This window comes from Bartonella sp. B10834G3, assembly GCF_016102505.1.
Taxonomy (GTDB): domain Bacteria; phylum Pseudomonadota; class Alphaproteobacteria; order Rhizobiales; family Rhizobiaceae; genus Bartonella; species Bartonella choladocola.
The window spans coordinates 1038087-1095757 of sequence record NZ_JACFOM010000001.1 but is presented as its reverse complement, the minus strand read 5'-3'; the positions used below and the strand labels follow the sequence as shown (position 1 = coordinate 1095757).

At 46.2% G+C, this 57671-nt stretch carries 49 protein-coding genes and 1 pseudogene (1 of these 50 only partly in view); 18 read left to right on the top strand and 32 right to left on the bottom strand.

The features are described from left to right. On the bottom strand, positions 1–319 hold the 5' portion of the coding sequence (locus H3S94_RS04765) for a hypothetical protein (protein ID WP_149866704.1). The gene continues 320 nt to the left of window position 1, outside the view; 319 of the gene's 639 nt are visible here — the first part of the coding sequence; the start codon lies at positions 317–319; the stop codon falls past the left edge of the window. Between the two features lie 108 nt (positions 320–427). Then, positions 428–2680 carry a primosomal protein N' gene (locus H3S94_RS04760; RefSeq protein ID WP_369805698.1) on the bottom strand — a complete coding sequence of 751 codons (2253 nt, stop codon included), beginning with the start codon at positions 2678–2680 and terminating at the stop codon, positions 428–430. A gap of 48 nt (positions 2681–2728) precedes the next feature. Here H3S94_RS04760 and fsa point away from each other — a divergent pair, with 48 nt between their 5' ends. Beyond that, the gene (gene fsa / locus H3S94_RS04755; RefSeq protein WP_198240409.1) at positions 2729–3382 is read left to right on the top strand and encodes a fructose-6-phosphate aldolase; all 654 of its coding nucleotides are present in this window, start codon (positions 2729–2731) and stop codon (positions 3380–3382) included. A 654-nt stretch (positions 3383–4036) separates the two neighbouring features. On the opposite strand, the gene lptE is transcribed toward fsa, so the two are convergent. Beyond that, positions 4037–4612: an LPS assembly lipoprotein LptE gene (lptE, locus tag H3S94_RS04750; RefSeq protein ID WP_077994086.1), complete on the bottom strand. Its 576-nt coding sequence runs from the start codon at positions 4610–4612 to the stop codon at positions 4037–4039. After that, a complete protein-coding gene (gene leuS, locus H3S94_RS04745) occupies positions 4599–7211 on the bottom strand; it encodes a leucine--tRNA ligase (RefSeq protein WP_198240408.1) in 2613 nt (870 codons plus the stop codon). Before leuS ends, lptE begins: the two co-directional genes overlap by 14 nt. A gap of 125 nt (positions 7212–7336) precedes the next feature. Here leuS and H3S94_RS04740 point away from each other — a divergent pair, with 125 nt between their 5' ends. Further along, positions 7337–8017 (top strand): YggS family pyridoxal phosphate-dependent enzyme, encoded by a 681-nt coding sequence (locus H3S94_RS04740; protein ID WP_198240498.1) that lies wholly within the window; start codon positions 7337–7339, stop codon positions 8015–8017. Here H3S94_RS04740 and H3S94_RS04735 read toward each other — a convergent pair whose 3' ends face one another. Next, complete coding sequence (locus H3S94_RS04735) at positions 8018–9010, bottom strand: SDR family oxidoreductase (protein ID WP_198240407.1); 993 nt, start codon at positions 9008–9010, stop codon at positions 8018–8020. A gap of 311 nt (positions 9011–9321) precedes the next feature. Between H3S94_RS04735 and acs the strand changes: the two genes are divergently transcribed. Beyond that, positions 9322–11277, top strand: a complete 1956-nt coding sequence (gene acs, locus H3S94_RS04730; RefSeq protein ID WP_198240406.1) for an acetate--CoA ligase — start codon at positions 9322–9324, stop codon at positions 11275–11277. Between the two features lie 792 nt (positions 11278–12069). Here the strand turns inward: acs and H3S94_RS04725 are convergent. From H3S94_RS04725 to H3S94_RS04715, 3 genes and pseudogenes are all read right to left on the bottom strand, one after another. Beyond that, entirely contained in the window at positions 12070–13254 is a 1185-nt protein-coding gene (locus H3S94_RS04725; protein ID WP_198240405.1) for an acetate/propionate family kinase, read from the bottom strand. Further along, positions 13247–14179 (bottom strand): annotated as a pseudogene (locus H3S94_RS04720) (bifunctional enoyl-CoA hydratase/phosphate acetyltransferase); the annotation flags it as partial. The gene H3S94_RS04725 and the pseudogene H3S94_RS04720, both read right to left, overlap by 8 nt. Before the next feature lie 294 nt (positions 14180–14473). Then, positions 14474–14674: a hypothetical protein gene (locus tag H3S94_RS04715; protein ID WP_198240404.1), complete on the bottom strand. Its 201-nt coding sequence runs from the start codon at positions 14672–14674 to the stop codon at positions 14474–14476. A 602-nt stretch (positions 14675–15276) separates the two neighbouring features. Between H3S94_RS04715 and H3S94_RS04710 the strand changes: the two genes are divergently transcribed. Then, entirely contained in the window at positions 15277–16650 is a 1374-nt protein-coding gene (locus H3S94_RS04710) for a sensor histidine kinase (protein WP_077994107.1), read from the top strand. Positions 16651–17098: 448 nt separating this feature from the next. Here H3S94_RS04710 and hpt read toward each other — a convergent pair whose 3' ends face one another. After that, a complete protein-coding gene (gene hpt / locus H3S94_RS04705; protein ID WP_198240403.1) occupies positions 17099–17635 on the bottom strand; it encodes a hypoxanthine phosphoribosyltransferase in 537 nt (178 codons plus the stop codon). Positions 17636–17875: 240 nt separating this feature from the next. On the opposite strand from hpt, the gene ftsE reads away from it, so the two are divergent. The 3 genes from ftsE to H3S94_RS04690 all read left to right on the top strand — a co-directional run bounded on the left by ftsE (position 17876) and on the right by H3S94_RS04690 (position 20176). After that, a complete protein-coding gene (gene ftsE / locus H3S94_RS04700) occupies positions 17876–18535 on the top strand; it encodes a cell division ATP-binding protein FtsE (RefSeq protein WP_077994109.1) in 660 nt (219 codons plus the stop codon). Continuing rightward, entirely contained in the window at positions 18528–19502 is a 975-nt protein-coding gene (locus H3S94_RS04695; protein ID WP_246786403.1) for an ABC transporter permease, read from the top strand. The genes ftsE and H3S94_RS04695 overlap by 8 nt, the downstream gene beginning before the upstream one ends. A gap of 77 nt (positions 19503–19579) precedes the next feature. Further along, positions 19580–20176, top strand: coding sequence for a YdcF family protein (locus tag H3S94_RS04690; protein WP_225868122.1), 597 nt, complete (start codon positions 19580–19582; stop codon positions 20174–20176). 76 nt (positions 20177–20252) lie between these two features. On the opposite strand, the gene ybaK is transcribed toward H3S94_RS04690, so the two are convergent. The 10 genes from ybaK to H3S94_RS04640 all read right to left on the bottom strand — a co-directional run bounded on the left by ybaK (position 20253) and on the right by H3S94_RS04640 (position 33521). Then, positions 20253–20726: a Cys-tRNA(Pro) deacylase gene (gene ybaK, locus H3S94_RS04685; protein WP_077994113.1), complete on the bottom strand. Its 474-nt coding sequence runs from the start codon at positions 20724–20726 to the stop codon at positions 20253–20255. A gap of 58 nt (positions 20727–20784) precedes the next feature. Then, on the bottom strand, positions 20785–22764 hold the full coding sequence (locus H3S94_RS04680) for a MacB family efflux pump subunit (RefSeq protein WP_198230329.1): 1980 nt from the start codon (positions 22762–22764) through the stop codon (positions 20785–20787). 3 nt (positions 22765–22767) lie between these two features. Beyond that, positions 22768–23967 carry an efflux RND transporter periplasmic adaptor subunit gene (locus tag H3S94_RS04675; protein WP_198230330.1) on the bottom strand — a complete coding sequence of 400 codons (1200 nt, stop codon included), beginning with the start codon at positions 23965–23967 and terminating at the stop codon, positions 22768–22770. Continuing rightward, complete coding sequence (locus tag H3S94_RS04670; RefSeq protein WP_198240402.1) at positions 23964–25454, bottom strand: efflux transporter outer membrane subunit; 1491 nt, start codon at positions 25452–25454, stop codon at positions 23964–23966. Before H3S94_RS04670 ends, H3S94_RS04675 begins: the two co-directional genes overlap by 4 nt. 145 nt (positions 25455–25599) lie before the next feature. Then, positions 25600–26406 carry an exodeoxyribonuclease III gene (locus tag H3S94_RS04665; RefSeq protein WP_198240401.1) on the bottom strand — a complete coding sequence of 269 codons (807 nt, stop codon included), beginning with the start codon at positions 26404–26406 and terminating at the stop codon, positions 25600–25602. A gap of 439 nt (positions 26407–26845) precedes the next feature. Further along, entirely contained in the window at positions 26846–27406 is a 561-nt protein-coding gene (locus H3S94_RS04660; protein WP_225868200.1) for an outer-membrane lipoprotein carrier protein LolA, read from the bottom strand. 178 nt (positions 27407–27584) lie between these two features. Beyond that, a complete protein-coding gene (locus H3S94_RS04655) occupies positions 27585–30029 on the bottom strand; it encodes a DNA translocase FtsK (RefSeq protein ID WP_198240400.1) in 2445 nt (814 codons plus the stop codon). 161 nt (positions 30030–30190) lie between these two features. After that, a complete protein-coding gene (locus H3S94_RS04650) occupies positions 30191–31360 on the bottom strand; it encodes an ammonium transporter (RefSeq protein WP_225868201.1) in 1170 nt (389 codons plus the stop codon). 318 nt (positions 31361–31678) lie between these two features. Next, positions 31679–32017, bottom strand: a complete 339-nt coding sequence (locus tag H3S94_RS04645) for a P-II family nitrogen regulator (RefSeq protein ID WP_077994132.1) — start codon at positions 32015–32017, stop codon at positions 31679–31681. 631 nt (positions 32018–32648) lie between these two features. Then, entirely contained in the window at positions 32649–33521 is an 873-nt protein-coding gene (locus H3S94_RS04640; protein ID WP_198240399.1) for an acyl-CoA thioesterase II, read from the bottom strand. Between the two features lie 106 nt (positions 33522–33627). Here H3S94_RS04640 and H3S94_RS04635 point away from each other — a divergent pair, with 106 nt between their 5' ends. Continuing rightward, complete coding sequence (locus tag H3S94_RS04635; protein WP_077994137.1) at positions 33628–34869, top strand: ubiquinone biosynthesis hydroxylase; 1242 nt, start codon at positions 33628–33630, stop codon at positions 34867–34869. A gap of 1050 nt (positions 34870–35919) precedes the next feature. On the opposite strand, the gene H3S94_RS04630 is transcribed toward H3S94_RS04635, so the two are convergent. The 9 genes from H3S94_RS04630 to rimM all read right to left on the bottom strand — a co-directional run bounded on the left by H3S94_RS04630 (position 35920) and on the right by rimM (position 44036). Continuing rightward, the gene (locus H3S94_RS04630) at positions 35920–36699 is read right to left on the bottom strand and encodes a succinate dehydrogenase iron-sulfur subunit (protein WP_077994140.1); all 780 of its coding nucleotides are present in this window, start codon (positions 36697–36699) and stop codon (positions 35920–35922) included. A gap of 15 nt (positions 36700–36714) precedes the next feature. Then, a complete protein-coding gene (gene sdhA / locus H3S94_RS04625) occupies positions 36715–38559 on the bottom strand; it encodes a succinate dehydrogenase flavoprotein subunit (RefSeq protein WP_077994142.1) in 1845 nt (614 codons plus the stop codon). Positions 38560–38564: 5 nt separating this feature from the next. Further along, positions 38565–38951 carry a succinate dehydrogenase, hydrophobic membrane anchor protein gene (gene sdhD / locus H3S94_RS04620; RefSeq protein ID WP_077994144.1) on the bottom strand — a complete coding sequence of 129 codons (387 nt, stop codon included), beginning with the start codon at positions 38949–38951 and terminating at the stop codon, positions 38565–38567. Positions 38952–38967: 16 nt separating this feature from the next. Next, positions 38968–39369, bottom strand: coding sequence for a succinate dehydrogenase, cytochrome b556 subunit (sdhC, locus tag H3S94_RS04615; protein WP_077994145.1), 402 nt, complete (start codon positions 39367–39369; stop codon positions 38968–38970). A 573-nt stretch (positions 39370–39942) separates the two neighbouring features. Beyond that, positions 39943–40410: a GNAT family N-acetyltransferase gene (locus H3S94_RS04610; RefSeq protein ID WP_077994147.1), complete on the bottom strand. Its 468-nt coding sequence runs from the start codon at positions 40408–40410 to the stop codon at positions 39943–39945. A gap of 105 nt (positions 40411–40515) precedes the next feature. Next, positions 40516–41925 (bottom strand): 3-isopropylmalate dehydratase large subunit, encoded by a 1410-nt coding sequence (gene leuC / locus H3S94_RS04605; RefSeq protein ID WP_198240398.1) that lies wholly within the window; start codon positions 41923–41925, stop codon positions 40516–40518. 224 nt (positions 41926–42149) lie between these two features. Then, positions 42150–42611, bottom strand: coding sequence for a 50S ribosomal protein L19 (rplS, locus tag H3S94_RS04600; RefSeq protein WP_210327970.1), 462 nt, complete (start codon positions 42609–42611; stop codon positions 42150–42152). Between the two features lie 178 nt (positions 42612–42789). Next, a complete protein-coding gene (gene trmD / locus H3S94_RS04595) occupies positions 42790–43488 on the bottom strand; it encodes a tRNA (guanosine(37)-N1)-methyltransferase TrmD (protein ID WP_198240397.1) in 699 nt (232 codons plus the stop codon). Further along, positions 43488–44036, bottom strand: a complete 549-nt coding sequence (gene rimM / locus H3S94_RS04590) for a ribosome maturation factor RimM (RefSeq protein WP_077994153.1) — start codon at positions 44034–44036, stop codon at positions 43488–43490. The genes trmD and rimM overlap by 1 nt, the downstream gene beginning before the upstream one ends. Before the next feature lie 325 nt (positions 44037–44361). Between rimM and H3S94_RS04585 the strand changes: the two genes are divergently transcribed. The 3 genes from H3S94_RS04585 to H3S94_RS04575 all read left to right on the top strand — a co-directional run bounded on the left by H3S94_RS04585 (position 44362) and on the right by H3S94_RS04575 (position 47231). Next, positions 44362–45174 (top strand): SapC family protein, encoded by an 813-nt coding sequence (locus H3S94_RS04585; RefSeq protein ID WP_198240396.1) that lies wholly within the window; start codon positions 44362–44364, stop codon positions 45172–45174. 56 nt (positions 45175–45230) lie between these two features. Further along, positions 45231–46184, top strand: coding sequence for a tyrosine recombinase XerC (locus tag H3S94_RS04580; RefSeq protein ID WP_077994157.1), 954 nt, complete (start codon positions 45231–45233; stop codon positions 46182–46184). A gap of 177 nt (positions 46185–46361) precedes the next feature. Then, entirely contained in the window at positions 46362–47231 is an 870-nt protein-coding gene (locus H3S94_RS04575) for an arginase family protein (RefSeq protein WP_198240395.1), read from the top strand. A 117-nt stretch (positions 47232–47348) separates the two neighbouring features. On the opposite strand, the gene H3S94_RS04570 is transcribed toward H3S94_RS04575, so the two are convergent. Beyond that, complete coding sequence (locus H3S94_RS04570) at positions 47349–47630, bottom strand: BolA family transcriptional regulator (protein WP_077994714.1); 282 nt, start codon at positions 47628–47630, stop codon at positions 47349–47351. Positions 47631–47770: 140 nt separating this feature from the next. Between H3S94_RS04570 and H3S94_RS04565 the strand changes: the two genes are divergently transcribed. From H3S94_RS04565 to cobT, 3 genes are all read left to right on the top strand, one after another. Continuing rightward, the gene (locus H3S94_RS04565; protein ID WP_198230339.1) at positions 47771–48388 is read left to right on the top strand and encodes a J domain-containing protein; all 618 of its coding nucleotides are present in this window, start codon (positions 47771–47773) and stop codon (positions 48386–48388) included. Between the two features lie 168 nt (positions 48389–48556). Beyond that, complete coding sequence (gene cobS, locus H3S94_RS04560; RefSeq protein WP_077994163.1) at positions 48557–49543, top strand: cobaltochelatase subunit CobS; 987 nt, start codon at positions 48557–48559, stop codon at positions 49541–49543. Positions 49544–49556: 13 nt separating this feature from the next. After that, the gene (gene cobT / locus H3S94_RS04555; protein ID WP_198240394.1) at positions 49557–51425 is read left to right on the top strand and encodes a cobaltochelatase subunit CobT; all 1869 of its coding nucleotides are present in this window, start codon (positions 49557–49559) and stop codon (positions 51423–51425) included. A gap of 595 nt (positions 51426–52020) precedes the next feature. Here the strand turns inward: cobT and H3S94_RS04550 are convergent. Together H3S94_RS04550 and rpmB are read right to left on the bottom strand one after the other, a co-directional pair. Beyond that, positions 52021–52671 carry a queuosine precursor transporter gene (locus H3S94_RS04550; protein WP_077994167.1) on the bottom strand — a complete coding sequence of 217 codons (651 nt, stop codon included), beginning with the start codon at positions 52669–52671 and terminating at the stop codon, positions 52021–52023. 76 nt (positions 52672–52747) lie between these two features. Then, positions 52748–53041 carry a 50S ribosomal protein L28 gene (gene rpmB / locus H3S94_RS04545; RefSeq protein WP_077994169.1) on the bottom strand — a complete coding sequence of 98 codons (294 nt, stop codon included), beginning with the start codon at positions 53039–53041 and terminating at the stop codon, positions 52748–52750. A gap of 210 nt (positions 53042–53251) precedes the next feature. Between rpmB and H3S94_RS04540 the strand changes: the two genes are divergently transcribed. The 4 genes from H3S94_RS04540 to H3S94_RS04525 all read left to right on the top strand — a co-directional run bounded on the left by H3S94_RS04540 (position 53252) and on the right by H3S94_RS04525 (position 56825). Then, on the top strand, positions 53252–54025 hold the full coding sequence (locus H3S94_RS04540; RefSeq protein ID WP_077994170.1) for an SURF1 family protein: 774 nt from the start codon (positions 53252–53254) through the stop codon (positions 54023–54025). Beyond that, positions 54018–54905 carry a DMT family transporter gene (locus tag H3S94_RS04535; RefSeq protein ID WP_198240393.1) on the top strand — a complete coding sequence of 296 codons (888 nt, stop codon included), beginning with the start codon at positions 54018–54020 and terminating at the stop codon, positions 54903–54905. Before H3S94_RS04540 ends, H3S94_RS04535 begins: the two co-directional genes overlap by 8 nt. Positions 54906–55385: 480 nt before the next feature. After that, positions 55386–56255, top strand: a complete 870-nt coding sequence (locus H3S94_RS04530; RefSeq protein WP_077994172.1) for a DMT family transporter — start codon at positions 55386–55388, stop codon at positions 56253–56255. Positions 56256–56552: 297 nt separating this feature from the next. Further along, entirely contained in the window at positions 56553–56825 is a 273-nt protein-coding gene (locus tag H3S94_RS04525) for a hypothetical protein (RefSeq protein WP_198240392.1), read from the top strand. Between the two features lie 170 nt (positions 56826–56995). On the opposite strand, the gene H3S94_RS04520 is transcribed toward H3S94_RS04525, so the two are convergent. Beyond that, positions 56996–57139, bottom strand: coding sequence for a DUF1127 domain-containing protein (locus H3S94_RS04520; RefSeq protein WP_077994175.1), 144 nt, complete (start codon positions 57137–57139; stop codon positions 56996–56998). Positions 57140–57671: the final 532 nt, after the last annotated feature.

Here is a 57671-nt window from a genome sequence, read left to right as displayed (position 1 = left end):
TGATACTCAACCCCTTTTCCAATTGATAAATTTCCTTGAGAATATGATCGTATTGCTGGACAATATTCATATAGACCCATTGTCTTGCCTTACGGGAAGGCTTTTTACAGATCTTCAGCATATTGTTTGCCGGTTCTTCAATCATCGGCATAAACACTTTGTCCGATTCTTTGAGCATACTATAGGCAAAAACAAAAACCGTAACATCGGCACTTTTTTTGTTATTCTGGCTATCGTGGCCAATAACGTCGGAAACAGATTGAGAAAAAACTGTGCTTGTCGAAAGCAGCAAGGCTGATAATACCAATAAAAAACGCATTATCCCGATCCCCTGGATACGATTTGGAACGCCCAAGCTCGACATCTTTTCAAATTCACGCGTTTTCAAACTTACGCGGCTTTCCCTTTTGATGCCGAAGCACCAACATTAAATGAAACTTTGTGGATCAATGTCAACCTGCACACGTATTGTACCACGGATTTTCGGCCCCCTGGCAATCATTGCACGAATGAAAGATTGCATATCGGCACGGCGGCTTCCATGAACAAGCAGCCGGAAGCGATATCTTCCGCGTACCAATGCCAATGGTGCTTCGGCAGGCCCCAGAACCGATATTTCATCTGCCGATGGTGCAGCCTGACGCAAACCGCGTGCATGTGCTTCAGCGGCACTCCGGTTTTCCGATGAAACGATAAGTGCAGCCAGACGCCCGAAAGGCGGAAGGTTATGCCGTGCCCTTTCGTCAATCTCTCTTTTGTAGAAAGCTTCACTATCGCCCGAAATAATAGCCTGCATAACGGGGTGATCGGGCTGATAGGTTTGGATCAATCCCTGACTTTTCAATCCGGTACGGCCTGCGCGACCGGTGACTTGCGACAAAAGTTGAAATGTTCTTTCGGCTGCACGCGGATCGCCATTGGCAAGTCCGAGATCGGCATCAACCACGCCAACCAGTGAAATTCCGGGAAAATGGTGACCTTTGGCAACCAATTGCGTTCCGATGATAATATCGACTTCACCTTTTGCAATTGTTTCAAGCTCCAGCCGCAGTCTTTTGACACCCCCTATCAAATCGGTCGACAACACCAGAATGCGTGCCTCAGGAAAAAGCTTCAACGTTTCCTCGGCAATTCTTTCCACCCCCGGACCACAAGCAACCAGATGATCGAGTGTGCCGCATTCGGGACAAGCTTCCGGTATAGGTTCATGATAGCCGCAATGGTGGCACATAAGTTGCCCGCGAAAGCGATGTTCCACCAACCAGCTTGAACAATTCGGGCATTGGAAACGGTGACCGCAGACACGACATAATGTCAAAGGAGCATAACCACGTCGATTAAGAAAAATAAGGGATTGTTCTTTGCGCTCGATCACCTCGCGCATAGCCAATTCGAGCGGCGGTGACAAAAACCGGCCAGACGGAGGTGCATTTTTGCGCATATCGATAGCGCGCAAATCCGGCATCGCCGCCTGTTTGAAACGGGATGGAAGATGAACCGCGTGATAACGCCCCTGAAGGGCATTGACCTTGCTTTCCACCGACGGTGTAGCGGAAGATAAAATAACCGGAAATTTTCCGAAAGAACCGCGCGCAACTGCCATATCACGCGCATTATAAAAGACACGATCTTCCTGTTTGTAAGCAGTGTCATGTTCTTCATCGACAATAATCAGTCCAAGATTTTCAAAAGGAAGAAACAGAGCAGAACGGGCTCCGGCAACGACTCTTATCCGCCCTTCAATGACCTGTCGCCAGACATGCTCGCGTTGTTTCGGTGTGAGATCGGAATGCCATTCTGCCGGTGGTGCACCGAAGCGGCTTTCAAACCTGTCAAGAAATTGCTGGGTTAACGCTATTTCCGGCAAAAGAATAAGAACCTGTTTGCCTTTTTTAAGCGTTTCCGCAACCGCTTCAAAATAGACTTCCGTTTTTCCCGAACCGGTCACACCATCCAGCAATAAGACTTTGAAACAATCCGCCTCGACGGCATTGATAAGTTCATCAGCGGCCAATTTCTGTGCTGTTTCCAATGACGGACGGGCATAATCGGGATCGGGACAAGCGACCACAGGGGGTGGCGGCATTTCTATTTCTTCAAATAGACCGGAATTTTTCAACCCTTCGACAACACTTGTCGACGTGCCGGCAGCATGGGCAAGCCCCGATTTGGTCCAGGCCATGCCATTTTGTGCAAGTTCCAGAACGCGTTTGCGTGCAGCCGTCATTTTTTCGACTTTGCCACCACAATAGCGCAAGCCCGGAATTGCCGGTTCGGGATCAAATGCCGCCGGAACCCGTAAAACCATACGAGCCACCATCCCCGGAGGGGACAAAGTATAATCCGAAACAAAATGGATAAAGCGCATCATATCCGCAGAAAGTGGCGGACAATCGAACAATCGGGAAATCGGCCGCAATTTTTTTGCTGCCACTTTGTTACTGCTGTTTGCTTCATCGGTCACGAGACCGGCCACTTCTCTTGGCCCCAGAGGCACGCGCACAATCGATCCGGCAGTTACATTCATATCGTCGGGCACAGAATAGCTATAAGCTGTTTCTGCCGGCATCGGTACCAACACTGAAACGGTTTTTGGTGTCTTTGATTCGTTTTTTATCATCGCTCGTAACATGTTGGACTTGCTTTTACATAAAACAATGGACCATAACAGCAAAATCATAGCAATTGCCAAATGCCGGATCGTACCGGAAAACTTGGGAGTCTAAACATGAAATTTTTTGTTGATACTGCTATTATCGAAGAGATTTCGGAACTCAATAATCTCGGACTTGTTGACGGTGTCACAACCAACCCTTCCCTTATTTTGAAATCCGGTCGGGATATTATCGAAGTAACAAAAGAGATTTGTGCACTCGTAGACGGGCCTGTATCAGCGGAAGTGACCGCCAGCGATTTTGACGGAATGATGAAACAGGCGCAAATATTGGCAAAAGTAGCCGACAATATTTGCATCAAGCTTCCGATGACATTTGACGGATTGAGAGCCTGTAAGACTCTGGCCGGAAAAGGACTGAAAACCAATATGACTTTATGTTTTTCAGCCACTCAGGCATTGCTTGCAGCCAAAGCCGGCGCAACCTATGTTTCACCTTTTATCGGACGACTTGATGATCTCGGATTGAACGGCATGGATCTGATTGGTGAAATCCGTACAATTTTTGATAATTATGATTTTAAAACCCAAATTCTTGCCGCCTCTATCCGCACGGTCAATCATGTCAAGGAAGCCGCCCTTATCGGTGCCGATGTCGCGACAATTCCACCTTCAATTTTGAAATTGCTGATAAAACATCCGCTGACCGATAAAGGTCTTGAAATTTTCATGAATGATTGGAAAAAAACCGGCCAGACCATTGCCTGAGCCACGATTTCAACAAAGACAAATAACAATTGAAAGCCCGATTTGCGGCCAAACAAAAGCATTGGAAAAAGCGATTTTCCAATGCTTTTATTTTATCCGGTTTATATTATCCGCTAACATGAAAAATGCGATCCATCCAATTTTGAAACCCGTTTTATGAACGATTGTTTGAGTCCTTGACCAAACATATGATTGAATGATCGGGCTTTTTCCTGTTCATATCATATATTGTCATCCGGATATTTTCTTAAAAAAAACAACAACCCGAATGAACCGGAAGATGATTATATCCGCCATGACATATAAGACTGCATGGCAAGTAAGACCGTTTTGTCAAACCGCTATACTCGCACATGTCGCATATGGCTCTATAAGTGTGAGTATAAATGAATGCATCCGGTTAAACGAATAATTCCACAAAATATCGACCAAGGAAAAGGCGTCGATTTTTCGTCAATCTCTTCAACACTTACGATAGAAGCGGATAACGCCAATCCAAAAAGTTAAAAAATTATCGAATTCAACAGAACAACAAGAGCGCTCGAATTCCGGATGGCGATTTGTAATAGAACAGTGTTTCGCAATGATATAAACAAAACAACCGGAATAGAATTAAAAAATTCCGGCAGATTTTTCACCTGCCGGAACAACGAATCACTTCAACTTCGATACGTCCTGAGCCAGAGACAGGAAGATCTGTTCGGCAAGCTCTTCTGCTGCACGCTTCTTGGCATCCTCTTCGGCTTGCAAGTTTGCATATTCCTGACGAGGACGGTCAAACGAGGCACTGACAGTCCGTGTGCGTTTGGCAAGCGGTTTATTCTTCATATCTTTAAGAACATAGCTTGAACGGCCATCAATAGCACCGGCAGATGCACGGCCCGTACGATCGGTCGAATCGCCAATATCCATCTGGACAGCCGTACGAACAGAATAACTTGTTCCAAGCGACAGTTGGTAAGTCGGCGCGGATGGCTCACCTGCTCCACCATTTAACAAGAAAATCAACCGGTTACGAACCAACTGGTTAAACCGGTCAGTTGGTGCGTCAATAATAACGCCAGACAATTTCGAGCGGATAGACGGCGAAACATTAAGTTGCGCCGTACCATTCGCGTCGCCGTGATAGAGCGGCTGGACAGTACAAGCCGATATAGCAAGCGTTGTCCCCAATAGTACAGCAGTTGTTAAAGGTCTGATGCTATGTAGAATACGGTCAGGCAACAACATTGACGATCCTTTGTGGAACTACAATTATTTTCTTCGGCTTCTTGCCTGCCAGATTTGATTGCACAAAATCGAGCGCAAGAACAGCCTTTTCGATAGTAGATTGATCCGCATTGCGGGCAATTGTCAAATCACCACGCTTTTTCCCGTTAATCTGGATCGGGATAGTTATCTCGTTATCCACAATTAAAGCAGGGTCGTAGTGTGGCCAGGACATCTTGGCAACCAGATCGGTCTCTCCCAAAGCAGCATGACATTCTTCCGCCAGATGCGGAGTCATTGGCGAAATCATGATGATGAAGAAATCCAGAGCCTGTCTGAGTGCCGACCTCTTTTCGTCATCGGCTTGTTCCAGATTCTGTAACTCCGGAGCGAGTTTATTGACGAGTTCATAAAGGCGCGCCACAGCGCGGTTGAAAGCAAGCTTTTCAATGTCATCGGCCACTTTCGCAAGTGTGCGATGCGCCGCTTTGGAAATATCAAGTGCTGCACCCTTTGTTCCGGCTTGCGGTTTGACATGTGCCAATATTTCGGCACTTGACGAAATCAACCGCCAGACACGTTGCACAAAACGGTGAGCACCTTCTGCTCCTGCTTCGGTCCAGATAACATCGCGTTCGGGCGGTGAATCGGACAGCATGAAAAGCCGTGCGGTATCAGCACCATAGGAAGAAATAATATCATCAGGGTCGACAACATTTTTCTTCGACTTCGACATTTTTTCGATTGAACCGATTTCTACCGGACTGCCATCGGAGAGAAGTGTCGCACGACGCACACCATCCTTTTCTACAATCCGGATATCGGCAGGTGCAACCCAACCTTCCTTGTTATGATAGGTCTCGTGAACCACCATGCCTTGCGTAAATAGCCCTTTGAACGGCTCGTCAACATTGACGTGGCCGGTCATTTTCATTGCCCGCATGAAAAAGCGCGAATACAACAAATGCAAAATTGCGTGTTCGATGCCACCGATATATTGGTCGACCGGCAACCATTTCCTGATCGCCTCCCTGTTTGTCGGTTCATTTTCCCGTGGCGCAGTAAAGCGGGCATAATACCACGAGGAATCAACAAAAGTATCCATCGTATCGGTTTCCCGCCGTGCCGGCTTGCCACAATGCGGGCATTTGACAAATTTCCATGTCGGGTGGCGATCAAGCGGATTACCAGGTTTGTCGAATGTGACATCATCAGGCAATTTTACCGGTAAATCGGCACGCGGAACCGGTACATCCCCGCAATCATCACAATGGATAATCGGAATCGGGCACCCCCAATAGCGTTGGCGCGAAATACCCCAGTCACGCAGGCGGAATTGAACTTTCCGCTCGGCTTGCGGACGACCGTTCAACATCTGGCCTGACAAGTGTTTGAGAACTTCTTCAAATGCGGCTTTCGGCTTTAATCCGTCAAGAAAACCGGAATTAATCATAACGCCGTCTTCGGTATGGGCTTCTTCCGTTACAACAAAACTGTCGGGGTCCGCACCTTCTGGCAAAACAACCGGACGTACCGGCAATTCATATTTATTGGCAAAATCAAGATCGCGTTGATCGTGGGCAGGACAGCCGAAAACTGCCCCTGTACCATATTCCATCAAAACGAAATTGGCGACATAAACGGGTATTTCCCATTTATCATCGAATGGATGAACCACTTTCAAACCGGTGTCGAAGCCTTTTTTCTCGGCTGTTTCTATCTCGGCTGTCGAAGTTCCCTTGCGGTGACATTCGTCGATAAAATCTTTCAGTTTCGCATTTTTTTCGGCAAGTTTGCGGGCAAGCGGATGATCGGCAGCAATAGCGATAAACGAAGCACCGAATATCGTATCGGGGCGGGTTGAAAAACACTCGATTTCACTGAAACCGTCTATCGGCGTTTCCTTGGCGATTTCCCAGCGCAACAGCGCACCTTCGGATTTTCCAATCCAGTTGCGCTGCATAACACGCACTTTTTCCGGCCATTCATCAAGACCGTTCAAACCATCCAGAAGTTCCTGACTGAATTTGGTGATTTTGAAAAACCACTGCGTAAGCTCACGCTGTTCGACCAAAGCACCCGAACGCCAGCCGCGCCCGTCAATGACTTGCTCGTTTGCAAGCACTGTATGATCGACCGGATCCCAATTGACCTTGGATGTTTTACGATCAACAAGCCCTTTTTCATACATATCGAGAAAAAGCATCTGCTGGCGATGATAATATTCAACATCGCAGGTTGCAAATTCGCGCGACCAGTCGAGAGAAAGCCCCATGGACTTCAACTGCTTTTTCATGGAAGCGATGTTCTGGTAAGTCCAGTCTTTCGGGTGGACTTTGTGTTGCATAGCGGCATTTTCTGCCGGCATGCCGAAAGCATCCCACCCCATCGGGTGCAAAACATTAAATCCGCGGGCGCGTTTATAACGGGCAACCACATCCCCCATCGCATAATTGCGCACATGCCCCATGTGAATGCGCCCTGAAGGGTAGGGAAACATTTCCAACACATAGTATTTTTCACGCGGGTCATTATTATCAGTTTTGAAAACTTCTTTTTCACCCCAGATTGACTGCCATTTCTGTTCAGTCGCGCGTGGATTGTAGCGTTCGGTTGCCATTACAATTATACTCTTGCAAAATGTGGTCAAAAAACTCAATACGTGCTTCACCACGGATTAAGGAAAGCGTCAACCATTTCTATGCGCTTTTATTCATTAAAATTGATGAAGAAAGGAAAATGACTATGGATGCGGTTATTGCACAATGGCAAAAAGTCAAAGAGAATATCGTCAAAGCGTGCCATGATGCAAAACGTGCGGCTGATGACGTTCAGCTTATCGCTGTGTCAAAAACTTTCGGAGTTGAAGATATTCACCCGCTTCTTGAAGCTGGACAACGTGTTTTCGGCGAAAACCGTGTTCAGGAAGCAGAAAGCAAATGGCCGCAATTGCGCGACGAATTTCCTGATCTCAAACTCCATCTCATCGGGCCGTTGCAATCAAATAAAACAAAAGAAGCAGTCCAGCTTTTTGACGTGATCGAAACGGTTGACAGAGAAAAAATTGCAAAATTTCTTCAAGAAGAAATGTTAAAACAAAACCGGAAGCTCGCCTGCTATGTGCAGGTCAATATCGGGGAAGAGCCACAAAAAGCCGGTATTGCCCCGAACGAGGCAGTCGAATTTGTCAAACATTGCCAAAACGACCATCATCTTGATATTGTCGGCTTGATGTGTATTCCGCCGGTTGGTGAAAATCCCGGCCCCTATTTTGCCCTTCTTGCAAAATTGGCAAAAGAGGCGGGAGTGGAAAAACTGTCGATGGGAATGTCGGCGGATTATGAAACAGCCATTGCCTTCGGTGCCACGAGTGTGCGCGTCGGTTCGGCAATATTCGGTCATCGTCCGCCGATTTCTCACCAATAATCAGCTATCCATGCCGATTCCACCGGCCGCACCAAAGACCTGGCCAGAACAATAGCTCGCTTCTTCTGATGCCAGCAAAACATAAAGGGGTGCAATTTCAACCGGCTGTCCGGCACGTTTCAAAGGTGTTTCGGAGCCGAATTGCGGCAAGGCGTTCATAAGCTGGCCACCGGCAGGTTGCAATGGTGTCCAGAAGGGGCCGGGGGCAACAGCATTGACGCGAATGCCTTTCGGAGCCAGTTGTTTTGCCAGCGATTTGGCAAAAGCAACATTGGCAGCCTTGGTTTGTGCATAGTCAAACAAGGTAGCAGACGGGTCAAATGCCTGAATCGAAGACGTAATAATGATGGAACCACCTGCCGGAATGTGTGGCAATGCAGCTTTTGTTACACGGAAAGGAGCGTAAATGTTGGTTTTCATCGTCTTGTCAAAAGATTCGTCTGTGAGATCGGCAAGAGCTTCCACCGCCTGTTGACGGCCGGCATTATTCACCAGAATATCAAGGCCGCCCAGTTTTTGAACTGCTTCCTCGACCAATTTTTCACAAAAATGCCGATCGGTCAGATCACCGGGAATTGCAAATCCTTTGCGCCCTGCCTGTTCGATAAGTTCGATAACCTCTTGCGCGTCTGATTCTTCTTCTTTCAGATAATTGATTGCAACATCGGCACCTTCACGCGCAAAAGCTATTGCAACCGCTCGCCCGATGCCGCTGTCACCACCTGTAACCAAGGCTTTTCTGCCTAAAAGTTTACCCGACCCTTTGTAAGTTTTTTCGCCATGATCGGCGAGTGGTGTCAACTTTGATGCAAGTCCGGGAGCTTGTTGTTTTTCCGTCGAATAGGGCGGGCGTGAATAGGCATCCAGCGGATTTTTCAATTGAGCCTTTGAAGCAGATCCGGTTGCTGTCTGATGACCTGATTTTTGTGATGAACCATCGGTTCCACTTTTTAATGCCTCTTCACGCGAGAGTATCAGCTTTTCATCCAACATAGCATTTTCCTTTCAAATACCGAACACAACATGAAGTGCCACGACTTCATTGTTTTTAACTACTGCCCGGTCTTTCAAAATCGATGCCTTGGCGAATATTTTCAGTAAAAAAGAAACAAAAATTGACAATTTCTAATTATTTTACTTCGATTTTTTCTAATCATTCACGATAAGTTTTTTAAAAACATCATTTTAAGACTTCCAAGAAGCCGACGATACCATTTAATGTAAATATCAAATACCCATCACAAATGGATATTTCATAAAGAAAGTGTTGCGTGAGGAGAATTGCAGCACGAAAGGAGGAGAAGATGTCGGATAAAGTCTATCCTGTATCTAGTAATATCAAGAAAAATGCCCTGATTGATCGTGAAACATATCTTCAATGGTATGATGAAAGCATAAAGGATCCGGATGCATTCTGGTCGAAACATGGCCGGCGCATTGACTGGTTCAAACCTTTTACAAAGGTAAAAAATACAAGTTTTCGCGGACGCGTATCAATCAAATGGTATGAAGACGGCGTCACAAATGTAACCTATAATTGCATCGACAGGCATTTGAAAAGTCGCGGCGATCAGGTTGCCATGATCTGGGAAGGTGACAACCCCTATATTGATAAAAAAGTCACCTATAAAGAGCTTTACGACAATGTTTGCCGTTTCGCCAATATTTTAAAAAAACGTGGCGTGAAAAAAGGTGATCGGGTTACAATCTATCTCCCCATGATCCTTGAAGCCGCTTATGCAATGCTCGCCTGTGCACGTATCGGCGCTGTCCATTCAGTTGTTTTTGCAGGCTTTTCGCCGGAAGCGCTTGCCGGACGTATTGTCGACTGCGAATCGACCTTTATCATTACGGCCGACCAAGGCGTACGTGGTGGCAAGCCCATTCCTTTGAAAGAAAATGTCGACCACGCGATAGACATTGCCGCACGCCAATATGTTCTGGTCAATCAGGTGATGGTTGTACGCAGAACAGGCGGCAAGATCGGCTGGGCGCCCGGTCGCGATTTCTGGTATCATGAAGAAATGGCCAATGCGAAACCCGAATGCCCGCCAGCGCGCATGAAAGCCGAAGACCCGCTTTTTATCCTTTATACATCCGGTTCGACGGGTAAACCGAAAGGTGTTCTTCATACAACCGGCGGTTATCTTGTTTATGCAGCAATGACGCATGAATATGTGTTCGATTATCATGCAGGCGAGGTTTATTGGTGTACTGCCGATGTCGGTTGGGTGACCGGACATTCCTATCTGGTTTACGGGCCGTTATGTAATGGCGCGACAACCCTTATGTTTGAAGGCGTACCCAATTTTCCCGATCAGGCACGTTTCTGGGAAGTTGTCGACAAGCACAAGGTCAACATCCTCTATACAGCTCCGACCGCCATACGTGCATTGATGGGAGCCGGTGACGAATATGTCGAACGGTCAAAACGGACATCATTGCGCATTCTTGGTTCGGTTGGCGAGCCGATCAATCCGGAAGCGTGGAACTGGTTTTATAATAAAGTCGGTGACGAGCGTTGCCCGATTGTCGACACATGGTGGCAAACCGAAACCGGTGGTCACATGATTACGCCTTTACCCGGTGCAACCGACCTCAAACCGGGATCGGCAACACTCCCGTTTTTTGGTGTCAAACCCGAACTGGTTGATAATGAAGGTGAAGTACTGGAAGGCGAAAATGACGGTAATTTGTGCATTATCGATTCGTGGCCCGGCCAAATGCGAACCATTTATGGCGATCATAACCGGTTTGTCGAAACCTATTTTTCTACCTATAAGGGGAAATATTTTACCGGCGACGGTTGCAGGCGGGATCATGACGGATATTACTGGATAACCGGTCGTGTCGATGATGTTCTCAATGTCTCTGGCCATCGCCTTGGAACAGCCGAAGTCGAATCGGCACTTGTTTCCGATCACAGCGTTTCCGAAGCTGCGGTTGTCGGTTATCCGCACCCGATCAAAGGACAAGGAATTTATTGCTATGTAACATTGATGGAGGGTGTTGCACCGACTGACGAATTGCGCCAGCACCTTGTCAAACATGTCAGAAACGAAATCGGACCGATCGCCACACCCGATAAAATCCAGTTTGCACCGAGTCTGCCGAAAACGCGTTCAGGCAAAATCATGCGAAGAATTTTACGCAAGATCGCCGAAGACGAATTTGAAAATTTAGGCGACATTTCAACACTTGCCGAACCACAAGTTGTTGAAGATCTGATAGCCAACCGTTTGAACAAGAAGCCGGTTTAAAACAAAATCACCGGATAATTCCGGTTATATTGACCACAATCGCTCACGGGCGCACCAATTGGCTGAATAGCAACGCTTTTTTCGCCCGTGGCGGTTAAACGCACTTGAGTATCGCGCGCATTGTATCGCCTGTGGCGCTTGCACTTGCATATCCCCTTCATTGTATCGCTTGCGCACATAATATCATTTACGCACATTGTGTTCCCTTTCGCACATTGTGTTCCCTTTCCCGCATTGTATTCTCTGGCATATTGTATTCTCTGGCGCATTGGCAGCCGATGTGTATTGCAACATAACTTGCAATCAACGACCAAACCGGTCATAAATGCGCAAAATTCATGACAGAATGCAGAGCCTGCGAAATAGTCACGCTTATAATTTCAAAAAGATATGAAGTGCATGGGCGGCTGAAAATTCGCTTATTGATTTTCATGAAACCATCATCCGGGAATGATCCCCGTGAACGTGTCGATCCGGTTCAATTTTTAAAAAAATCGAAAATTATAAAATGCACAAAAAGCCGGTAACGTAAGCACCGTTTCATGCGCGCAATTCAATCTTCGACATTGCCGGTTATACCCGAAATCGAAGACCATGTTTAAAATTGAAGATTATATCTGGAATTTACGCTTATGTCTGAAATCGACGGTACTGTCTGAAATTGAACAAGGCCATCACGATTTAAAACAGCCTATGTCAGGTTTTGAATAATTGTTTTGTTGTTCAACACATCAAACACACATAGCGACCGGAGTCGTGCTTCAAAAAAAACGTTATACCGAAAAATCGGCGTCACTTTTTTCCATTTTCCGTCATGAGGCGGGCTGCATCGTCGGCAATGCGTTGTTCCTCATCCGTGGGGATTATGAACGCGGCAATTGGGCTATCAAGCGTTGTTAGCCGTGATTGATTGGCATTATTGGCTTGATAGTCAATCTCGATGCCCATCCATCGCAATTGTTCCAAAACCGCTTCGCGAATTTCAGGTTGGTGTTCACCAATACCGGCGGTGAAAATAATTGTATCCAACCCTTCCAAAGTTACCGCCAAACGTGCGATTTCCTGCGCAATACGCAAGGTAAAAACATCAAGAGCCTGTTTTGCCTGTTCCAATTTCGACGCCACCAGATCACGACAATCGGCACTGATACCGGACATACCGAGTAGGCCGCTCGAATGGTAAAGCATATATTCCATGTCACTGACACTATGACGCTTGTTACGCAAGAGATGAATGAGAACCCCCGCATCCAACGCCCCACAACGCGTTGCCATAGGCACACCGTCAAGCGTTGTAAAACTCATGGTCGTTTCGGCACTTTGTTGATTTTTCAATGCGCAAAGACTGGCACCGCTTCCAAGATGTGCCACAACGACATTTTTTATTCTGACATCTTTTGGCAATTTTGGCAGTTGTTCCGAAATATAGTGGTAGGAAAGCCCATGGAAACCATATTTCTTGATGCCGCGGTTATGCAGAATGCGGGGAATGGCAAAACGTCTCACCCGGTCACTCTGCCCCTGATGAAAGGCTGTATCGAAAGAGGCCGTTTGCATAAGTGCGGGATAAAGTTTTTTAACAAGATAAATCAGCCGGAGATTTGCCGGTTGATGAAGCGGTGCAAGCGGAATAAGTGATTCCATATAATCAAGCGTCTTATCATTAACGATACAGGCATCCCTGAAAATATCGGCCCCATGAACAATCCTGTGACCGACCGCTTTAATATCTCCGATGTCCATTCTTTCGGTCAGCCAACCGAAAACACGGCCGAGCATTTCTTTGTCATCGGCTTTTTCAGGAAGCGGTGAAGCCGCTATTTGTTCGCCGGTTTTTTCAATACGAAAAGAAAAGCAATTGCGCCTAAGATCAATAGAACCTTTACCCAATTGTTCCGCGTGGCCATTATTATTTTCATAAAGCCCCACCTTCAAGGATGAAGAGCCGGAATTGAACGTTATGATCCGGTTATTCATGATGCGCCTTCTCCAACTTGAACCGCCGCTCGACCATGATTTTTGCAAGTGCTGCAGACGCAAGCCGCACGGCCACTTTATCCGATCGGCTGGTAAGAATAATGGGAACACGCGCACCGAGAACCAGTCCGGCCGCACCGGCATCGGCAAAATACATCAATTGTTTGGCAAGCATATTTCCTGCTTCAAGATCCGGTACCAGAAGAATATCGGCTTTACCGGCCACAGGTGAAACAATGCCCTTTATTTCGGCGGCCTTCAAATTGATTGCATTGTCGAATGCCAACGGCCCGTCAACAATGGCGCCGGTGATTTGTCCGCGCATCGACATAACAGTCAAAGCTGCCGCGTCAAGTGTAGCGGGCATTTTTGAATTGACCGTTTCCACCGCAGCAAGCACGGCTACCAGAGGCTTTTCAAGCCCCAGAATGCGCATGAGATCAACCGCATTCTGGATAATATCGCGTTTGTCATCAAGATCGGGACGAATATTGATTGCCGCATCGGTAATAAGAAGCGGTTTGGGATAAGCAGGAATATCCATTGCATAAACATGACTGATACGACGCTCTGTCCGCAACCCGGATTGTGCGCTTACCACAGCGCCCAAAAGTTCATCGGTGTGAAGCGACCCTTTCATCAGCGCCTGAACTTTTCCGCCTGCTGCCATTTCAACCGCTTTCTGGGCTGCCGCGTGGCTGTGCTCGGTCGGTACTATTTCCAAGCCTTCAATTTCAACACCGGCTTCTTTTGCGGCATTACGAATTTTAGCTTCCGGCCCGACAAGAACCGGTTCCAGAAATTTTTCCTGCCAGGCCTCGATGGCTGCAAGCATTGCTTCTTTTGAACAGGGATGAACGATAGCCGTTTTAATAGGAGGAAGGTTACGTGCCTGTTCGAGATAAGAATCATAACGTCCGTGTTTTTTTGTTACCATTTTCAAATCCTTCCACTACAGAACGCCACTTTTGAAACAGTCACAATTGTCTGCGGTGCAATGACCAAAGAACAAGATCGGACTTTGATCTGCCGTTTCTTTTTATAACTTCAAACTCAACATGCGTAAGGTCTATTGTCAAACATATTAGCAGAGTTTCACTATTTATATTTGGCAATAAAAACAAACGTATGAAAAACAAATCCCGTATATAAGGATAAGAATTCAGGCCGCTTTATGTTATTTTCAAGCCTGATAAATTGTCACTTCCCCGATGAGCGACTACTCGAATGTCAAGCAAATCGGGATTTTTCCGGATGAGAGAGAACGCAAAGGTTTTGCCTGCCGGTGGCGACGGGTTACATTGTTGCGCGAAAAATGATCGCGTTCATTCGCTATTAAACGATGAGAAGTTGATGCCATTTGTTTCATCGACAATATTGTTACCAATGTTGCAATAATCATGATGATGTTGAACAACATTTACATGTTTCAACTTGTTGGCATGTTTCAACTTGTTGGCGACAAATACACTCTCTATGCGGATCGTTGGAAAAAAGCTAATCGCACCGGCACTAAAAATTTGAATTCATTCTTATATAAAATATAAAATGTTATCTATATAATATAAAATTCATATCTATTTTTAATTACGAAAAAAACAAAATATTTCTACATAATATATATTTAAATTGTTTAAATTTACAAAATTTTTACAATAAAGAATGATATATGTTTTATCAATTCAATACTTTCAAATAAAATCAAAAATAGAAATATAAACACTATAAGAATCAAAAAATATTAATTTTTTCCGGAAGAAGCTGAATTGAAAATTGCAAGGGGGACAGAACCTATCCGGTGAATATACACTGCGTCTTTCAGCCGGTAACCGAAAAATAGCCTTTAATAAGTTATCTGTCTAAATTTTTATCATTGATTTTCAAATAAACTCGCATGATAAACAGTTAACAAAGCTGCTATTCAATGATATAATTTTTCATGGGAAAAGCGGGATGACGCTAAAGGCCTTCAGGTACATGATTGTATTTTCGGGTTATTGAAACGGAGTCTGTGTAATCACGATGAAACGTGTTGAAAAACAGGAGTGGCGTAACCAACTTATTCTCGACAATGCCTTGGATTATGCAATATTGACGGCGGATATGAATGGGCTGATTGTGAGCTGGAGTCCGGGTGCAGAAAAACTGTTCGGCTGGAAACCTGGAGAAGTAATCGGTCAGCCGCTGGACATTCTCTTCACCGAAGAAGACCGGCTGAACAAGCTACCCGAAACCCGCCAACAAATGGCGAGTCTTCATCGGATTGATGCCGTTGAACGTTTCCACCAAAGAAAAGACGGTACGACTTTCTGGGCATCGGGTGACCTGCAAGCTCTTTATAGCGATGATGGAAAACAACAAGGTTTTTTAAAAATTGTCCGTGACCGGACCGACGAACAATTACATTCCGAATCATTGCGTCTGAGTGAAGAACGTCTACGACTGGCTCAACAGGCAGCCGGTATTGGCGCATTTGAAATTGATCGTGATCGCAATATGATCGAGGCGACACCGCAATTTTTGAAGCTACTCGGTTTTAAAGAAAGTTCCGAACTTCCACTCGATGACTTTTATTCTGTGATTGTGGATAGTCCACGACAAATTGCAAAGCAGATGTTGCAAACACGGCAGGACGAAAGCCTGATTACGCATCTGGAGTTCCAGATCAAAAGGGCTGATACCAAACAATTACGCTGGATCGGCTATTGGGCAGAAGCCGCACCTAAAGATGTCGGCAAGTCTATGAAACACCGGATCTTGGGCGTTTTGCAAGATATTACCGAAAGACGGGAAGCGCAGGAAAAGCAGGCAATTCTTTCCAGCGAGCTTGCCCATCGGGTTAAAAATATTTTGGCAATTGTGCAAAGCATTGCCAATCAGACGCTGACCGAAGCAACATCAATGACAAAAGCTTTGCAGGATTTTTCTGTGAGGCTGAATGCACTTGCACATGCGCAGGATATTTTGACGCAAGGCGCAACCAATAGTGCCGACCTCAAACAAATTGTCGAAAGCAGCCTTGATATTCACGACAAAACCAAAAACCGGTTTGTTGTATCCGGCCCACCGGTTGCCTTATCACCACAAACAGCTCTTTCCATGGCTTTGGCACTTCATGAATTGAGTACCAACGCCGTCAAATATGGGGCACTTTCGTCAAAAACCGGAATTATAGAAATTATCTGGACACTTGATAAAAACGAGTTCCATTTTTCCTGGCGCGAAAGAGGTGGTCCGACAGTTCATGCGCCAACCAAATTGAGCTTCGGTAGCAAATTGATTACACGGCTTTTGCCCGCCCGTTTTAATGGACATGCCAATCTGAGTTATGCTCCCGAAGGTTTTTCCTTCGAGCTTTCAGCGCCCCGTACACCGGATAATTTCCCTCCTCAATAAAGGGAACACATAAAAATCAACAATTATTCGGGTAAAACTTCAAAATCGCTTGGTGAACAGGGTAACAACCTCATTGCTTCCGCCGTCTGAAACTTCTTCAAATGATGTTTCGCTCACTTCACCATTTTTATTCTGCAACAATCTTTCAACAACAATTGATTCTTGCGAGCCTTAAAAAACGGTTTGTGGCCTTCAAATGCATTTAAATCCGACCTTTTAATCCCGATTATTACGCACGAAGGCTCTTTAAAACCGGACAATTCGCTAAAGTGTGTTTAATCCGAATCATAAAATAAATGATTTTCCGATGAAATTCCGAAAGTCGTAACCGGAAGATGACTGCAACGTTTACTAGAAGACACTGACTGCCAGAACTTTTGAAAATCAGGCAGATTTTTCCTTGAGCCACCGGTTTTGTGTGAGCGCCTCAATTTTCTCGATGCAATCACTATTTTTGAAGCACCCCGACATAAGGCAACTGGCGAAACGCATGGCCGGCATCCATTCCATATCCGACAACAAATTGATCGGGACAAGGAAAACCGACAAAATCCGCCTCTATATCGGCTTTGCGCCGCATGGCTTTGTCCAGCAAAGCAGCGATAAAAATACGCCCTGCACCGCGAGTTTTCAAAAGATCCCGCACGAATTTCAGCGTCTTTCCCGATTCCAGAATGTCGTCGATCAAAAGAACATCACGCCCCGTAATATCGCTATCGAAATCGTGCAAAAGCTTTATTTCTCCACTTTCCTGACCGGCTCCATAACTTGAAATTGTGATAAATTCCACAGACGAACTGACACCGGCGCGATGAAGCTCTCTGATAAGATCGGCAGCAAAAATAAATGACCCTTTCAAAATCGGTAACACCAACAGGTTTACCGGCTTCTTTCCGGCAATTTCATTTGCTATGATGCGGTTACGGTTGGCAATCTCTTCTTCCGAAAAAAGAACTTCGATCGACTTTCCATCAATTACGGGCATTTTATTATCCATATAAAAATTTATGGCCGCGGGGTAACACAGACGCTTCTACCAAGAAAGCTGTTGCCAATAATAAATTTTAACCGCGACTTAACCATATTCGTTAAGGATAGGAAAAAGAGTGGCGTCAGGTCAAGATACCTTTCCACGATCAATCAAGATTGCCATTAAGGCGGTTACCAACATTTAAAAAAGAAAAACCGGATAAATATTTGTGCGGGCAGAATAGGTTAATTAACAGTGATTCGTTTTGAAAATGTAGGCTTGCGTTATGGCATGGGGCCGGAAGTCCTCCGTGATATAAGCTTTTATATTCCGCACGGGTCATTCCAGTTTTTGACAGGTCCTTCCGGTGCGGGTAAAACCACATTATTGCGTTTGATGTTTCTGGCATTAAAACCGACACGCGGTCTTATCAATATATTCGGCCACGATACCGCGCTTTTAAAACGGCATGATATGCCGAAATTACGCCAACGAATCGGAATCGTTTTTCAGGATTTCCGCCTGCTCGACCATATGACAACCTATGAAAATGTTTCGCTTCCCTTACGCGTGAGGGGGCGTGAAGAAGCAACCTATCGTGCCGAGGTCGAAGAACTTCTTCAATGGGTGGGGCTCGGCGAACGGATGGATGTGTTGCCCCCTGTACTTTCCGGCGGGGAAAAGCAACGCGTGGCAATTGCCCGCGCATTGATCGACCAGCCGGAAATATTGCTGGCGGACGAACCGACAGGTAATGTCGACCCTGTTCTTGCGCGCAGATTATTGCGCTTGTTTATCGAACTCAACCGGTCGGGAACCGCTGTGGTGATCGCCACCCATGATGTCAACCTGATGGAGCAGATTGATGCTCGCCGTATGATACTCAATGACGGAAGGCTCGAACTCTATGACTGAGCTTTCCCCAACCCCGAATTCACGAAAATTGTGGCAAGGTCGAAACGTTTCCGGACAAACGTCAATTGTTCCGGCGAGTGACGTCGCAGGGCAAGCGCTTGTTGTTGTCATTGCGATCATGACACTGCTTGCTTCCCTGTCGATTGGCGGGGTTGACCTGATCGGCTATTCGGCACACAACTGGGAAAACCAGATTTCACGCGAAGCAACAATTCAAATCCGGCCGACCGACGGGCTCGATATTGAAAAAACTCTGAATTATGCTGTCGAACTTGTGCAAGGTTTTCCGGGCGTCAAATCAGCTCAGATCATTGACCGCGCTCAAACCGAGCGCTTGCTTGAGCCTTGGCTTGGAACCGGTTTGGAACTGAAGGAACTGCCTATTCCACGTCTTGTCGTCGTGACCCTCGATGATACCAATAAAGCCGATTTCGGTATGATTAGCGATGCCGTTGCAACACAAATTCCCGGTGGCAGTTTCGATGACCACCGCAATGCGATCAATCGCCTTGTTACAATGGCGCACGCAACGATCATTATCGGCGTGATTATATTGGCACTTGTCATTTCTGCATTGACGCTCACCATCATATTTGCAACGCGCAGTGCTCTTTCAGCCAATGCCCACATTGTCGAAGTGCTCTACTTTATTGGTGCCGAAGCCGGTTTTATTGCCCGCCAATTCGACTTCCATTTTTTCAAGACCGGTCTGAAGGGCGCATTTTTGGGCGGTTTTACAAGTATCGTTATTTTTATCGTTTTTTCGTTCTGGACGCGTTTTGCTGCCGGAACACCCGGAAGCGATCAGGCTTCGGCATTATTCGGACATTTCAGTCTTGGGCTTTCAAGCTATATCAAGATTTTCATTTTAATCGGCTTTGTTGCATTGTTAACTATGGTCACAAGCCGCCTGACAATTCTAAGCCAGTTGAAATCCATCGACCGCAAGGAAAGTGATCTGTTCTGACAATGAGCGAATACACTTTATACGCACAAATTTCCGATCCGGAACCGGAGCACAAAAGCTTAAGCCGGATAAAATTGTTGCGTTGGAAAAGACGGTTTTTCAAACATCTTCCACCCGTCAGCATTTTTATTCTCGTTTGTATTATTCTGTTCGGTAGCGGTTTTTTCTATTTCAGCGAAAAAGTATCGCGTCTTGCGCGGCCTGATCCGTTACCAGAGGCTGATGGAATAATTGTGTTGACCGGCGGCGAAAGTCGCATGGAAGCGGGTCTTGACCTGCTTGCCAAGGGATTGGGTCGACGGCTTCTCATCAGCGGTGTCAATCCTTCAACCAACAGTCAGGCCTTGATACGTGTGACCCACAGCGACCCGCAACTCTTTCAATGCTGTGTGGATCTCGGACGGGAAGCAATCAATACAATGGGCAATGCGGAAGAAGCAACCGACTGGATCCGGAAAAATCACTATCAAAAGGTTTATATTGTCACCAACGATTATCATATGCCGCGTTCTTTACGCGAATTGAATCGCTTGATGCCCGATATAGACTTTATCGCCTATCCGATCAGCGAGGGAACCGGTGAACAAAGCCTGCTCAGGCAATTGGGCGAATTACGACTGCTTGCAAGCGAATATATCAAATTTATCGGTGCGGAGTTGCGAGCCTATTTCTGATAGAAGCGATTTTCGTTTAAGCCTAAATGTTCAACAATTGGCAAAGTGATACTCGGTGACAATCTATCGTCATTGTTCAACGTTTGAAATCGGCAACTTTTGCTGAAAGGACATTGATCGCATCTGTCGAACGCAGCTTCACCTGAAAACCGCGGCCGCCACCATTGATATAAATTTTATCGAACAATTCGGCCGTTTCTTCAAAAACCGTAGGCAGATGCCGCCTTTGTCCGAAAGGCGATATACCCCCTACTTTATAACCGGTGAGCTTTTCAGCTTCTTCAACACTCAACATTTCGGCATGTTTTCCACCGAAAGCGGCAGCAAGCTTTTTCATATTGGCTTCCTGATCGGATGGTAAAACCGCAACATGGGGTTTGCCATCGACGCTCACCATCAGCGTTTTAAAAACCGTTTCGGGATCTGCTCCGACTGCTTCGGCAGCCTGCAACCCAACGCGGTCTGCATGTGGATCATAATGATAGGTAATGAACTCGTAGGCGATATGATTGTGATCGAGAAAGGCGGTTGCCGGAGTGGTTTTTGACACTTTTGACTTCCTTCAAGTTCCAATATTTATCAACCCGGTCCATTGCCCATCGGCTAAACTAATCGCGAGCGAGAGCGGCCACAGGATCGAGTTTTGAAGCATTACGAGCGGGCAAAAAGCCGAATCCGATGCCAATGAGGGTTGAAAAGATGAAAGCTATAATAATCGAACCTGTCGAGTAAACAAGTTTAAACGGCGCACCGCTTACTGCAAAAATCCACCCGACAGAAAGTCCTAATAAAATCCCCAAAGCCCCGCCGATGAGACAAACAAGCACAGATTCGATCAGAAATTGTTGGAGAATATCGCTCTGTCGCGCGCCCACTGCCATACGAACACCAATTTCATTGATACGCTCGGATACTGTGACGAGCATAATATTCATAACGCCAATTCCCCCGACCAGAAGAGAAATCAAAGCAATGGAGGCAACAAGCAAAGTTAGAACTTGTGTGCTTGCAATGACTTGTTCACGAAATTCTTCCGAATTGCGGATAAAGAAGTCTTCAGTGCCATGCCGCATGACGAGGAAGCGTTTGACGGCCTCTTCCGCAAGACGTGAGTCAACATTATCGGCAACTTTCAACGTAATCGAGCGAACAGTATTATTGCCGAGGAAACGCGTCTGCACCGTGGTATAAGGCAAATAAAGTTGCAAAGTATCGGATGGTGGCCCCATTTGCTGCAACTCGATAACACCGACAATACGGGTGGGAACTTTTCCCACCAGAACCACCTTGCCTATCGGGCTTTCATGGCTATCGGGAAAAAGCGTTGGCACGGCCTGCTTTTCAACCACAAGATCGGTGGCACGCGAAAGCACACTTTCCGAATCGAACAACCGCCCTTCAACAAGTTTTGCCCCTTGTGCCTTGAAATATTGGTCACTCACGCCATAGACCGTCACGTTCGATTCGATCGACCCGTAGCGGACAGTGGACGACGTTGTAACCGTCGGCGTTACCGCATCGGCATAAGGTTGTTCGGAAAGTGCTATTGCATCGGAATCAACCAGTGTCGTGACTTTACCCGAACGCATATCGGCAAAGCTTTTTCCGGCAAAGATATTCAATGTATTGCTTCCCAGACTGTTGATATTTTCAAGAATCTGTTTTTGCGTACCGTTTCCCAAAGCAACCATCGAAACCACGGCGGCAATACCGATAATAACACCAAGCATCGTCAAAAACGTCCGCATACGATGGGCGTTCATTGACAACAAGGCCATGCGGAAAGCTTCATGGAAGCGGTCAAGAAATGATCTCAAGAGTCCGATTTTTTTGTTGCTGACAACTTCTGTTGCGACTTCGTCTGCATGACCGGTGGCTACTTCTGTCGGCTGGTTCGGTTTATCCGACAAAATCTCCCCGTCGCTGATTTCGATAATCCGTTCGGCTTTTTTGGCCACTGACATATCGTGCGTTACGATAATGATCGTGCGCCCTTCTGCGTGAATTTCCTCCAGAATACGCAACACTTCTTCGCCGCTATGGCTGTCAAGTGCGCCTGTAGGCTCATCGGCAAGGATAACCTCGCCATTATTCATCAATGCGCGGGCAATAGACACGCGTTGTTGCTGGCCGCCGGAAAGTTGTCCGGGACGGTGGGTAATGCGCTCGCCCATACCGAGACGTTCCAATAGCGCTGTTGCGCGCTTTTCCCGTTCGGCGGGGGAACGCCCCGCATAGATCGCCGGAATTTCCACATTATCGAGTGCTGTCAATTCCCCCAGCAAATGGTAACGCTGGAAAATAAAACCGAAATGATCGCGCCGGAGCGCAGAAAGTTCGTCAGCGGAAAGTTGCGAGGTTTCTTTGCCCGAAACCTTGTAGCTTCCCGAACTTGGCCGGTCGAGACAGCCGAGAATATTCATCAAGGTCGATTTTCCCGAACCCGATGCGCCAACGATTGCCACCATCTCGCCCCTATGGATGGTGAGATCAATTCCTTTCAAGACACGTACATTGGTTTCGCCCGCGGGAAATTCGCGGATAACGTCTTTAAGCACAATGACCGCATCTTTGTGAGTGTTTTCCATAGTTTAGAATGGCCCCACACGATGACGGCTTCCGGATGTAGAAGGCATAGTGCCGTTGCTCACTCCGGTTACAACGGTTTCGCCTTCTTCAAGTCCGGAAACCACCTCGACCATGACTTTATTATTCAATCCGGTTTCAATGTCGCGGGCTTCGACCTTGCCATTCTTGTCAAGAATATTGACCACAGCTTTGTTGCCCGAAACATCATTCAATGCGTCACTCGGTATAAGCAGCACTTTTTGAGCGCGCCCCAGAATAATATGGACTTCCGCAGTCATATAAGTACGCAAAACACCATCATCATTCGGCACATTGAATGTGCCATTATAATAGATGGCCTGTGACGTTGACGAACTCGATGAAGCAGTCGACGACGAATTGAAACTGATATCATTGCGGATGGATTCCGGTGCCGGTTCGATTTTTTCCAAGCGGCTTTCATAGTGTCGCTTGCGATTACCCAGAACATTGAAATAAAGGTCCTGACCGGGTTTGACATTGATTACATCGGCTTCGGATATTTCCGCGCGTACCGTCATCACCGACAAATCGCCGAGAATAACAATCGTCGGAGCCGACTGGACAGCATTGACGTTTTGCCCTTCCTGAACGACTGTGGCGAGAACTGTACCATCGGACGGCGCTGTTACGCGTGTATAACCGAGATTGACTTTGGCTGTCTCGACATCGACTTCCGCTTGAACAATCTGGGCTTTCAACTGGTCGATCTGTGCCGCACGGATTTTGACTTGCGCATCGGCATCATCGAAATCGGCTTTGGAAACCGCATGGGACGAAATCATCGTTTGCTGGCGGGTCATATTCTGTTTGGCAAGAACGAGTTGCGCTTCCTGCTCGGCAAGTTTGCCACGATAATTGGCAAGCGCTGCTTCCTTGCTTTTCAAATCGTTGGTCTGCGTTGTCGGATCGATTTCGGCAAGCAGATCGCCTTCTTTGACAACACTGCCCGGTTTTACTTTCAAAGAAATAATACGACCCGTCGCGCGTGCACCCACAGCGACAAGACGATGCGGTTTTATCGTGCCATTTGCAAGAACGCTGACTTCAATATCTCCCCTTTTGACTTTTGATGTCATGTAAGTCGGCGCAGCCGTGGTGAAAAATACCGAATGGATAAATATCAAAAGCACGATCAGTGCAATCACAGCAATAATAATGGTGACTGTTTTTTTTGCTTTCATCGCGTTTTGCTCTCTGCTTCAACTTTTCTGATGTGAGGACCTGTATAGCCGTCAACAATTTCAGGTTTTTTATCGTCAACCGCACCATTCCATCCGCCACCCAATGCTTTCATGAGCGAAATATAGTCCTTGGTAATCGAAACGCGGCTTTCAATCAGCGACTGTTCGGATGAATAATGGGAACGTTCTGCATTCAACAGTTCAAGAAAACTGGTATTGCCGCTTTGATAAAGCGAGCGTGATAAACTCAATGCTTTGGCATAGGAATTGGCGGCAATGGCAAGTTTTGCCGAGCGTTGTTTTTCCTTGCTCATGGATACGAGTGCATTTTCGACATCTTCCAATGCCGTCAACACGCTGCTTCGATAATTGATAAACGATTGGTCGCGTTGTGCATGGGCAACCTCTACAGCAGCCATTCTCTGCCCGCCTTCAAAAATCGGTATGCTGACACCCGGACCTGCCGACCAGCTGATCGAAGAACTTTTTCCGAGTTCACCCGGCTGGGTCGCAGCCGTTGAAATATTGCCGGTCAATGTCAATGAAGGATAACGGTCGGCTTCCTTCTGGCCGATACGAGCAGTTGCTTGCGCATATTGCCGCTCGGCCAGACGAACATCCGGACGCGTCAATAATATATCGGCCGGAACGCCTGCCGGAATCGGCCATTTCGGTTCAGGGATTTTATCCGCTTTTGCCATGACATCATTAAGGGCTGTCGGGCTTTGTCCTGTCAGAACCGATAAACGGTGGATTGTTGTTGCAAGATTGGCTTGCATTTGCGGAATACCGGCTTCGGTGGTGGCAGCCTGCCCTTCGGCGTTCGAGACATCAAGCTGGGAAACCGCACCGGCGGCAAATTTATCTTTCGTCAATTGTGCGGTGCGCCGTTGGGCAATTGCCGTGCGTTGAGCCAATGCTATTTGTTGTTGTAGCCCGCGTATTTCCGCATAATTGGTTGCAACATCTCCAATCAGGGTCAGCATTGTCGCACGCATATCTTCTTTGGCGCCATCAAGACCGTATTTTGCAGCTTCAACAGCCCGCCGGTTAGCACCGAAAAGATCAATTTCCCAACTTGAATCAAGACCGCCACGATACTGGCTGCGTTCAGGCCCGCCTGCAGATTTATTGCGATTGGCAGAAGCCGAGCCGTCGATACTTGGCAATAATGTGCCGGTCGTCTGCCACAAGCTTGCTCTTGCTTCGCGAACTTTTGCTTTTGCCGACTGGACATCATTGTTACCGGCAATGGCATCCGTCACGAGTTTATCAAGCAACGGATCATTGAACCTTTGCCACCAGTTTGCCAGTTCCGGCGGTGATGAAGGTGTTTCACGGGAATCGGAACTCCACTTGGCATCAAGTTTGAAAACAGGCTTTTGATAGTCAGGGCCAACAAGACAGCCCGAAAGCATTGCCCCTCCGGCAAGAATAACCAGTAAAAGAGCTGATCGGCCGACAGTTTTCAAACGGCATTTGCGCATTATTTTTCTGCTCCGATCAAAAAACCATACAGCCAAAAAACGTTTTTCCCGCGCTTCTTATTTCATAAACAGAAACGAAAATCTCGTGAAATTTTGTTCATGTTCAACCAAATCAATGGACTTTATAGAAACAATTCCCGTTTTTTCAAGCAAGGTCGAAACGCATGATAACCGGCACATGATCGGACGGTTTCTCCATTCCTCTAGCCTCGGTCAAAATTTCCATTTCCTGCATATGTGGTACAAGATCCGGCGATGACCAGATATGATCCAGTCTGCGCCCGCGATTGGACGTCGCCCAATCCTTGGCCCGATAGCTCCACCATGTAAAAATTTTTTCCGGTTCGGGAATTTTCTTGCGCATCAAGTCAACCCAACCACCTTGAGAACAAAGTTCAATCAATGTTTTTGTCTCGATCGGCGTGTGACTGACAATTTTCAAAAGCTGTTTATGCGACCACACATCATTTTCATAAGGTGCTATATTGAGGTCGCCTACGAGAATGCTTGAAAGCCCGTCGCCCATATCGGCTTTGACGGCTTTCATCTCTTCCAGAAAATCAAGCTTATGACGGAATTTGGGATTGATTTCGGGATCCGGTTCATCCCCGCCTGCCGGAACGTAGAAATTATGTATACGGATATGTTTGTCACCAGCCTTTATGACAACGGCAACATGGCGGCAATCATGCTTGTTACAGAATTCCTTTTTCTCGACTTCCTCGAATGGCCGCAACGATAAGGTTGCCACACCGTGATAGCCTTTTTGCCCATGAACAGCGATATGTTCATAACCTGCCCCACGCAAGGCCTTATACGGGAATTTATCATCGGGACATTTGGTTTCCTGCAAACACAAAACATCCGGCTTTTCCTTTTGCAAAAGTTGAAGCACAAGAGGCAAACGCAAACGAACCGAATTGATATTCCATGTAGCAATTGAAAAACTCATTACACTTGAACCTTGATTGAGAAATAATGCGGTTACCGGTTCTTTAAGCGCAAAACGAGATAAAATCCAGTTTTAGCCTGAACCATATTGTTTCCTGAATTTTCTTGACCGGAAGTAAGCCATGAATTCCGGCCATTCCGGAAAATTATTTCCGCGATAGGGAGCGACTTTTCAAAACAGGTAAGACTTTTAATCAATCAATATCAGGTCTTATTTTTAATGAATCAATATAACAAAAATAATTCAAAACTATATTTATTAAATTCATAGTGCAATATTCAAAAAATTTAAATAAAAACTGGTTTATAATTAATTTTAATTAATTTTTATTCTGTATTTTTGTAGAATGGATATCTACTTTTTTACCAAAATTATAATAAGACTTATAAAATCAGGTTATATATTTTGACTGTCCGGCTTTAACTCATCAAAGTTAATTTCAGTTCCTTTTCATAGAAATTCTTTGATAGGGAATATCGAACATTCCTTTGGCAAATCTGACGCCTTTACGAACATTGGTAATCTGTACTGTTGTCTCAAGGTTTTGTTTGTCGACAATGGTCCATTGCAAAAGTTCATAAGTTTTGGAATCAAAAATCATACGAATTTGCCCTTTGCCCAATGTCTTATCGGCAAGAATAATTGTCGTTGACCCTTGATCCTGACTGACACTCAATAATTTGCCATCTGACAGATCAATTTTTGTATCGAGCAACATTTTCATGGGTGTCTGCGACAATTGGTAAAGATCCCATGTATCAAGTTTACGGTTATTGATCGCTACTGATTTGCCATCTGTAATCACCCGCACCGGCGAATTTTTGTAACTGAAGCGAATTTTACCGGGTCTTTCGAGATAAAATGTTCCTTCGGTCATTTCGCCTTTCGGACTGAATTGTATAAAATCACCGGTCATTGTCTGGATTGCAGCAAAATGATTTGCAATATCCTGTGCATGGGCAGCCAAATTGGTGTTCTGGGCAAAAGCTGGCGGTGTCATGATAGTAGCCGTCGTGACTGCGGCTGTTGCAAGAGCAATAGCAGTATAAAAAACTTTGAAAGTGGATGCGCATGTTTTTGTCATTCATTATCTCCTGCATTTATTCTTGCAGTAACCTGTGGCGTCACTATGACATTGGCGACGAGCGGCAACGCGCCCGCAACTTAAAACAAATATTTTAAAAATGTTCACCCTCTTCAGGAACCAGAATTTCGCGCTTTCCGGCGTGATTGGCAGGGCTTATCAAGCCCTCTTCTTCCATCCGTTCGACGATTGTAGCAGCGCGATTATAACCAATGCCAAGCCGGCGTTGGATATAAGAGGTTGATACGCGACGATCTCTCAAAACAACTGCAACCGCCTGATCGTAAGGATCTTGCGAATCCTCGAAATGGCTTGTGCCGCCGGAAACGCCATCATCACTGTCGTCGTCACTTTCTTCTGTGACGGCATCAAGATAGTCTGGAGCCCCTTGCGTTTTGAGATGCTGGACGATTTGTTCAACTTCCTCATCCCCGACAAAAGGCCCGTGAACGCGTTGGATACGCCCGCCCCCCATCATGAAAAGCATGTCGCCTTGCCCCAGCAGATGTTCTGCACCCTGTTCGCCAAGAATGGTACGGCTATCAATCTTTGAAGTAACCTGAAACGAAATACGCGTCGGGAAATTGGCCTTGATTGTACCGGTGATAACATCGACAGATGGACGTTGCGTTGCCATAATAACATGAATACCGGCAGCGCGTGCCATTTGTGCCAGACGCTGGACAGCGCCTTCAATATCCTTGCCCGCAACCATCATCAAATCAGCCATCTCGTCTATAATAACGACAATATAAGGCATGGTTGCAAGATCAAGCGTTTCAGTCTCGTAAATCGGCTCTCCCGTTTCGTGATCGAAGCCGGTCTGGACTGTGCGCGAAAGTTGCTCGCCTTTACGTTCGGCTTCTCTCACCCGTTCATTAAAACCGTCAATATTCCTGACGCCGACTTTAGCCATCTTGCGATAGCGTTCTTCCATTTCACGAACCGCCCATTTCAGCGCAACAACGGCTTTTTTGGGATCGGTGACGACCGGAGTCAAAAGATGCGGAATTCCGTCATAAACTGATAATTCCAGCATTTTCGGATCAACCATAATCATCCGGCATTGTTCCGGCGTCATCCGGTAAAGAAGCGAAAGGATCATTGTATTGATTGCCACCGACTTACCGGAACCGGTCGTACCGGCGACCAGCAAATGCGGCATTTTGGCAAGGTCGGCAATCACTGCTTCACCACCGATTGTCTTGCCGAGAGCAAGACCGAGTTTGGCTTTGTTTTCATAAAAATCACGTGTTGCAATGATTTCACGCAAGTAAACGATCTGGCGCTTCGGGTTAGGTAATTCAATGCCGATGACATTGCGCCCCGGCACAACAGCAACGCGCGACGATATAGCACTCATCGAACGGGCAATATCATCGGCCAATCCGATGATGCGTGACGATTTTATGCCCGGTGCCGGTTCAAATTCATAGAGGGTCACAACCGGCCCCGAACGCGCATTGATAATCTGCCCTTTGACACCGAAATCTTCCAATACGCTTTCCAATTGACCGGCTCGTTCTTTCAAAGCTTCGGGCGTGAGGAGGTCACTTTTGTCGATCAGTTCCGGTTCGGCTAAAAAGTCGACATTTGGCAATTCAAACCCGTTTGCCTGATGCAACTTCGTTTTGCGTTTGGCTTCAGGCGGAACAGCGGCTTCTTCTTCCTGACCAGACCATGGCATTTCGTCCGGTTCGCTATCGGGCGCAGAAAAATCCGGTTCAATCCGGCCTCTTGACGAAGAGCCATTGCCAAAATTATTCGGCACAGGGGGAAACATAGGCTCTTTGCGATGAAACAATCGGCCGATTTCAGCCCTGAGCAAATAGAACAGGTGCATCGTTCCGCCAAGAACCGTCACCATTAAAGAGGCGCGAGCCGGTTCGTCATCTTCGCCCATTTGCAGGCGGTTTTCCTGTTTGCGTCTGGATTTTGCTTTTTTCTTGCGATTACGACGCCCGACAACGCCTCCCGCAATAGCTGCCGTCCAGAATGCCAAAGGCCCTAAAACCGCAGCAATAATCGAGGTTGAAACAACAGCCGGAAGCGATCCTAAAAACAGATAGGCAAAATTCAGAATTTTATCGCCAAAAACACCCCCAAGCCCGATAGGCATCGGCCAATGTGCGAAAGGCGGAACCAGAGCGATAACGCCTGCAAAACAGAAAGCGGAAATCAACCAGAAGAATATACGGTGTACGAGCCTTCCTATATCTTTTTGGGCAATAAGAAGTACTGCCCAGAAAAATGGGGGAAGGAGAGCCGCGACACTTGCAAGCCCGAAAAATTGCATAGCAATATCGGCAAAGACGGCACCCGGCCATCCCATGATATTTGTAACCGGATTGTCATTGGCATAACTCAAACAGGGGTCGGCAACATTCCATGTTGCGAGAGCCGCCGCCGCAAGCCCGATTAAAATCAATATGCCGATGCCGATAAAAGATCCGATCTGTCGGGAAAACATCTCCACCAGATGCGGGCTTTGATAAGCTCCATCTGTGGTTAAATCAAAAGGGGATGATTCCTGACGCATAACCTAACCTGAAAACCCGAAAACGACCGAAAGATAATTTTTAAACGTGACTATAAAACGAGAGAGTTAACGGGCTATTAACCAATCGAAAAAACGACAGGCAAAATAAAAAGCCCGCTTTTTGAAGCGGGCCAAAAGTTCGGGTTGTTTTTAAGAAAATTCTACTGGATTGTTTCGCCGTGAAGGGAAATATCCAATCCTTCGATTTCCTGTTGTTTGGTCGGGCGCAAACCGATGACAGCTTTGACCACGTAAAGAATAATAGTGGTTACAATTGCAGTATAGATCATCGCCACGATAAGACCGAAACCCTGATTGAGCACTGAAACTTTTGCATAGGCTTCCGGATCGGTAAAGAAAATATCGGAAGCGAAATAGCCTGTGAGCAGCGCTCCTATAATGCCACCAACACCATGGACACCGAAAGCATCGAGCGAATCGTCATATCCCAATGCACGTTTGACGAATACTGCAGCAAAATAGCAAACCGGTCCGGCAATGATGCCGATAATGATAGCACCGCCCGGTTCGACAAAACCGGCCGCCGGCGTAATGGCAACAAGTCCGGCAACTGCACCTGAAATAATTCCCAGAACCGAAGGCTTTTTGGATACTGCCCACTCGGCTATCATCCAGCATAAAGCACCGGCAGCAGTGGCAATTTGCGTGTTCAACATTGCAACGGCTGCAACTTTGTTTGCAGCACCGGCAGAACCGGCATTGAAACCGAACCAGCCGATCCACAATAATGAAGCACCAATCATCGAAAGAGTAAGATTGTGCGGTGCCATATTGACCGTGCGATAACCCTGCCGTCTGCCAAGAACAAGAGCCGTAATCAAACCCGCGACACCGGCGTTAACGTGAATGACTGTACCACCGGCAAAGTCGAGGACACCATCTTTTCCGAGAAAGCCGCCGCCCCAGACCCAATGGCAAATTGGCGCATATACCAAAATCGACCACAATCCCATAAACCACAACATTGCGGAAAACTTCATTCGCTCGGCGAATGCACCGGTAATCAATGCCGGTGTGATAATGGCAAAGGCCATCTGGAAAGTAACCCAAAGATAGGTCGGAAATGTTCCGTTAAGGTCGTCAATCGAAATGCCCTTCAAGAACAAGAGTGAAAAATCGCCATAATATGGATTTTTTCCGGAAAAAGCGAAGGAATAGCCCACAACGAACCAGATCACGCTGACAAGACAGCATATTGCAAAGCTCTGCATCATTGTTGAAAGAACATTTTTCTTACGCACCATGCCGCCGTAAAAAAGTGCAAGACCCGGTATTGTCATGAGCAGAACAAATGCAGTTGAAACCAGCATCCATGCCGTATCGCCAGAATCTATCTTTGCCGGAATTTCGGTGACAACTTCGGTCACCGTTTCTACTTCCTGTGCGAAAGCTGCATCCGCTCCGATTAACGCAAATGCACCGACCGCCATTGGAACCAATTTTTTTAAACTCGCCATAAAACCTCTCCATTTGGAAAAGAACGTGCACCACGTTCGGTTATTTCAATATCTAACAAGTTGCATGCCAATTGCTTTAAACCGTTATTTATGCGTGAAAAAACGCACATATGATAATCATTTTATTATTTTGCATATTTTTTAGGCAACTTGCTTCCGATTTACTGTCATCTAAAGTGCATTTTCATCGGTTTCGCCGGTTCTTATGCGCAAGGTTCGATCAAGTGACCAAACGAATATCTTCCCGTCTCCGATTTGTCCGGTGCGGGCTGCTTCCGTAATGACTTCCAATACACGATCAAGTTGATCTGCCGGAACGGCAACTTCGATCTTTATTTTAGGCAGAAAACTGATTGCATATTCGGCTCCGCGGTAGATTTCGGTATGGCCTTTCTGGCGTCCATATCCTTTGACTTCGGTGATGGTAAGTCCATCAATACCCATATTCAAAAGTGCATCTTTCACATCGTCGAGCTTGAATGGCTTTATAATCGCAGAAATGAATTTCATGGCTTGTCTTCTCCTCGGCTTGGTTTCGACCAGAAATAATCTGAAAATTTCCGGACACGCGATGAAGCTATTCAAGTCTCATGCCAATTGGGGTAGAGGCACTAAAAAATTCGGGATTTGACGGTTCGTCGGGAAGAAAGACACCGAAAAGACGAGAGCAATGGCTGCTCCGGTCAAGCCAAAATATTTAACAAAATATAGTGGAAGCTGTTTCAGGTTTTAAACCTGATAGAATACGCAATTTGCCCGATCTTCGGGATTGAAAAGTTGTGGGGGGAAAAGCCGCCTTGTTGAAGTCGATAAAACAGCTTTTTTTAAAAAACCATTTCGGAATGGCGGCTTTAGAAGCTGCCATTATTTTTGGCAATATCATTCGCTAAAATATTGCCATTCAATAAAATAAAACCGGAAAATAATGCCGCAAAATAATACCGGAATATAATGCCGCACCGGTAAACGGGCTTTAACGAGCGGAATTTCACACCCCATATCGCAAATGGATAAGGTCGAGAAACCACAACGGAAATCTGTTCTTTCCCGACTGGAACAATCAATGGCCGGTTCAAAGAACACAAATGAAACCGGCCTCTTTGCTTATAGTTTAATAGCTGTTACACCCGTCTTTTATCTTTTATGATTTTGGCTCCACAAGGCGGATAAGCCCTTCTTGTGCGACACTTGCAATCAATTTTCCGTCACGTGTGTAAATATAACCCTGAGCCAAACCGCGTGCCCCGTTGGTGTTAGGGCTTTCAATATCATAAAGCATCCAGTCATCAAGGCTGAAAGGACGGTGGAACCACATAGAATGGTCAAGACTTGCCGGAATAAGACCGGGGGTAAAAATGGATAATCCATGAACGATCAGCGACGTATCAAGCAAAGTCATGTCGGAAAGATAAGCAAGAAGAGCAGAATTGAGACTTCTTGTACTGTCGACTTTTCCGTTAAGTTTGAACCAGCAGCGTTGTATCGGCCGGTGTTTGTCGCGATTGAGATAATCTTCAAGATCAATCGGGCGAATTAAAAACGGACGTTGCTGATTCCAATAATTGCGGATGGTTTCCGGTGCCGATTCAAGAATAGCCTGATCGATTGCCCGGTCGCCACTCAATATTTCCGGTTCCGGCAAATTTTCTGGCATCGGGCGTTGATATTCAAGTCCCGGTTCATCAATCTGGAAAGAAGCAGAAAACGAAAGAATGGCAACGCCATTCTGCTTGGCAACCACACGCCGAACAGAAAAACTCCTTCCGTCACGTAGCGGCTCGGCTTCGTAAATAATTGGACGATCCGGGTCACCAGGGCGAATAAAATAGGCATGAAGCGAATGGATAAACCTGTCCGGCGCGACACTGCGATGGGCAGCAACCAATGCTTGCGCGATAACGTGGCCGCCAAAAACGCGTTGCCAACGTGAATTTCCACTTTGACCACGAAACAAATTCTGGTCAATTTTTTCTAAATCCAGTATGGATAACAGATGTTGAAGTCGATCGGACATGAGCCATATTCACCTAAATGGTTGAACGAAACCGATTAGGTGAAACAGGAAAGCTGATGATTGTCAACAACCATTAAGCTCATACATATTTACGAAAGGAAGCTATATGTCTTCTTCGGCAACCCCCACCGATAAAATTCTGGATCTCGTCATTGCGGGAGGTGCCTATGTCGGTCTTTCACTGGCTGTTGCTATCAAACAGGCTGTTCCTTCCCTGAAAATCGCGGTAATTGACGCCGCCCCAAAGGATAGCTGGAAAACCGACCCGCGTGCTTCTGCAATTGCTGCAGCTGCCATTCGTATGCTTCGACAGCTTCAATGTTGGGATGAAATAGAACCATTATCACAACCGATCAATGACATGATTATTACGGACTCACGCAATAGTGATCCTGTAAGGCCGGTTTTCCTTACCTTTGAAGGCAATGTCGCACCCGGTGAACCATTTGCCTATATGGTCGAAAACAAATATCTGAATGCATCACTCCACCGCCGTGCTGAAGAATTGGAAATAGCTGTTCTGGAAGAGCTGAGTGTCGATAATTTTACCAATAATGGCAACGAAATGCTCATTGATTTGAGCAATGGGAAAACATTGCAAAGCCGTCTTCTTGTCGCAGCCGATGGCGTGCGCTCGAAACTCCGTGATATTGCCGATATTAAAACCGTTTATTGGCCTTATGGACAAATGGGCATTGTTTGTACTGTCGAACATGAACGGCCGCACAATGGACGTGCCGAAGAACATTTTCTTCCCGCCGGTCCTTTCGCCATTTTGCCGCTGAAAGGCAATCGCTCTTCGCTTGTCTGGAACGAACGCGAAAACGACGCAAAAAGGCTTATGGCTGCCGATGATATTGTTTTTGAAGCCGAACTCGAAGCCCGTTTCGGACACCATCTCGGTGCTTTAAAACTTGTCGGCGACAGGCGTGCTTTTCCTTTCGGACTTACGCTCGCAAGAAGTTTTGTGAAGCCACGTTTTGCACTTGCCGGTGATGCGGCCCACGGCATTCATCCCATTTCTGGTCAGGGTTTAAATCTTGGGTTTAGGGATGTTGCAGCACTGGCTCAAATCATTGTTGAAACTGCCCGTCTCGGACTCGATATTGGTTCAATCGTGGGACTGGAACGCTATCAGGCTTGGCGCAGATTCGAGACAGTGCGTATGGGGATAACAACAGACGTACTCAACCGCTTGTTTTCCAATGATATTTCGCCAATACGCTTGTTGCGCGATGTCGGTCTCGGTCTGGTCGAACGGATGCCGAGAATGAAAAATTATTTCATTCAGGAAGCTGCCGGAATTACTGACGGAGCGCCTAAACTCCTTTTAGGGGAAGCACTTTAAAGCCTCTGTTAAAAGTTCTTCAGGTGACCAGAATTTAAGGCATATGGAATTTTCAATCAGACCTTGCCGTTAAATAGATGCTATTTTGTTAGTGGCAGGTCTGATTGCGAAAGGCCGATTTAAAAATGTTCGATTTAAAAGGCCGGATTTCTATTTCGTCTGAAGAATGGGTAAACCCGTCGCATAAATATGCCCGAATTTTTGTAAACTGATGCTATGCCACAATCGGGAGCGCTCCGGACACTGTTTCCTCGGATTCCCGAAATCCGGATTACCTAAGCGGAAGCGATTCGGTTTTCTATATGTTCTTCATTCCCTTTAAAAAAAACGATTATGATATTCGAGATCATTGATCGTTCGTCTTCCCTTGTCATCGTTACTCTCGGCAATCAAACGGAATAGACTTACAGGTATAAAATCCTGCCTGAATTGCTGCTTGCCCTTAAAACGATCTATGAACACTTGATAAAAGAGCCACTGAACCATAGCGGTGCTGACGGTGAATAACATAAAACCGGACTACTTTTCATAATCCTGCTAATCGGGAAAGGAGATAATCCGGATAAGCCTGACGAGACGGTTTCGCACGCCAAGCCCTTCTATCAAAGCAACGGAATGGCAAAAACATGTGTCGTGCCATTATCTCGAACCTGAAAATAATTGAACATTTATAATCGGAAGAGAACGTAGCAAGGGAATATAAGCCCGATCCATTTGGCGATTGTGAAAATTAGCTCGAAGAAAACAATTAGCACCCTCTCACGGCAAGCAACTTAACCCTGAACCGCAAGTCGCTTTTGCGGATTTCTACCCTCCACACAACCCGATCGAACGTGATTGGAAATGTGGTGATTGGCGTGATTTCAACCGCGAATAGCGATATTGGCACGGCTTATCCATGGGAAATTCATCCTTATTCACACAACGAAAGATCGAACTATTTTCATTAAAGCGCAAAAAGCTGTCAGTGCCGGTAGAATTGAAAACAAAAAAGCCGTGTGAGACATTCACACGGCTTTCAAAATAAACAAATTCGCAAAAATGTTTTAGTTAGACGCGCCGTTCAATCATCAATTTCTTGATTTCGGCAATAGCCTTTGCAGGGTTCAATCCCTTCGGGCATGTTTGCGCACAATTCATGATGGTGTGGCAACGATAGAGCCGGAATGGATCTTCCAGATTGTCAAGCCGTTCACCCTTGGCTTCGTCGCGCGAATCGGCAATCCAGCGATAGGCCTGCAATAAAACAGCCGGTCCCAGATAACGATCGCCATTCCACCAATAGCTCGGGCAAGATGTCTGACAACATGCACAAAGGATACATTCATAAAGTCCGTCCAGTTTCTGACGGTCTTCATGGCTCTGCAACCATTCTTTTTCCGGCTCCGGCGAAACCGTATGCAACCACGGTTCGATCGACCGGTGTTGAGCGTAGAAGCGGTTGAGATCCGGCACCAGATCTTTTACCACCGGCATGGATGGTAATGGATAAATCTTGATCGGATGTTTGACCTCGTCCATACCTGTAATACAGGCAAGAGTATTGGAGCCGTCAATATTCATCGCACACGAGCCGCAAATACCTTCACGACATGAACGACGCAATGTCAAAGTCGGGTCAACATGGTTCTTGATGTATAGAAGCCCATCAAGAATCATTGGCCCGCAAGAATTGCGATCGACATAATAAGTATCGAGACGCGGATTCTGGTCGTCATCCGGCGACCAGCGGTAAATGTGGAATTCGGTCAATTTCGAGGTGTCAGCCGGCTTCGGCCAGACCTTACCCGGCTTGATTTGCGAATTCTTGGGAAGCGCCATATGAACCATTATCAATATCTCCCCTTAGTAAACGCGCTTCTTGGGCGCAATTTTCTTGAGCGAAATGCCACCGTCTTCCTCTTTGGTTAACGGGTCGAGGTGGACACCACGATAGGAAAGCGTAACTTTCCCGTCTTGTGACAAGCGCGAAAGCGTGTGCTTGCGCCAGTTCTTGTCATCACGCTCCGGGTAGTCCTCACGTGCATGGGCACCACGGCTTTCATGGCGGGCTTCTGCCGAATAAACCGTCGATATTGCGTTGGCCATGAGGTTTTCCAGCTCCAATGTTTCCATCAGATCGGAATTCCATATGAGCGAACGATCAGTTACCTTTACGTCCGGTAATTCATTCCAGATTTCCGAAATGCGTTTGCATCCCTGACGAAGCGATTCTTCGGTACGGAAAACCGCCGCATCTTCCTGCATGGCACGCTGCATCTTTTCACGCAGCTCGGCCGTCGGTTTGGCTCCATTGGCGTAACGGATACGATCGAAACGATCCATAATCTTTTCGACAGCCTGTTCATTGATTGGCGGAATTTCCGACTTGCGGTCGATAACCTCGCTCGCGCGGATAGCTGCTGCACGACCGAATACCACAAGATCAATCAACGAGTTGGAACCGAGGCGGTTAGCACCGTGAACGGATGCACATCCCGCTTCACCAACAGCCATCAAGCCCGGCTGGACACGATCGGGTTCATCTTCCGTCGGGTTTAATACTTCACCAAAATAATTGGTTGGTATACCACCCATATTATAGTGAACCGTCGGAATAACCGGTATCGGGTCTTTGGTGACATCAACGCCGGCAAAAATACGGGCGGATTCGGAAATTCCCGGAAGCCGTTCGTGCAAGATTGCCGGATCAATATGGCTCAAAACCAGATAGATGTGATCCTTTTTCGGTCCGACGCCACGTCCTTCCCTGATTTCAATCGTCATACAACGCGAAACAACGTCACGCGAAGCAAGATCCTTGAACGAAGGAGCATAGCGTTCCATGAAACGCTCGCCTTCCGAGTTGATGAGGTAGCCACCTTCACCACGCGCACCTTCGGTAATCAGGCACCCCGAACCATAGATACCGGTCGGGTGGAATTGGACAAATTCCATATCCTGTAACGGTAAACCGGCACGGGCAATCATGCCGCCGCCATCACCTGTACAAGTGTGGGCAGAGGTTGCCGAAAAATAGGCACGGCCGTAGCCACCGGTTGCCAGAACAACCATTTTTGCCGAAAAACGGTGAATGGTTCCATCGTCAAGATTCCAGGCAACAACACCTGTGCAAACACCATCTGTCATGATGAGGTCGAGTGCATAATATTCAACAAAAAATTGCGCATTATGCTTCAGACTTTGACCATAAAGTGTATGCAGAATCGCGTGTCCTGTACGGTCGGCGGCTGCACATGTACGCTGAACGGGCGGACCGGCTCCGAAATCGGTGGTATGTCCACCAAACGGGCGCTGATAGATTTTACCATCTTCGGTACGCGAAAACGGCACGCCATAATGTTCAAGTTCGTAAACAGCAGCAGGCGCATTGCGTACCAGATATTCCATGGCATCCATATCACCGAGCCAATCAGACCCTTTGATTGTGTCATACATATGCCACTGCCAATTATCAGGCCCCATATTGGATAGGGATGCTGCAATACCGCCTTGCGCGGCAACAGTATGTGAACGGGTCGGGAAGACTTTGGTGATACAGGCTGTTTTCAAGCCATGTTCGGCCATTCCCAATGTTGCCCGCAATCCCGAACCACCTGCACCGACAATAACAACATCGAATTTGTGATCGACATAATGATAGGCTTTTCCACTTTGCGAAGTGGACTGAGTTGAAGAAGTGGTGACCATAGAGATCAACCTCCCAATGAAATTTTTAGAAGGGCGAGAAGCAGACCGGCACCAATAGCGTAACAAAAGAACGTATTGAGTGACAACATCAGGATGCGTGTTGCTTCATTCGGAAGATAATCTTCCAATATGACCTGCATACCCAGTTTCATATGATAGATGCCCGAGAGAATCATCAATGCCATCACGACGGCCACAACCGGATTTGCCAAAGTTGCATGGACCGTTGCATAATCCTTGCCGACAAGAGAGACAACAAGCACGATAAAAAAGATGAATAACGGGACATTGGCGAGCGCTGTCATACGCTGGGCCCAAAAATGGCTTGTTCCTGTATGCGCAGCTCCCCAGCCCCGAACTTTTCCAAGCTCTGTTCTGAAATCTTTTTTCATAAATATCTCCCTGCCATTAACGGACGCAATAACCGACGATCCAGATAAGAAGCGTCGCGATAATGGAAATAAAGACCGTGGCCCAAGCCGTTTTGGTCGCGCAATGTTTTTCAAGGAGATAGGTTCTTGTATCCCAGAAAAAGTGCCGCACACCGCCAACAAGGTGATGAACTAGAGCCAATGTATAAAGAAACAGAATGCAGCGGCCGATAAATGAATTAAACAAGCCGTTTACTGTCTCGAATGCTCCTTCACCGGAGGCAGCCGCCATCAGCCAAGCTGCAAGAAACAAGGTGCCAACATAAAGAGCACCTCCTGTGATACGGTGGGCAATAGACATTGCCATCGTAATGGGCCAGCGATAAATGCTGACATGAGGTGAAAGAGGACGTGTTTTTGTCGTTGTCGTATCTGTCATAGGCTTCCCTGACCTGGATTTGACTGCGGATATGGATAACCATTCCCGCCATTCCTCCCGTCTGTTCTGCATTTTTGCACTGCAAACAGGTTGGAAATAACTCTCAATGCATTGGAACGATAATTTTCCTCCAATACTACAGGCCGGCCATTTCAGTTGGCGGATTAAAGGTCACACCCAAAAACAACCGAATGTTCACTAGCTAAACTATAGAACGTATTCTGTTCTAATGCGGATTTTATTCCGCGTCAAAGCAGTAAAGCATATTCTTGTCATCAAATCATTGGGATTGAGTAAAGTTTTTATCTTAAAAACGGTTTTAATCGGTTAAAAAACATGATAAAAACAATCATATTTCCGCTTTACGAGAGCTTTTATTCCGGCGTCAAGGACACGGATTGATTCTCGGACTGATTCTTAACCGGTCGCTTTTCTGACCGGCTTTTGCAAAAATTTTCTATGCTTGACAATCTTCGTTTGACAAAAGGCCGTTTTGCATTTTTTGCAAAACGGCCTTTATAAATCTGTTTTTTCAACAAACGCTTTTATCGCGTCCTGCTTGATTTTCGCATCTCAATCGAAGCGGATGATATAACCTGTCCAGTCGCCTTTGGCAGCAATCTGCTCATAAAGCTTGCGCCCGTCTTCCGGAATACGCGGTGCATTCAAAATCAATTTGGTCCAGCCACGCTCTTCGGCCTTATCACAAAGCAGATCAATCATGGCTTTGGCAATACCTTTACCCTGATAGGCATGGTGAACATGGATATGATCGACCTGTCCTGCCCGCAAACCGGAAACAGGTTCCGGATGGTCATAAAAGATAACAAAGCCGACAAGCTCGCCATCGACATGTGCGCCCAATACTTCTGCCGTACGATCCTGCAATAATTGTTCGGCATAATATTCATCGGGACGACGTGGCGCACCACGTTTCAACGCCTGGGTATAACTTGCAAGAAGAGGAGCAAGTAAACGTGCATCCTTCAAATGTAAGAGGCTGATTGCAACATCATGCCGGTCTTCTTTATTATCTGTCATAACACCCGAACTCCCTTTGTTGGGTTTTTAACTTGAACTATGTTTAAAGTGACCGGATCAAAACGTAAAGAGTTCTTGTTTAATGAACTCGATTTTGACGCAAGATTATTTCCAGTCCCTTATATCGACAAAGTGACCGGCAATTGCAGCAGCCGCAGCCATGGCCGGAGAGACCAGATGCGTGCGTCCTTTATAGCCTTGGCGACTTTCAAAATTGCGATTGGATGTCGAGGCACAGCGTTCGCCCGGCTCCAGCCTGTCATCATTCATGGCAAGACACATGGAACATCCCGGCTCCCGCCAGTCAAAACCGGCTTCCTTGAAAATTTTATCAAGACCTTCTTTTTCCGCCTGTTCTTTGACAAGCCCCGATCCCGGTACAACCATTGCCGAAACGGTGGGTGAAACCTTTTTCCCTTTAACCATTGCGGCCGCTGCTCTCATATCTTCAATGCGTCCGTTGGTGCAAGAACCGATAAAGACCCGATCAATTTTAATATCGGTAATTCTGGTTCCGGCCTTCAGCCCCATATATTCGAGCGCCCGCATTTTCGATGCGCGTTTGGTTTCATCGTCAATTTCTTCCGGATCCGGTACAACACCGGTAACCGGCACGACATCTTCAGGCGATGAACCCCATGTAACCGACGGCACAAGCTCGTTTGCTTCAAGTGTGACGACAATATCGTAATGGGCTCCTTCATCCGATTTCAAGGTTTTCCAGTAAGCGATCGCCTTTTCCAGCATTTCACCTTTCGGCGCACGCGGGCGGCTTCTGATATAATCGAAAGTGGTCTCGTCCGGTGCAATCAAACCGGCACGTGCACCTGCTTCGATCGACATGTTGCAGACAGTCATGCGACCTTCCATGGAAAGCCCGCGAATAGCCTCGCCGGCAAATTCGATCACATGACCGGTTCCACCGGCTGTGCCGATCTTTCCGATAATGGCCAGCACAAGATCTTTTGCCGTCACACCTTTTGGTAAACTGCCATTGACCTGAACCAGCATATTTTTCGATTTTTTCTGGATCAATGTCTGGGTGGCAAGAACATGCTCCACTTCAGACGTGCCAATACCATGGGCAAGTGCACCGAAAGCACCATGTGTCGAGGTGTGGCTATCGCCACAGACTATCGTCATTCCGGGCAATGTAAAGCCCTGTTCCGGACCGATAATATGAACAATGCCCTGCCGTTTATCATTCTGGTCGAAATATTCTATGCCAAATTCGGAGGTATTTTTTGCCAAAGCTTCGACTTGTGTCCGGCTTTGTTCGTTCCTGATCCCTTTCGCCCGATCCGGTGAAGTCGGAATATTATGATCGACAACAGCCAATGTTTTTTCAGGGTGGCGCACAGGACGGTGAGCTATGCGCAAGCCTTCAAAAGCCTGGGGGCTGGTCACTTCATGAACAAGATGACGATCAATATAGAGTAGGCAAGTTCCGTCTTCCTGACGGTCTACAATATGATCTTCAAAAATCTTGTCATAAAGCGTACGCGGGGCACTCATTTTTTTGTCCTTGGATATTATGATTTAAGTGTTTTCAACTTTTAAACGGCTCATTATTCTACGATCATTCTAAAAGTCAATTCACTTGACAATAGATAAGAATAAACCGTGAAATTTACAAAGCCACAAAGCCGATAAATCGGATTCGATATAATAAATTTGAATCCGGAATAATAAAAAAGCGGCTTGAAAGCCGCTTTAATCTCGCATCAACCGAAACGGCTTTATTCGGACTTCTCTCCGGATTCCGGTAGCGGTGCAACAACTGTCTCAACGGTAACAGTTTCGGCCACACCTGTGCTTGGAACATCAAGCGATTTCTTGCGGTAATCTCTTTTTTCAGAAATGCGGGCAGCTTTACCGGTAAGGCCACGCAAATAATAGAGCTTGGCACGACGAACATTACCGCGACGAACAACCTCGACACCCTCGACAAGCGGAGAATAAACCGGAAATACGCGCTCTACACCCTCGCCATAGGAAATCTTGCGAACAGTAAATGTCTCGTTAAGGCCACCACCCGAACGGGCAATGCAAACACCTTCATAAGCTTGCACACGTGTACGTGTACCTTCAGTCACACGAACCAGAACACGTAATGTGTCACCGGCCTGAAAAGCCGGAAGTTTGCGCTTTTCTTCAATTTTTGCGCGCTGCTCGGCGTCGAGCTGTTGTATAATATTCATCTCATCAATCCTTCATGTTCTTCTCGAACAGTCAGAGCGCTCGACTCTTGCCCTAGAAACCTTGTTCCTCCGGCTATGCCTTGCGGCAGGAGCGGGTTCACTATCCATTAATTTCCGGATGCAGATGACGTACCATCTGAAAACGTGGTTTGCCCATTACACTATCATGAAAACTGAATCAAGCTTTCCTGTTATTTTTCTCGTAAATCGCGTAAAGATCGGGTCGTCTCGAGCGTGTTATTTCTTCCGAACGGTCTTTACGCCATTTTTCTATTGCCTGATGATTTCCCGATGTCAAAATGTCGGGAATTGCTCTTCCCTCGAATATTTGCGGCCTTGTATATTGCGGATATTCAAGAAGTCCGGCCTCGAAACTTTCCTGTTCTCCCGACTGGCTGTTTCCCATCACACCGGGTAAAAGCCGTATAATCGAATCAAGCACAACCAGTGCCGCTCCTTCACCGCCGGAGAGTATATAATCCCCGATCGAAACCTCGATAAGATTTCTGGCTTCAATTACTCGTTCGTCGATACCTTCAAAACGCCCGCAGACAAGTGTGACCCCGCCACGATCTTTCAAGTCATGCGCCATTTTCTGGTTAAACGGGCACCCGCGCGGGCTCATCAACAATCGCGGATATTGATTATCGACACTATCTATGGCTCTGGCGAGCACATCAGGTTTCATGACCATTCCTGCACCACCGCCTGCCGGTGTGTCGTCGACACTGTGGTGGCGATCCTTGGCAAAATCCCTGATTTGAATGGCTTCAAGTGACCATATTCCATTTTCCAATGCCCGTCCGGCCATAGAATAGCCGAGGAAGCCCGGAAACATTTCCGGATAAAGAGTAAGGACAGAAGCCTTGAAGCCCATTAGCTTTCTCCACCTTCAACATCTGTTTCGTCTGCAACAAGTCCTGCTGCAACCCGATCAATGCCGATGAAACCCTTTTCGATATTGATTTCAGGGACTGCCGCTTTCGAGAACGGAATAAATTTCAGCCCCTCGCCCTCAACCTTCAATTCAAGAATATCACCACCGCCAAAATCGAAAAAAGCATTAACCTTGCCGATTATTCGGCCATTCCCGTCCCTGACATCCAATCCGATAAGATCGGTCTGATAAAACTCGTCTTCTTCCAGATTATCCGGTAATTGTTGCCGTTCGATATAAAGAGCTGTTCCATTGAGTGCCTCGGCACTATTGCGATCATCAACACCGGAAAAATGCACAATAATGGCGTGACCGGCTTTTCTTGAATTTTCAATTTTGAAGGCTCTGCCATTTTCGTCGAATAGCCTGTCATAAGACAAAATTCCCAAGGGGTCGGCGGTAAATGTGATAAGTTTTACGTCCCCCTTGATACCATGAGCGGCCGCAATGGTAGCAAGTTGAACCAAATTATTTCCATTTTTTTCCATATGTTCCGACTTTTCCAATATGTTCCGGTTTTTCCCATATGTTCCGGTTTTGCCTATTTTACAGTTCTCCGGATACGCAATTTGTCAGGATGATTCAATGATCCCGTCCGGTTTATTTTTATCATGCTGATTTTTCAAAAATTGTTCGAGACTTTTAATTATGCTTGCCCAAAATTCAAGATAATCACGCCAACGAGGTTCAATTGCCACATTCTATACGCTATTAGATGTAGCGTCGAATCAGACTGGAAAAGCAAAAATGGCGGCTTTGGGGTCAATATATTGCAAAACGTAGCCATTTAAAAAATCTTTTAGGAGGATACCTATGCCAACAGTTATGCTTTTTTATAAAAACATCGTCCCCATTTCACGCGAAATACACAAAAAGCTCAAATTCCATGCACCGAAGAACCTCGATTTCGCAGCCAATACCCACTGGGTTCCTCTGGCCGGCGAAGAATTCTATCAGGCCGCATTGAACTATCCGATATTGTTTATGGGCGCCGAAGATAAGGATAAAAAAATCACCTATACCGCGGTTGCTATGCTCGGTTTGGCAAACGAAGAAAATGATTATCTCGATCAGGAAAAAAAGTGGCGTGCGGATACCTACATTCCGGCATTCATCCGCCGTTATCCATTCGTATTGGCAGGAGCACCCGACCAGAAAGAATTGACAGTCTGTTTTGACTCCGAATCGGGCATGTTCAACGAAATAGAGGGGATTGATCTCTTTAACAGCGACGGCAGTGTTTCGCCTTTTATGGAAGACCGGATCAATTTCCTGAACGCTTTCAAAAACAGCATGGAACGGACAAGCAAATTTTTGGAAACCGTAGCCAAAATGGGTCTGTTTAAAAAACAGTCTATCGACATACGTGCGCAAACCGGACAAACCGCGAGACTGGAAAATTTCTGGATCATCGACACTGAAAAATTCAACAAGTTAACCGGCGATCAACTTGCCAAACTTCATAAACAAGGTTTTCTCGGCTGGATTTTTGCGCAATTGATGTCGATGAACAATCTGCCCAGTCTTATGGGGTTACACCTTGCCCATATGAAAAATGCATTGAATGCACCGAAAGCTGACGAGTCAGATAAAAAAGACAATTCCTCCTCGAAAAAAGCCGATTAAGGCCAAGCGATTATCAGGAAACTCTATGTTAAACTCTGTCATGGTAAATATTTATCATGACAGAGATGACCGCCCGCAATATTCCTTTATTGGAAGCCTCACCTGCACTTCTTGATGCACGCAAAGATTGGCTTGCACAGTTGGAAAAAACTCGCAGGGTCGCCAAACTCACCGTCGAAGCCTATGAAAGAGACAGTCGTCAATTTCTAAGCTTTCTTTGTCAGCATCTGGGACATATTCCCGACATTTCCGATCTTTCGGACTTGCGTGTTGCAGATATAAGATCATTTCTCGCCTATCGGCGTAATGAAGGGGTCAGTTCCCGTTCACTCGGTCGCGGACTGGCAGGAATCCGTTCATTTTTCCGATATTTGACGCGCGCGGGGCTTGCCAACATTCCCGCGGCACGTGTTGTGCGCACTCCCAAACAACCGAAATCATTGCCAAAACCTCTCAATATTGCCGACGCGCTCCATATTGTCGATAAAAACACCCAGCTTGACGAAGAACCTTGGGTTGCATCCAGAAACGCCGCCATTCTCACTCTGCTTTACGGATGCGGCCTGAGAATATCGGAAGCTTTGGCATTGACACCGGCAGATTTTGCCGACAAAGCCACAACCAGCATTTATGTGACAGGAAAAGGCGGAAAAACCCGCCTTGTTCCGGTTATTCCCGCAGTTCATGATGCGGTCAATGATTATCTTTCCTGCTGCCCCTTCATTCTACCACCCGAACAACCTTTATTTCGTGGTGTGCGTGGTGGAAAATTACACAGGGCAATTGTCGAACAGGCTGTGCAACAATTGCGCTCAAGTCTCGGCCTTCCCGATAGTGTCACACCACATGCGCTCAGGCATTCTTTTGCCACGCATCTTTTATCACGTGGTGGAGATCTTCGTACCATTCAGGAACTGCTTGGTCATGCCAGCCTGTCAACAACGCAAATCTACACCGGTGTCGATACTGACCGCTTGATGGAAGTTTACAAAAAAGCACACCCAAGATAAAATAAACCTCAAGTTATAACATACCGGTTACGTCAAATAATATGGAATTATGCTTTTTATTGACATCAAGCATCGTCTTCCAAAATTCTGTGTAATTAAAAAAGACAATTCGCCCGTGATTTATATTACAAAATAAGAACTATATTAACATCTGTTACGACAAAATGGGAGACCGATATGACAAAACCGAAAACAATCCGGCTTGTTATGCCGCAATGGCAAGGTGGCAATAATCCGCTTTATCACCTTGGTGCGGAATTATTGGAATTTCTGGCTCCCCATACAAATGTTCCGTCCTTTACCGTTCCCGTTACAAAATCGGACATGCCGCTCGAAAATGAAAACGGTATTGTGGGAAGAAAAGAAGTCGTCAAACAGCTTCAAAGCGCCTATGCGATTATTAACAGTGAAAAACCGGATAAAATTGTCATGTTCGGTGGTGATTGTCTGGTTGATCTGGCGCCTTTTTCCTATCTCGGCACAGTTTACGGAAAATCTTTCGGCATATTGTGGATAGATGCCCACCCCGACGTTATGACACCGGAACAATTTGCCAATTCTCATGCGCATGTGCTCGGAGCACTTATGGGAAATGGCGACCCCGACCTCGTCAAAGATGTCAAAACACCGGTGCCAGTAGAAAGGGTGATGATTGCCGGCATCCACCACCCGACAGACTATGAAAAACAGTTTTTACAAGATCACGAAATTTCCACCGTTTCGCCGGAACAGTTAAAAACGTCCGATCAACCTGTTTTGGATTGGATAAAAAAACAGAATATCGAATATCTTGCTATTCATCTCGACCTTGATGTCCTCGATTTTCATCTTTTCCATGCATTATTGATGGCCGAACCGGGGGTAAGTGCCGATAAATATGCCGGCATTGCCGAAGGTCGTCTGACAATGGATGACGTTATCAAGCTTGTAAATGATGTTAATGAAGCGACCACAATTGTCGGTATCGGAATTGCCGAACACCTGCCGTGGGATGCACTTCATCTTAAAAATATGCTCGCCGGATTACCGCTTGTAAACGGAAACTGATTTTGTCTTAGGGGCGGAATATCGTTCAGAGACCTGAAAACCCGCCCTGTCCTTTTGAACCGGACGGTTTTCGGGTTTTATGATTTTTGCAAGAAAAACGAACGATCATTTTTTCTTTTATTCGGCCTTGGCCTCGATTGCCAAAGCATGAATGCCACTTTCGAGTTCATGCTTGAGAACGTGGTTTATTGCACGGTGGATGTCGACACGTTTCATGCCTTTGAAAGCTTTAGCGGTAATTTTGACACGAAAATGCGTTTCACCAGTGCCATCAAAGCTGCGGCCATCATCATGCTGATGGCCGGCGTGAAGGTGACTTTCATTAATAATTTCAATAGCGGACGGAGAAAACGCAGCTTGTAGCTTTTTCTCGATTGTTTCCGCGACTGTGCTGGACATTTTCTTTTTTTAATCCCATATGTGAGCAGTAAGTTTAAGCCGATTCTGCAATTTTGCGAAACCGGTTATAAACATGTGGGAACAAAAATCCCGAAAGTCAATTCTTGTCAAACATGTATGTTTTACATTAAGTCGGAAACATGACGACCACATCGAAATTATTTGACTCTATCCGCATCAGTTCCAACAAGAAAAAGAAAGTGGAACCTGAGGTTCCACAATGTCAGTGGGAAGGATGCACCAAACCCGGCACACATCGCGCACCGGCAGGGCGCGATCACGAGGGACAATATCTTCATTTCTGTCTTGAACATGTGCGAGAATATAACAAGAATTTCAATTACTTCACCGGTTTGAAGGACGATGAGATTGCGAAATTCCAGAAAGATGCCCTGACCGGCCACCGCCCGACATGGAAATCCGGTGTGAATGCTGCGGCCGCCAAGCCTGCGGCCGATTTTTCCCGCATCCGTTCGGGATCTGCTGCCTATCAGAACCGGGTCAATGACCCGCTCCATATGTTTAGCCAGCAGAGTCGGGCAGCTTCCGCTCCCCGAAAACTGAAAACTCTTGAAGCACGCGCTTTCATGACATTGGGGCTTGAAGCCAATGCGACGAGCCGTGACATCAAGGCCAAGTATAAAGCGCTCGTAAAACTTCATCATCCTGATGCAAATGGTGGTGACAGATCTTCGGAAGATCGTTTGCGTGAAGTATTGCAGGCATACAATCTTTTAAAAAATGCGGGTTTTTGCTGACGCTAATTTGAAGACGAAAAGACAATTCTTTTCGATAGATCATTGAAATTCTTGTCCATTAGTCTGATAAGAGAGGGAAGCTTATAGCTCTTCAAAAGAAAACAGATTATAGACGTAGAATGCGTTAATATTTAATTCGGACAGCGGTTTATCCCGTATGGAGGCATGATGACAAAGGATGATCTGGGTATTGATAATGTGCCGGATATAACGGTTTCGGCACGTGAACTTTTCGGTATTGATACCGATATGCAAGTTCCTGCATTCAGCGAGACAGATCCCAATGTACCTGAACTTGATCCGGATTATCTATTTGATCGGGAAACCACTTTAGCGATTCTCGCCGGTTTTGCCTTCAATCGTCGTGTTATGGTTTCCGGTTATCACGGTACCGGAAAATCCACCCATATCGAGCAAATTGCTGCGCGTTTGAACTGGCCTTGTATCCGTGTCAATCTTGATAGCCATGTCAGTCGTATCGACCTTGTCGGTAAAGATGCAATTGTGATTAAAGACGGTATGCAGGTAACCGAATTTCAGGACGGGATCCTGCCATGGGCCTATCAGCGGAATGTTGCACTGGTTTTTGACGAATATGATGCCGGTCGTCCTGACGTGATGTTCGTTATCCAGCGCGTGCTTGAATCATCGGGTCGTCTGACATTGCTTGACCAAAGCCGCGTTATTTCGCCACATCCGGCTTTCCGCCTGTTTGCCACCGCAAACACAATCGGTCTGGGTGATACAACCGGCCTTTACCATGGAACCCAGCAAATCAATCAGGCGCAAATGGACCGCTGGTCGATTGTAACAACTTTGAACTATTTGCCGCATGACAATGAAGTCAACATTGTTCTGGCAAAGGCAAAAAGCTTCCGCACCGAGGAAGGCCGCGAAACCGTTTCCCAAATGGTGCATGTCGCGGATATGACGAGACAGGCTTTTATCAATGGCGATCTTTCGACAGTCATGAGCCCGCGTACCGTTATTACATGGGCTGAAAACACCGAAATTTTCAAAGATCTGGGATTTGCATTCCGCCTTACATTCTTAAACAAGTGCGACGAGTTGGAACGCCCGATTGTTGCCGAATTCTATCAACGGGCTTTTGGCAAGGAATTGCCGGAATCACTCGCAAATTCGGTTCTGTCATAAGGAAAACAGCTTTATGACCGCAAAATCAGGAGACAATATACGCGAACGGCCTTCCGGACTGATTGACAGTGAACCCTTCAAACGGGCAACCACTGTTTGTATGCGTGCTGTCTCCGGCGATCATGAGCTTGAAGTTGTATTTGGTGATGATCGCCCGTCAATCGTGGGCGGTCATGCCAGACTTCCCGACATACCGCGCCATCCGACTTTCAACGATTTTGCTGTTACCCGTGGTCTGGCTGATTCCATGGCGCTGCGTCAGGCCTGGCATGATAGCGAAATCCATTCCAATCTCGCGCCGCAAGTTCCTGAGGCGCGTGCGATATATGATGCTGTCGAGCAAGCCCGTGTTGAAGCAATCGGCACATTGGCTATGGAAGGCATGGCGGAAAATCTTGGTGCCATGCTTGCCGACAAATATAAAAGAGCAAATTATCAGGCAATCACCACAAAGGAAGAAGCACCGCTTGAAGAAGCGCTTGCACTTGTTGTTCGTGAAAAAATTACCGGCCGCAAACCACCTGAAGAAGCCGGTCCTGTCGTTGATTTATGGCGCGACTGGATTGAGGAAAAAGCCGGAAAAGATCTCGATGATTTGGCAAAAAATGTCAATGACCAAGACAAGTTCGCTCGTATTGTCAGAAGCATGTTGGCCTCTATGCAGCTTGCCGACAACCTCGAAGATAACGAAACGGATAGCGAAGGCGAGAGCGAAGACGAAAATAACGAACCTCAGGAAAACGAGGACGGTGAGTCAAAAGAACAGGAAGGTTCCGACAAGACAGAAAGCGAACCTTCTGATGACGTTGACGAAAATGCCGAAGACGGAGACATGGAAGCTTCTGATTCGGCCGATGATGATGGCAGCGATTCCGAAGAAATAGATACCGAACAAACACCCGGCCAGACGAAACGCCCGCAGCCGCCATTTTCCGATATGGATCAGCTCGGAGATTACAAAGTCTATACGCGAGAATTTGACGAGGAAGTTGAAGCATCAGAACTCTGCGATATGGACGAGCTTACAAAATTACGTGCATTTCTTGATAAACAGCTCACCAATTTGCAAGGCGCTGTTGGCAAACTGGCCAACCGTTTGCAACGGCGTTTAATGGCACAACAGAACAGATCGTGGAATTTCGATCTTGAAGAAGGCTATCTTGATTCGGCAAGGTTGCCACGCGTTGTTATTGATCCGACACAGCCACTTTCTTTCAAGCAGGAACGTGATACCGATTTTCGCGATACGGTTGTTTCGCTGGTCATTGATAATTCCGGTTCAATGAGAGGCCGTCCGATCACGGTTGCGGCAACCTGTGTCGATATTCTGGCAAGAACATTGGAACGTTGCGGTGTCAAAGTCGAAATTCTGGGCTTTACGACAAAAGCCTGGAAAGGTGGCCAATCACGCGAAAAATGGCTCGCCAACGGAAAACCCGCCAATCCGGGTCGGCTTAACGATCTCCGCCATATTATTTACAAAAGTGCCGATACGCCTTGGCGGCGCGCCAAACGCAATCTCGGTTTGATGATGCGCGAGGGACTGCTTAAAGAAAATATTGATGGCGAAGCCTTGATATGGGCTCATCAACGGTTACTTGGCCGGCGTGAATATCGGCGCATTCTGATGATGATTTCCGACGGTGCGCCCGTTGACGATTCTACGCTTTCCGTCAATCCCGGTAATTATCTGGAAAAACACCTTCGCGCTGTCATTGACGAAATCGAAACACACTCTCCGGTCGAACTCATTGCAATCGGCATTGGCCATGATGTCACACGCTATTACCAGCGCGCCGTTACAATTGTCGATGCAGAAGAACTTGCCGGCGCCATGACCGAACAATTGGCAAGCCTGTTTGATGATAAAAAAACCGACTGACAAGATAATAAACCGTCATTTATGAAAATGTCAGTTATAAGAAAATTGATCTTTGAAAGACAATCCGGAACTGTTCTATCAATTCGTTTAAAATATAATGACTTTGTTGCTTGAACTTGATTAGTTTTGATTCATTTTTTAATTTATTTATTTAATCTATTAAAATCTTTATCTGATTTTAAAATTATATTTCAATCGTATTATACATGTCTATATTATCATAACTGATAATTCTATATTAAATATTGTTGAAATCTTTTTGTATTTTTTATTCTAATGATACGATTTTTATCTGGATAATATGAGCGCTTATGAGTGAAGCTTGAAGATAGTCCTATCTTGGTCATTTGCGCCCGTCATGTTTTGCGAACAGGAAAAAATTTCCTTCTGACAATCGCGGCAATGTATAGCTTAAATGTAGCGATTGTCAGAAAGAGCAAATAAACACACCAACGCTTTCCCGATATGATTGCAGGCATAATCTTTGTTAAAGAAGCCGGCTTTGAAAAACAAAACCGGCTTTGTTGAATGCAGCGGGGTAAAAAAGCGAATAATTATAAAATGATATGGAGATTGGAAATAAATAGACCGTTCCTCAGACAGCCTGATCGCCCTTTTCTTGACTTTTGCCATGATAAATATCCGGCATAAATATTGCCAAAATCGCTCCATAGGGCAAAAGCATGAAAACGCCCATAAACAATTTCACACCGAAATCACCACACGATAATGAAAGCCAAACCGGCACTTCAAGCCCCAAAAGATTTGTCATGGTGGGAATGGAGCTATCGCTATAACCGGTGAGTTTGTCGATAAACGAAAAATGGCTGGAAAAAGCGACAGCGAAAAACCATACGGTATCAAGTGCCGAACCGGTTATCGCAGCCGCAAGCGGTGCAATCCACCATGTTTTACGCCGTAAAGGATTGAATACCAGAATATCCAATAATTGGGCAAACAAAAATGCTGTACCGGATGCGATCGCCAATCGCGGACTGGCCAGAATCCACGAAACCACAAGCCCGGCAACAAAACCGGCATAAACAATGCGCCTTGCGGCATGGGGGCCGTAACGACGATTTGTAAGGTCGTTGATAAGAAAAGCGAACGGATAGGTAAATGCGCCATAGGTCAGAAGGTGTTCCAATCCGAACCAATGAAACGGATATTGCACCAAAACGTTGGACGCCGTCACCGCGACGCACATTGCAAAAACTGCAAAAATAAGATGCCGGGTCTTTTTCATTTTTTTAACCTGGGTGATGGAACCAGAAAAAAGGGCCGAAGACCGGCCCTCAAGACGAATCGTTTATCGAAAAGAATCAGGCTGCGTTTTCAGCGAGTTTCTTTTCAATCTGGCGCTTCAACAAGCGTGCCCGTTGCGACAATTCTTTGTCACCGGACTTCAAAAGAAATGCATCAAGACCACCGCGATGTTCGACAGAGCGCAAAGCATTTGCCGAAATACGCAAACGATAGCTTTGTTCAAGCGCATCGGAGATCAGAGTAACATTGCAGAGATTCGGCAAAAAACGGCGACGCGATTTGTTATTGGCGTGGCTGACATTATTGCCATATTGGACTGATTTTCCAGTCAATTCGCAGGCGCGGGACATAGATTTCACCTTTAAATTCTAATACAGAAGCAATCAATAAGCGTGCTAAAAATCCAATGAACACGCGCATGGATCAGCTTCCCAAAAATTGGTAAGTTGCGTTTCTATAGGGGGCTTAGGCAAAAAGGTCAAGAGTTTTCGTGTGCGGTCAGAAGGTTAAAACGTAAGAAATCTGTTTTTTTAGCCGCAAGCTATGATAAAAGAAATATTATGATGAGTGAAGCTAAAACAGATCCCAAGCCAGCGCATGGCCGTTCCCCGATATTTTTGGGAATTTTCGGTTTTTTGTGCCTGTTCTTTTTTTGCGCTTTTTGTTCGTTGGGTGTCTGGCAAGTCGAGCGACTTGGCTGGAAAGAAAATCTGATTAAAAATGCAAATGAACGTGTCCATCTCGCACCGGTTCCGGCACCTGCTAAAAGCGAGTGGAGCAAGGTGAGTTACGACAAGGACGAATATCGCCCCGTCACCCTCAAAGGGCATTTTTTAAATGATAAAGAAGTTCTGATAACGGCTGTTGCAGACGAGACAACCGGTTATTGGGTTCTCACTCCGATGCAAACAGAAGACGGAGCGATCACATTTATCAATCGGGGATTTGTGCCGATGGATAAACGCGACCAGAAAACACGGGCAGCCGGACTTGTCGAAGGTGAAACAACGGTTACCGGTCTTTTGCGTATGAGTGAAGGGGGCGGTTTTTTCCCTCGTAAAAATAATCCCGATAGTAATTTGTGGTATACGCGGCAATTGCCCGCTATGGCTAAAAAAGTCGGGCTTGTTGATGTTGCCCCTTATTTCATTGATGCTGACAGAACGCCGAATATAGGTGGATTACCGATCGGTGGTTTGACTATTGTGAGCTTCCCGAATAACCACTTGAGCTATGCAATTACCTGGTTTACTTTGGCCGCCGGCGTATTTGCAGCATCTATATTTTTAATCATTTCCGAAAGACGGCGTCGACGCGGAATTATCTATGAATAAAGCAACAGGAATAGGTTTTCTGGCAATCCTTATGTGGTCGCTATTGGCGACTTTAACGGCATTTTCCGGAAAGGTTCCTTCGCTCCTGTTAACGTCTATGACTTTCCTCATTGGCACGCTTCCGGGCGTAGTGATCTGGATTAAACATCCTGAAACACTCAAAGATCTGAAACAGCCGCTCATTGTGTGGGTTGTGGGCATTGGCGGCCTCTTCGGCTACCACTTCCTTTATTTCACAGCGTTAAGAAATGCCCCGCCTGTTGATGCCGCCCTTATCAATTATTTGTGGCCATTATTCATCGTTCTCGGTTCCGCACTGATGCCGGGGGAAAAATTGCGCTGGTTCCACGTTCTTGGCGCTTTGTTGGGGTTTTCCGGAATGGTGCTGGTTATCGCCGGTAAAGGCGGATTTGTGATTGATGAAAAAAACAGCTTTGGCTATCTCGTTGCATTGGGCAGTGCTTTTGCATGGGCGGCCTATTCACTTCTTTCCCGGCGATTGGCAAAAGTACCCACAACTGTTGTCGCAGCGTTTTGCCTTGTAACATCTATTCTTGCATTTTTGTGCCACTTTATTTTTTCCGAACCTTTCATTCTGCCTGAAAACGGCGGACAATGGCTATCGGTTTTATTGCTTGGTCTTTTTCCCGTCGGGCTTGCTTTTTACTGTTGGGATTTCGGTGTTAAACGTGGCAATATCCAGCTTTTGGGCGTTGCAAGTTATAGCGCGCCTTTGCTTTCTACTCTTATTATGGTGGCAACCGGCCTTGCAGAACCGTCATGGCGGCTACTGGCAGCATGTCTTCTCATTACAGGCGGTGCTGTTCTCGCTTTCAAAAATCTGATCTTTAAACCAAAACCAGAAGCCGTCCGCGAATAAATAACCGGACACGTTCACCGGTATTTCTTCATCGGCTTGCCGGTAACTCCACTATTTTCACGAGTGACAGAGGAAAGACCTGTTATCCAACTGCTTTGAAAACGAACTATTGTTTGAACAATGCAAGCTTGACTTCAAAAAAGTGTTGAATTGATGTGGCTGTTAGCAAAGGACTGAAAAAACAGTTTGATTGCCTGGTGTTTCAACCTTGGCTCAACCCGCCGAATGATATTGATAACTATTTTCTTGTTCCGGAAGCTAATAGTCACCGTCTTGAAGAAATATGAAACGGTTTTATTTAAGCAATAAAATGTTTTGGTTCGCCTGTCTTTTTTGTGTTCTTTTATCATATGGTATTTTCTAAAAGCGCGAAAAAAAGGCTTGAGAAAGCAAAATAAATTTATGGCGATGAGCTGAAACTTGCCGTCACATATCTACCGACAATCAAAATTTAGGTAAAAGCGGATTGGAAGGTCAAAAATGTTCTACGGGGTTTTCCTTTCATTTGCTTCTTACGCCGCCTATGCCGTGAGCGATGCGTGTGTGAAGTTTATTGATGGCGCATTGCCACCTTATGAAACGGCATTTTTCGGAGCTTTAATCAGCATCATTGTCATTCCATTTTTGAAAAACCGTGACAATAAATGGATAGACATTATCCGCTCGCAGAACTGGCCAATGTGGTTTTTACGGACAGTTTCCGGTGCATTTGGTGTTATCGGCAGCGTTACTGCTTTTACACATCTCTCAATGGCAGAAGCCTTCACATTGATATTCTTGCAGCCCCTCTTTGTCAGCATACTTTCCATGGTGTTTTTAAAAGAAGCCATCGGGTGGAGGCGTTGGTCGGCCATCATCATCGGCTTTATCGGTGTGCTTGTCGTTTTGCGACCGGGTTTCCGTGAACTTAATATCGGACATGTGGGGGCTGTTTTTGCCGGTTTGAGCGGCGCTATTTCTATCATTATTGTACGTCATATGGGCGGTCGCGAAAAACGCATTACACTTTATTCAAGCGGCATTATCGGTTCGATTATTATTTGCGGTTTGTTGAGTTTACCCGGCTATGTCGAACCGCATGGTTTTGAATGGCTCTATCTTTCCGGTTACGGGTTACTTGCAGCTCTTGGTGCACTTTTTCTTATGGCGGCTGCGCGCCGCGTTCCTGCAATTGCTATTGCCACCCCGCAATATAGCCAGATGATCTGGGCGATATTGTTCGGTTATTTCATTTTCAACGATCATCTTGACCTCCCGATGGCCGTTGGCATTATCCTTATCATGGCCTCAAGCCTTTTGACTTTTATGCGCGAAAAGCATCACCGGAACCAAACCACACCACAAAAATAATGAAATTCTTCCTCCCTCGCGTTTTAAAAATTCTTCGCTTGAAAAGAACGGCTCAAGTTGAAAATACTGATAATCGAAAGAACGCGCGATATTAAAATAACTGCCCAGACCGGCGGAATTGCCGGTTTGTGTTTATGAAGAAAATTTCTGGCAGTTTTTGGCGCTATCGCCAGCGAGAGATCGGAGTGCCAATCTCATAAAAGGAAAGATTTTCCCGCAAAGTCCGAGCGGAAAAACCTCGCGAGCTTTTAGCGTGCGATAATTCAAAACCACTAGATACGGGAATGAAGCAGATTTTTGCCCACATCGCGAAATAAGCGTTTCGATCAAGGAAACGAAATAACAAACGCTTGGCTTACGGGCGGAGGCAGCAGACGTTACAAAAGAAAATATCCAGAGGAAGAAAATAAAAGGAATAAAATAAAAACGCTTGGCTTAAGGGAGGGGGCAGCAGACGTTACAAAAGGTAAGCCCCAAGGGAAGAAAATAAAAACGCGTGGCTCACGAGAGGCGGTAGCAGACGTTACAAAAGGTAAGCCCCAAGGGAAGGAAATAAAAGGAATAAAATAAAAACGCTTGGCTCGCGGGAGGGGGCAGCAGACGTTGCAAAAAGGTAAGCCCAAGGGAAGGAAATAAAAACGCCTGCTGCGGGAGGGGGCAGCAGACGTTACAAAAGGAAAGCCTCAAGGGAAGGAAAGGCTTTCCATCCAGAGCCTGAGGGGAAAAGGCTCTGCGAGCTTTTAGCGCGCTGTACGGCGAGCGATTGCCGCGATCTCTGAACGGGTAATACCGAGATCATTCAATTCATGAGTAGAAAGGCGGCTCAATTCATTATAAGTTGTACGATAACGGCGCCATTTATTAAAACTACGAAGAAGATTCATGACACTCACCTGATTGAATATATTATGTTGGAATTTGTTGAGGCGTATATAGACTTGACCCCCCGCATTGAGGAGTGACAAGATTGCATAGCTGCTGTGCAGCGATTAAGCATTTTGTATATTTTTTAGTCACAATTCATTAAGAATTGGCGATATTTCGCCTCATTTCGTAACATTTGGCCTTATTCAGGAAATAAAACGATATTTTTCGCCATAATTCTTATGAAAAATCGCGTGGAAATTGTTTTGAAATGATGCAAATTTCAAATTTGAAAGAAAGAAATTCTATTTACCTTTGAAAAACAACTTGCAGGATAAGGTTATTTTCCAACACAACTCTTAAATCATGGTTAATTTTTCGTTTAGCGCAACCCGCTTCACGGAGATGAAATATATTGTTGGCGGGGGCAAATAATTTTTTGGCAAGCGCTATTGTTTATTCCCGCTATTCTTTGCTGTCGCGATACTGTCTCAGCCAGAAAAATTCTTATCTGTTTCAATCAATTGCGGCATATCTATTGAGATTATCCCT

Coding starts and splice junctions, on each gene's coding strand:
- H3S94_RS04695 (WP_246786403.1), top strand. CDS start 18,528: ATGACTGAGCTTTCCCCAACCCCGAATTCACGAAAATTGTGGCAAGGT.
- sdhA (WP_077994142.1), bottom strand. CDS start 38,559: ATGGTCACCACTTCTTCAACTCAGTCCACTTCGCAAAGTGGAAAAGCC.
- H3S94_RS04660 (WP_225868200.1), bottom strand. CDS start 27,406: ATGACACCGCCAGCTTTTGCCCAGAACACCAATTTGGCTGCCCATGCA.
- fsa (WP_198240409.1), top strand. CDS start 2,729: ATGAAATTTTTTGTTGATACTGCTATTATCGAAGAGATTTCGGAACTC.
- H3S94_RS04670 (WP_198240402.1), bottom strand. CDS start 25,454: ATGCGCAAATGCCGTTTGAAAACTGTCGGCCGATCAGCTCTTTTACTG.
- H3S94_RS04530 (WP_077994172.1), top strand. CDS start 55,386: ATGTTCTACGGGGTTTTCCTTTCATTTGCTTCTTACGCCGCCTATGCC.
- H3S94_RS04650 (WP_225868201.1), bottom strand. CDS start 31,360: ATGCTGGTTTCAACTGCATTTGTTCTGCTCATGACAATACCGGGTCTT.
- acs (WP_198240406.1), top strand. CDS start 9,322: ATGTCGGATAAAGTCTATCCTGTATCTAGTAATATCAAGAAAAATGCC.
- H3S94_RS04640 (WP_198240399.1), bottom strand. CDS start 33,521: ATGTCCGATCGACTTCAACATCTGTTATCCATACTGGATTTAGAAAAA.
- rimM (WP_077994153.1), bottom strand. CDS start 44,036: ATGGAAAAAAATGGAAATAATTTGGTTCAACTTGCTACCATTGCGGCC.
- H3S94_RS04655 (WP_198240400.1), bottom strand. CDS start 30,029: ATGCGTCAGGAATCATCCCCTTTTGATTTAACCACAGATGGAGCTTAT.
- H3S94_RS04630 (WP_077994140.1), bottom strand. CDS start 36,699: ATGGTTCATATGGCGCTTCCCAAGAATTCGCAAATCAAGCCGGGTAAG.
- leuC (WP_198240398.1), bottom strand. CDS start 41,925: ATGAGTGCCCCGCGTACGCTTTATGACAAGATTTTTGAAGATCATATT.
- H3S94_RS04540 (WP_077994170.1), top strand. CDS start 53,252: ATGATGAGTGAAGCTAAAACAGATCCCAAGCCAGCGCATGGCCGTTCC.
- H3S94_RS04715 (WP_198240404.1), bottom strand. CDS start 14,674: ATGTTGTTCAACATCATCATGATTATTGCAACATTGGTAACAATATTG.
- lptE (WP_077994086.1), bottom strand. CDS start 4,612: ATGTTGTTGCCTGACCGTATTCTACATAGCATCAGACCTTTAACAACT.
- sdhC (WP_077994145.1), bottom strand. CDS start 39,369: ATGACAGATACGACAACGACAAAAACACGTCCTCTTTCACCTCATGTC.
- cobT (WP_198240394.1), top strand. CDS start 49,557: ATGACCGCAAAATCAGGAGACAATATACGCGAACGGCCTTCCGGACTG.
- H3S94_RS04635 (WP_077994137.1), top strand. CDS start 33,628: ATGTCTTCTTCGGCAACCCCCACCGATAAAATTCTGGATCTCGTCATT.
- leuS (WP_198240408.1), bottom strand. CDS start 7,211: ATGGCAACCGAACGCTACAATCCACGCGCGACTGAACAGAAATGGCAG.
- rpmB (WP_077994169.1), bottom strand. CDS start 53,041: ATGTCCCGCGCCTGCGAATTGACTGGAAAATCAGTCCAATATGGCAAT.
- H3S94_RS04665 (WP_198240401.1), bottom strand. CDS start 26,406: ATGAGTTTTTCAATTGCTACATGGAATATCAATTCGGTTCGTTTGCGT.
- H3S94_RS04735 (WP_198240407.1), bottom strand. CDS start 9,010: ATGTTGGATGAAAAGCTGATACTCTCGCGTGAAGAGGCATTAAAAAGT.
- H3S94_RS04725 (WP_198240405.1), bottom strand. CDS start 13,254: ATGAATAACCGGATCATAACGTTCAATTCCGGCTCTTCATCCTTGAAG.
- rplS (WP_210327970.1), bottom strand. CDS start 42,611: ATGAATATTATACAACAGCTCGACGCCGAGCAGCGCGCAAAAATTGAA.
- H3S94_RS04535 (WP_198240393.1), top strand. CDS start 54,018: ATGAATAAAGCAACAGGAATAGGTTTTCTGGCAATCCTTATGTGGTCG.
- H3S94_RS04550 (WP_077994167.1), bottom strand. CDS start 52,671: ATGAAAAAGACCCGGCATCTTATTTTTGCAGTTTTTGCAATGTGCGTC.
- H3S94_RS04585 (WP_198240396.1), top strand. CDS start 44,362: ATGCCAACAGTTATGCTTTTTTATAAAAACATCGTCCCCATTTCACGC.
- trmD (WP_198240397.1), bottom strand. CDS start 43,488: ATGGGCTTCAAGGCTTCTGTCCTTACTCTTTATCCGGAAATGTTTCCG.
- H3S94_RS04570 (WP_077994714.1), bottom strand. CDS start 47,630: ATGTCCAGCACAGTCGCGGAAACAATCGAGAAAAAGCTACAAGCTGCG.
- H3S94_RS04675 (WP_198230330.1), bottom strand. CDS start 23,967: ATGAAAGCAAAAAAAACAGTCACCATTATTATTGCTGTGATTGCACTG.
- hpt (WP_198240403.1), bottom strand. CDS start 17,635: ATGCCCGTAATTGATGGAAAGTCGATCGAAGTTCTTTTTTCGGAAGAA.
- cobS (WP_077994163.1), top strand. CDS start 48,557: ATGACAAAGGATGATCTGGGTATTGATAATGTGCCGGATATAACGGTT.
- H3S94_RS04710 (WP_077994107.1), top strand. CDS start 15,277: ATGAAACGTGTTGAAAAACAGGAGTGGCGTAACCAACTTATTCTCGAC.
- H3S94_RS04680 (WP_198230329.1), bottom strand. CDS start 22,764: ATGGAAAACACTCACAAAGATGCGGTCATTGTGCTTAAAGACGTTATC.
- sdhD (WP_077994144.1), bottom strand. CDS start 38,951: ATGAAAAAAGATTTCAGAACAGAGCTTGGAAAAGTTCGGGGCTGGGGA.
- H3S94_RS04740 (WP_198240498.1), top strand. CDS start 7,337: ATGGATGCGGTTATTGCACAATGGCAAAAAGTCAAAGAGAATATCGTC.
- H3S94_RS04575 (WP_198240395.1), top strand. CDS start 46,362: ATGACAAAACCGAAAACAATCCGGCTTGTTATGCCGCAATGGCAAGGT.
- H3S94_RS04520 (WP_077994175.1), bottom strand. CDS start 57,139: ATGAATCTTCTTCGTAGTTTTAATAAATGGCGCCGTTATCGTACAACT.
- H3S94_RS04610 (WP_077994147.1), bottom strand. CDS start 40,410: ATGACAGATAATAAAGAAGACCGGCATGATGTTGCAATCAGCCTCTTA.
- H3S94_RS04580 (WP_077994157.1), top strand. CDS start 45,231: ATGACAGAGATGACCGCCCGCAATATTCCTTTATTGGAAGCCTCACCT.
- H3S94_RS04760 (WP_369805698.1), bottom strand. CDS start 2,680: ATGATTTTGCTGTTATGGTCCATTGTTTTATGTAAAAGCAAGTCCAAC.
- H3S94_RS04565 (WP_198230339.1), top strand. CDS start 47,771: ATGACGACCACATCGAAATTATTTGACTCTATCCGCATCAGTTCCAAC.
- H3S94_RS04645 (WP_077994132.1), bottom strand. CDS start 32,017: ATGAAATTCATTTCTGCGATTATAAAGCCATTCAAGCTCGACGATGTG.